General features: G+C 70.9%; 53 protein-coding genes and 2 pseudogenes (2 of these 55 only partly in view). 20 read left to right on the top strand and 35 right to left on the bottom strand.

Annotation, left to right across the window (positions count from 1 at the left end; genetic code table 11):
• A protein-coding gene (locus tag OG792_RS03680; RefSeq protein WP_329107315.1) for a M23 family metallopeptidase crosses the window boundary here: on the top strand, positions 1-455 show its 3' portion. Its footprint begins 268 nt before the window's first position; only the last 455 of its 723 coding nucleotides appear in the window; its start codon lies beyond the left edge, outside the window; its stop codon occupies positions 453-455.
• Between the two features lie 340 nt (positions 456-795).
• On the top strand, positions 796-1,575 hold the full coding sequence (locus tag OG792_RS03675) for a M23 family metallopeptidase (protein WP_442932441.1): 780 nt from the start codon (positions 796-798) through the stop codon (positions 1,573-1,575).
• A 13-nt stretch (positions 1,576-1,588) separates the two neighbouring features.
• Here the strand turns inward: OG792_RS03675 and pcrA are convergent, their stop codons facing one another.
• Positions 1,589-4,027: a DNA helicase PcrA gene (pcrA, locus tag OG792_RS03670; RefSeq protein ID WP_329107311.1), complete on the bottom strand. Its 2,439-nt coding sequence runs from the start codon at positions 4,025-4,027 to the stop codon at positions 1,589-1,591.
• A gap of 161 nt (positions 4,028-4,188) precedes the next feature.
• Between pcrA and OG792_RS03665 the strand changes: the two genes are divergently transcribed.
• Positions 4,189-6,024 (top strand): bifunctional metallophosphatase/5'-nucleotidase, encoded by a 1,836-nt coding sequence (locus OG792_RS03665; RefSeq protein ID WP_329107309.1) that lies wholly within the window; start codon positions 4,189-4,191, stop codon positions 6,022-6,024.
• A 268-nt stretch (positions 6,025-6,292) separates the two neighbouring features.
• A complete protein-coding gene (locus tag OG792_RS03660; protein ID WP_329107307.1) occupies positions 6,293-6,607 on the top strand; it encodes a chorismate mutase in 315 nt (104 codons plus the stop codon).
• A 185-nt stretch (positions 6,608-6,792) separates the two neighbouring features.
• Here OG792_RS03660 and OG792_RS03655 read toward each other — a convergent pair whose 3' ends face one another.
• The 7 genes from OG792_RS03655 to OG792_RS03625 form a co-directional block, all read right to left on the bottom strand.
• Positions 6,793-7,803, bottom strand: coding sequence for an ABC transporter ATP-binding protein (locus OG792_RS03655; protein ID WP_329107305.1), 1,011 nt, complete (start codon positions 7,801-7,803; stop codon positions 6,793-6,795).
• Positions 7,796-8,830: an ABC transporter ATP-binding protein gene (locus OG792_RS03650; RefSeq protein WP_329107303.1), complete on the bottom strand. Its 1,035-nt coding sequence runs from the start codon at positions 8,828-8,830 to the stop codon at positions 7,796-7,798. The genes OG792_RS03655 and OG792_RS03650 overlap by 8 nt, the downstream gene beginning before the upstream one ends.
• Positions 8,831-8,839: 9 nt before the next feature.
• A complete protein-coding gene (locus OG792_RS03645) occupies positions 8,840-9,784 on the bottom strand; it encodes an ABC transporter permease (RefSeq protein ID WP_329107301.1) in 945 nt (314 codons plus the stop codon).
• Positions 9,777-10,712, bottom strand: a complete 936-nt coding sequence (locus OG792_RS03640; protein ID WP_329107298.1) for an ABC transporter permease — start codon at positions 10,710-10,712, stop codon at positions 9,777-9,779. Before OG792_RS03640 ends, OG792_RS03645 begins: the two co-directional genes overlap by 8 nt.
• 211 nt (positions 10,713-10,923) lie before the next feature.
• On the bottom strand, positions 10,924-12,561 hold the full coding sequence (locus OG792_RS03635) for a peptide ABC transporter substrate-binding protein (RefSeq protein ID WP_329107296.1): 1,638 nt from the start codon (positions 12,559-12,561) through the stop codon (positions 10,924-10,926).
• A gap of 299 nt (positions 12,562-12,860) precedes the next feature.
• Positions 12,861-13,538: a response regulator transcription factor gene (locus OG792_RS03630; protein WP_329107294.1), complete on the bottom strand. Its 678-nt coding sequence runs from the start codon at positions 13,536-13,538 to the stop codon at positions 12,861-12,863.
• 29 nt (positions 13,539-13,567) lie between these two features.
• Positions 13,568-14,764: a PspC domain-containing protein gene (locus OG792_RS03625; protein ID WP_442932440.1), complete on the bottom strand. Its 1,197-nt coding sequence runs from the start codon at positions 14,762-14,764 to the stop codon at positions 13,568-13,570.
• Between the two features lie 251 nt (positions 14,765-15,015).
• On the opposite strand from OG792_RS03625, the gene OG792_RS03620 reads away from it, so the two are divergent.
• The 3 genes and pseudogenes from OG792_RS03620 to OG792_RS03610 all read left to right on the top strand — a co-directional run bounded on the left by OG792_RS03620 (position 15,016) and on the right by OG792_RS03610 (position 18,536).
• Positions 15,016-16,710 (top strand): PspC domain-containing protein, encoded by a 1,695-nt coding sequence (locus OG792_RS03620; RefSeq protein ID WP_329107293.1) that lies wholly within the window; start codon positions 15,016-15,018, stop codon positions 16,708-16,710.
• Positions 16,707-16,952 (top strand): annotated as a pseudogene (locus OG792_RS03615) (hypothetical protein); the annotation flags it as partial. The gene OG792_RS03620 and the pseudogene OG792_RS03615, both read left to right, overlap by 4 nt.
• A 330-nt stretch (positions 16,953-17,282) precedes the next feature.
• Complete coding sequence (locus OG792_RS03610; protein ID WP_329107291.1) at positions 17,283-18,536, top strand: phosphatidylserine decarboxylase; 1,254 nt, start codon at positions 17,283-17,285, stop codon at positions 18,534-18,536.
• Between the two features lie 60 nt (positions 18,537-18,596).
• Here the strand turns inward: OG792_RS03610 and OG792_RS03605 are convergent, their stop codons facing one another.
• The 3 genes from OG792_RS03605 to OG792_RS03595 form a co-directional block, all read right to left on the bottom strand.
• A complete protein-coding gene (locus OG792_RS03605) occupies positions 18,597-19,553 on the bottom strand; it encodes a CDP-alcohol phosphatidyltransferase family protein (RefSeq protein WP_329111100.1) in 957 nt (318 codons plus the stop codon).
• A gap of 344 nt (positions 19,554-19,897) precedes the next feature.
• Entirely contained in the window at positions 19,898-20,806 is a 909-nt protein-coding gene (locus tag OG792_RS03600) for an NUDIX hydrolase (RefSeq protein ID WP_329107289.1), read from the bottom strand.
• Between the two features lie 107 nt (positions 20,807-20,913).
• Entirely contained in the window at positions 20,914-21,861 is a 948-nt protein-coding gene (locus OG792_RS03595; protein WP_329107287.1) for an NUDIX hydrolase, read from the bottom strand.
• Positions 21,862-22,129: 268 nt separating this feature from the next.
• On the opposite strand from OG792_RS03595, the gene OG792_RS03590 reads away from it, so the two are divergent.
• A complete protein-coding gene (locus tag OG792_RS03590) occupies positions 22,130-22,423 on the top strand; it encodes a PspC domain-containing protein (RefSeq protein WP_329111098.1) in 294 nt (97 codons plus the stop codon).
• Positions 22,424-22,438: 15 nt separating this feature from the next.
• Here OG792_RS03590 and guaA read toward each other — a convergent pair whose 3' ends face one another.
• The gene (gene guaA / locus OG792_RS03585) at positions 22,439-23,992 is read right to left on the bottom strand and encodes a glutamine-hydrolyzing GMP synthase (RefSeq protein WP_329107285.1); all 1,554 of its coding nucleotides are present in this window, start codon (positions 23,990-23,992) and stop codon (positions 22,439-22,441) included.
• Between the two features lie 195 nt (positions 23,993-24,187).
• On the opposite strand from guaA, the gene OG792_RS03580 reads away from it, so the two are divergent.
• Positions 24,188-25,378, top strand: a complete 1,191-nt coding sequence (locus OG792_RS03580; RefSeq protein ID WP_329107283.1) for an LCP family protein — start codon at positions 24,188-24,190, stop codon at positions 25,376-25,378.
• A 68-nt stretch (positions 25,379-25,446) separates the two neighbouring features.
• On the opposite strand, the gene OG792_RS03575 is transcribed toward OG792_RS03580, so the two are convergent.
• The 3 genes from OG792_RS03575 to guaB form a co-directional block, all read right to left on the bottom strand.
• Complete coding sequence (locus OG792_RS03575) at positions 25,447-26,880, bottom strand: M1 family metallopeptidase (RefSeq protein ID WP_442932439.1); 1,434 nt, start codon at positions 26,878-26,880, stop codon at positions 25,447-25,449.
• A 113-nt stretch (positions 26,881-26,993) separates the two neighbouring features.
• Positions 26,994-28,118, bottom strand: a complete 1,125-nt coding sequence (locus OG792_RS03570; RefSeq protein WP_329107281.1) for a GuaB3 family IMP dehydrogenase-related protein — start codon at positions 28,116-28,118, stop codon at positions 26,994-26,996.
• A gap of 48 nt (positions 28,119-28,166) precedes the next feature.
• Positions 28,167-29,732: an IMP dehydrogenase gene (gene guaB / locus OG792_RS03565; protein ID WP_329107278.1), complete on the bottom strand. Its 1,566-nt coding sequence runs from the start codon at positions 29,730-29,732 to the stop codon at positions 28,167-28,169.
• Positions 29,733-29,991: 259 nt separating this feature from the next.
• Between guaB and OG792_RS03560 the strand changes: the two genes are divergently transcribed.
• Positions 29,992-30,402: a DUF5319 domain-containing protein gene (locus OG792_RS03560; RefSeq protein WP_329107276.1), complete on the top strand. Its 411-nt coding sequence runs from the start codon at positions 29,992-29,994 to the stop codon at positions 30,400-30,402.
• A gap of 71 nt (positions 30,403-30,473) precedes the next feature.
• Here OG792_RS03560 and OG792_RS03555 read toward each other — a convergent pair whose 3' ends face one another.
• Positions 30,474-31,490: a response regulator transcription factor gene (locus tag OG792_RS03555; RefSeq protein ID WP_329107274.1), complete on the bottom strand. Its 1,017-nt coding sequence runs from the start codon at positions 31,488-31,490 to the stop codon at positions 30,474-30,476.
• Between the two features lie 340 nt (positions 31,491-31,830).
• Here OG792_RS03555 and OG792_RS03550 point away from each other — a divergent pair, with 340 nt between their 5' ends.
• On the top strand, positions 31,831-32,226 hold the full coding sequence (locus OG792_RS03550) for a WhiB family transcriptional regulator (protein WP_329107273.1): 396 nt from the start codon (positions 31,831-31,833) through the stop codon (positions 32,224-32,226).
• A gap of 18 nt (positions 32,227-32,244) precedes the next feature.
• On the opposite strand, the gene OG792_RS03545 is transcribed toward OG792_RS03550, so the two are convergent.
• From OG792_RS03545 to groES, 3 genes are all read right to left on the bottom strand, one after another.
• Complete coding sequence (locus OG792_RS03545; protein ID WP_329107271.1) at positions 32,245-33,927, bottom strand: molybdopterin-dependent oxidoreductase; 1,683 nt, start codon at positions 33,925-33,927, stop codon at positions 32,245-32,247.
• Positions 33,928-34,103: 176 nt separating this feature from the next.
• A complete protein-coding gene (gene groL / locus OG792_RS03540) occupies positions 34,104-35,738 on the bottom strand; it encodes a chaperonin GroEL (RefSeq protein WP_329107269.1) in 1,635 nt (544 codons plus the stop codon).
• An 81-nt stretch (positions 35,739-35,819) separates the two neighbouring features.
• Positions 35,820-36,134 carry a co-chaperone GroES gene (groES, locus tag OG792_RS03535; RefSeq protein WP_121158486.1) on the bottom strand — a complete coding sequence of 105 codons (315 nt, stop codon included), beginning with the start codon at positions 36,132-36,134 and terminating at the stop codon, positions 35,820-35,822.
• A gap of 353 nt (positions 36,135-36,487) precedes the next feature.
• Here groES and OG792_RS03530 point away from each other — a divergent pair, with 353 nt between their 5' ends.
• The 7 genes from OG792_RS03530 to OG792_RS03500 all read left to right on the top strand — a co-directional run bounded on the left by OG792_RS03530 (position 36,488) and on the right by OG792_RS03500 (position 43,565).
• A complete protein-coding gene (locus OG792_RS03530) occupies positions 36,488-37,738 on the top strand; it encodes a THUMP-like domain-containing protein (protein ID WP_329107267.1) in 1,251 nt (416 codons plus the stop codon).
• Positions 37,739-37,748: 10 nt separating this feature from the next.
• Positions 37,749-38,228: a Cys-tRNA(Pro) deacylase gene (ybaK, locus tag OG792_RS03525; protein ID WP_329107265.1), complete on the top strand. Its 480-nt coding sequence runs from the start codon at positions 37,749-37,751 to the stop codon at positions 38,226-38,228.
• 453 nt (positions 38,229-38,681) lie between these two features.
• The gene (locus OG792_RS03520) at positions 38,682-39,779 is read left to right on the top strand and encodes a sugar ABC transporter substrate-binding protein (protein ID WP_329107263.1); all 1,098 of its coding nucleotides are present in this window, start codon (positions 38,682-38,684) and stop codon (positions 39,777-39,779) included.
• Positions 39,780-39,960: 181 nt separating this feature from the next.
• Positions 39,961-40,779, top strand: a complete 819-nt coding sequence (locus OG792_RS03515; RefSeq protein ID WP_329107261.1) for an ATP-binding cassette domain-containing protein — start codon at positions 39,961-39,963, stop codon at positions 40,777-40,779.
• Positions 40,776-42,038 (top strand): sugar ABC transporter permease, encoded by a 1,263-nt coding sequence (locus OG792_RS03510; protein WP_329107259.1) that lies wholly within the window; start codon positions 40,776-40,778, stop codon positions 42,036-42,038. The genes OG792_RS03515 and OG792_RS03510 overlap by 4 nt, the downstream gene beginning before the upstream one ends.
• 31 nt (positions 42,039-42,069) lie before the next feature.
• Positions 42,070-43,254, top strand: a complete 1,185-nt coding sequence (locus tag OG792_RS03505; RefSeq protein WP_329107257.1) for an ROK family transcriptional regulator — start codon at positions 42,070-42,072, stop codon at positions 43,252-43,254.
• A gap of 23 nt (positions 43,255-43,277) precedes the next feature.
• The gene (locus OG792_RS03500) at positions 43,278-43,565 is read left to right on the top strand and encodes a DUF1707 SHOCT-like domain-containing protein (RefSeq protein ID WP_329107255.1); all 288 of its coding nucleotides are present in this window, start codon (positions 43,278-43,280) and stop codon (positions 43,563-43,565) included.
• Here OG792_RS03500 and OG792_RS03495 read toward each other — a convergent pair.
• The 4 genes from OG792_RS03495 to OG792_RS03480 all read right to left on the bottom strand — a co-directional run bounded on the left by OG792_RS03495 (position 43,555) and on the right by OG792_RS03480 (position 45,660).
• The gene (locus tag OG792_RS03495; protein ID WP_329107254.1) at positions 43,555-44,121 is read right to left on the bottom strand and encodes a GNAT family N-acetyltransferase; all 567 of its coding nucleotides are present in this window, start codon (positions 44,119-44,121) and stop codon (positions 43,555-43,557) included. The genes OG792_RS03500 and OG792_RS03495 overlap by 11 nt on opposite strands.
• Positions 44,118-44,384, bottom strand: coding sequence for a cupin domain-containing protein (locus OG792_RS03490; protein WP_329107252.1), 267 nt, complete (start codon positions 44,382-44,384; stop codon positions 44,118-44,120). Before OG792_RS03490 ends, OG792_RS03495 begins: the two co-directional genes overlap by 4 nt.
• 299 nt (positions 44,385-44,683) lie before the next feature.
• Positions 44,684-44,878, bottom strand: coding sequence for a DUF397 domain-containing protein (locus OG792_RS03485; RefSeq protein ID WP_329107250.1), 195 nt, complete (start codon positions 44,876-44,878; stop codon positions 44,684-44,686).
• Positions 44,875-45,660: a helix-turn-helix domain-containing protein gene (locus tag OG792_RS03480; RefSeq protein WP_329107249.1), complete on the bottom strand. Its 786-nt coding sequence runs from the start codon at positions 45,658-45,660 to the stop codon at positions 44,875-44,877. Before OG792_RS03480 ends, OG792_RS03485 begins: the two co-directional genes overlap by 4 nt.
• A gap of 565 nt (positions 45,661-46,225) precedes the next feature.
• On the opposite strand from OG792_RS03480, the gene OG792_RS03475 reads away from it, so the two are divergent.
• Positions 46,226-46,495, top strand: coding sequence for a hypothetical protein (locus tag OG792_RS03475; protein ID WP_329107247.1), 270 nt, complete (start codon positions 46,226-46,228; stop codon positions 46,493-46,495).
• Between the two features lie 112 nt (positions 46,496-46,607).
• Here OG792_RS03475 and OG792_RS03470 read toward each other — a convergent pair whose 3' ends face one another.
• Positions 46,608-47,927: a hypothetical protein gene (locus tag OG792_RS03470; protein WP_329107245.1), complete on the bottom strand. Its 1,320-nt coding sequence runs from the start codon at positions 47,925-47,927 to the stop codon at positions 46,608-46,610.
• Entirely contained in the window at positions 47,914-48,459 is a 546-nt protein-coding gene (locus OG792_RS03465; RefSeq protein WP_329107244.1) for a SigE family RNA polymerase sigma factor, read from the bottom strand. The genes OG792_RS03470 and OG792_RS03465 overlap by 14 nt, the downstream gene beginning before the upstream one ends.
• Before the next feature lie 390 nt (positions 48,460-48,849).
• Here OG792_RS03465 and OG792_RS03460 point away from each other — a divergent pair.
• Positions 48,850-48,981: pseudogene (locus OG792_RS03460) on the top strand (cell division protein DivIVA); the annotation flags it as partial.
• A gap of 24 nt (positions 48,982-49,005) precedes the next feature.
• On the opposite strand, the gene OG792_RS03455 reads toward OG792_RS03460, so the two are convergent.
• The 10 genes from OG792_RS03455 to alr all read right to left on the bottom strand — a co-directional run.
• Positions 49,006-50,205 (bottom strand): cytochrome P450 family protein, encoded by a 1,200-nt coding sequence (locus tag OG792_RS03455; RefSeq protein WP_329107242.1) that lies wholly within the window; start codon positions 50,203-50,205, stop codon positions 49,006-49,008.
• A 225-nt stretch (positions 50,206-50,430) separates the two neighbouring features.
• Positions 50,431-51,435, bottom strand: coding sequence for a TerC family protein (locus tag OG792_RS03450; RefSeq protein WP_329107240.1), 1,005 nt, complete (start codon positions 51,433-51,435; stop codon positions 50,431-50,433).
• Between the two features lie 387 nt (positions 51,436-51,822).
• Positions 51,823-52,077, bottom strand: coding sequence for a hypothetical protein (locus OG792_RS03445; RefSeq protein WP_329111094.1), 255 nt, complete (start codon positions 52,075-52,077; stop codon positions 51,823-51,825).
• Positions 52,078-52,108: 31 nt separating this feature from the next.
• A complete protein-coding gene (gene tsaD, locus OG792_RS03440) occupies positions 52,109-53,155 on the bottom strand; it encodes a tRNA (adenosine(37)-N6)-threonylcarbamoyltransferase complex transferase subunit TsaD (RefSeq protein WP_329107238.1) in 1,047 nt (348 codons plus the stop codon).
• Positions 53,148-53,585, bottom strand: a complete 438-nt coding sequence (gene rimI, locus OG792_RS03435) for a ribosomal protein S18-alanine N-acetyltransferase (RefSeq protein WP_329107236.1) — start codon at positions 53,583-53,585, stop codon at positions 53,148-53,150. Before rimI ends, tsaD begins: the two co-directional genes overlap by 8 nt.
• Positions 53,582-54,259 (bottom strand): tRNA (adenosine(37)-N6)-threonylcarbamoyltransferase complex dimerization subunit type 1 TsaB, encoded by a 678-nt coding sequence (gene tsaB, locus OG792_RS03430; RefSeq protein ID WP_329107234.1) that lies wholly within the window; start codon positions 54,257-54,259, stop codon positions 53,582-53,584. The genes rimI and tsaB overlap by 4 nt, the downstream gene beginning before the upstream one ends.
• A gap of 120 nt (positions 54,260-54,379) precedes the next feature.
• Positions 54,380-55,066, bottom strand: a complete 687-nt coding sequence (gene ung, locus OG792_RS03425; protein WP_329107233.1) for a uracil-DNA glycosylase — start codon at positions 55,064-55,066, stop codon at positions 54,380-54,382.
• A gap of 88 nt (positions 55,067-55,154) precedes the next feature.
• Positions 55,155-55,682, bottom strand: coding sequence for a tRNA (adenosine(37)-N6)-threonylcarbamoyltransferase complex ATPase subunit type 1 TsaE (gene tsaE, locus OG792_RS03420; RefSeq protein WP_329111092.1), 528 nt, complete (start codon positions 55,680-55,682; stop codon positions 55,155-55,157).
• Positions 55,683-55,723: 41 nt separating this feature from the next.
• Positions 55,724-56,839 carry an alpha/beta fold hydrolase gene (locus OG792_RS03415; protein WP_329107231.1) on the bottom strand — a complete coding sequence of 372 codons (1,116 nt, stop codon included), beginning with the start codon at positions 56,837-56,839 and terminating at the stop codon, positions 55,724-55,726.
• Positions 56,836-57,671 carry the 3' portion of an alanine racemase gene (gene alr / locus OG792_RS03410; protein ID WP_329107228.1) on the bottom strand. Its footprint extends 322 nt past the window's final position, so the window shows 836 of its 1,158 coding nt (coding positions 323-1,158); its start codon lies off the right edge, out of view; its stop codon occupies positions 56,836-56,838. The genes OG792_RS03415 and alr overlap by 4 nt, the downstream gene beginning before the upstream one ends.

Here is a 57,671-nt window from a genome sequence, read left to right as displayed (position 1 = left end):
TCGCCAGCACGCTGTCGGAGGCGCCGGACGTCTGGTTGCTGCCGCTGCGCGGCTACAACTTCACCTCTCCCTACGGCATGCGCTGGGGCAAGCTGCATACCGGCGTCGACCTGGCCGCGGCCGAGGGCACCCCGTACCACGCGATCCACGGTGGCAAGGTCGTCAGCGCCGGCTGGTACGGCGGCTACGGCCTCTGCGTCATCGTGCAGCACCCGGACGGCACCGAGGCCATCTACGGCCACGCCTCCAAGGTCCTGGTGAAGGTGGGCCAGGAGGTCAAGGCCGGCGACGAACTCGGCCTGGTCGGCATGACCGGCCACTCGTACGGCTCCCACCTGCACCTTGAGGTGCACGTGGACGGTGTTCCCCGGGACCCGATCCCGTACCTGCGGGACAAGGGCGTGGACATCCAGACCGAGGTCGAGGCGATCTACGCCGGCGTGGGCGCCTCGTAACCCGACGTAACTCATCGATCACCGCCCGGACCCACGGTCCGGGCGGTTTTTCGTGTTCGCGGTCGGCAAAGTTCCGTGCGCCACAGCAGTCGGTGTGACCGGGGACACGTCGATGCTCGGCGGGCATCCGGTAACCCGGCCGCAATTCCGACAAAATCCAGCGCCGTACGCGCCCTCCCAACCGGCCGTCGCCGACCCGATGCCGCTGGTCAGGAGCCCGACCGACCACGATTTCCGGGTCCGTCCCCGTACCCCGGAGGTTCCACCCGTGCCCGAGACCCAGCCGCCGTACGACCTCGACCACGAGCAGGACGGGCACGACGACCAGCCCGATACCGGGGTGGCCCGCCACCGGGCCGCGCGGCGCCGGGTCAGCCGCGGCGCGTACATCGCTACCGGGCTGGCCGTACTCGTCGGCTTCGGCGTCGCCGCGATCACCGTCGGCGGCGACGGCGACCGGCCGGACAACACCGCACTGGTCGCGGAGGACGCCCTCGCCCGCACCAACGCCGCGAACCGGGCCGACCGCTCCGAACGGGACCCGCTGGACGGCTCACCGACCGCCGTCCCCACCGACCTGCCGACCCCGACCGCGGCCGCCACCCCGACCGCCGTCCCGGCCACCCCGGTCGCGCCGACCAGCGCGGCACCGGCCACCCGGAAGGCCAGCCCGAAGCCGAAGCCGGCCCGGACCACCGTCAAGCCGACGAAGGCCAGCCCGGCCTGGGTCAGCCCGATGCCCGGCGCCCCGGTCAGCTCCTGCTACGGCATGCGCGGCGGCGTACTGCACGCCGGCATCGACCTGGCCGGGGCGGACAACACCCCGATCCACGCGGTCGCCGCCGGCACCGTGGTCACCGCCGGGGCGGCCTATGACGGGTACGGCATCTCGGTGGTCATCGACCACGGCAACGGCATCCTGACCCACTATGCCCACCAGAACCGGACCGCGGTTGGAGTCGGCGACCGGGTCACCGCCGGTCAGACCATCGGGTACGAGGGCGCGACCGGCGACGCCACCGGCCCCCACCTGCACTTCGAGGTGCACCAGGGCGGACTCTGGAACCAGATCGACCCGGCGGTGTTCATGCGGTCACACGGCGTCGACCTCGGCTGCTGAGCGCCCCGACGGGTCAGAGCTTTTCGACCGGCGCGTGCCGCAGCACCAGCCACATGGTCTGGTCGCCGAAGTCGATCTGTGCCCGCGCACCCGGCCCGTGTCCCTCCACCGCGAGCACCCGGCCGAGGCCGTACCGCTGGTGGTTGACCCGGTCCCCGGCCTCGACCTTCGGGGTCTGGCGCAGTTCGCTGGCGGTGGTGAGTCGACTGGCGTCGACGCCGAGCCGGCTGGCGAGCTGCGCCGCCTTCGGCGTACCGCCGGTGAAGCCGCCGCCGCGACCGGCCGAGCCGGCCGCCGCGCCGCCGGACCGCCCACCCACGCCGCCGCCGGTGCCGGACCACGAGGTGTACGACCCTTCGGTGCGCTCCCAGCGCACCAGGTCGGCCGGCAGCTCGGCCATGAACCGCGACGCCGGGTTGTACGACGGCTGCCCCCAGGCCGAACGGGTGACCGCCCGGGACAGGTAGAGCCGCTGCCGGGCCCGGGTGATGCCGACGTACGCCAGCCGGCGCTCCTCCTCCAGCTCGCGGGTGTCGCCGAGCGCCCGCAGGTGCGGGAAGACCCCGTCTTCGAGGCCGGTGAGGAAGACGACCGGGAATTCCAGCCCCTTCGCCGTGTGCAGGGTCATCAGGGTGACCACGCCCTGGTGCTGCTCCGGCTCCTCGCCGTCGGCCGCCGGACCCGCCTGGTCGGGGATCTGGTCCGCGTCGGCGACCAGCGCGACCTGCTCCAGGAAACCGGCGAGGGTGGCGCCCGTTCCGTCCTCGGACTGCGCCTCGACCCGCTCGGTGTACTCCCGCGCGACGCTCACCAGCTCCTGGAGGTTCTCCACCCGCCCGGCGTCCTGCGGATCGAGGCTCTCCTCCAGCTCACTGAGGTAACCGGAGCGGGTCAGCAGCGACTCCAGCACCTCCTCCGGCGCGGCCGTCGCCGCGAGTTCGCGGGCACCGTCGAGCAGGGCGACGAAGTCGGCGATCGAGTTCGCGGCACGGGTGGAGATCCCCGGCGCGTCACCGGCCCGGTGCAGCGCGGCCCCGAACGAGATCCGGTCCCGTGCGGCCAGTGCCTCGACACACGCCTCGGCCCGGTCACCGATCCCCCGGCGGGGGGTGTTGAGCACCCGGCGCAGGCTCACCGTGTCGTCGTCGTTGACCACCGCCCGCAGGTACGCGAGCGCGTCGCGCACCTCCTTGCGCTCGTAGAAGCGCACCCCGCCGACCACCTTGTACGGCAGCCCGACCCGGATGAACACCTCCTCGAACACCCGCGACTGGGCGTTGGTGCGGTAGAAGACCGCCACCTCGCCCGGCCGGGTCAGCCCCTCGTCGGTGAGCCGGTCGATCTCGCGGGCCACCCAGTCGGCCTCGGCGTGCTCGGTGTCGGCGACGTAGCCGACGATCTGCTCGCCGGCCCCGGCCTCGCTCCACAGCCGCTTCGGCTTGCGGGAGGTGTTCCGGTCGATCACCGCGTTGGCCGCGTTCAGGATGGTCTGGGTGGAGCGGTAGTTCTGCTCCAGCAGGATGGTCCGGGCGTCGGTGAAGTCCCGCTCGAACTCCAGGATGTTACGGATCGTGGCGCCCCGGAAGGCGTAGATCGACTGGTCGGCGTCGCCGACCACGCACAGCTCACCGGGGGCCAGCGCGTCCGGACCGTCGCCGATCGGCTCGCTGCCGACCAGTTCCTTGATCAGCGTGTACTGCGCGTGGTTGGTGTCCTGGTACTCGTCGACCAGCACGTGCCGGAACCGGCGCCGGTAGCTCTCGGCCACGTGCGGGTGGGACTGCAACAGGTGCACCGTGGTCATGATCAGGTCGTCGAAGTCGAGCGCGTGCGCCTCCCTGAGCCGCTGCTGGTAGCGGGTGTACGCCTCGGCCAGCGCGCGCTCGTTCGGACCCTTCGCCCGACCCGCGAACTCCTCCGGGTCGACCAGTTCGTTCTTCAGGTTGGAAACCTGGGCCGCCAGCCCGCGCGCCGGATAGCGCTTCGGGTCGAGGTCCAGCTCCCGGGCGACCATCTGCATCAACCGTCGGGAATCGTCGGCGTCGTAGATGGAGAAGGTCGACTTCATGCCGGCGTGCTCGTGCTCGGCCCGCAGGATCCGTACGCAGGCGGAGTGGAACGTGGAGACCCACATCATCCGGGCCCGGGGCCCGACCAGGGCCGCCACTCGTTCCTTCATCTCGCCGGCGGCCTTGTTGGTGAAGGTGATCGCGATGATCTCACCGGGATGCACCTGCCTGGCGGCGAGCAGATAGGCGATCCGGTGGGTCAGCACCCGGGTCTTGCCCGACCCCGCACCGGCGACGATCAGCAGCGGTGAACCGGCGTGCGTCACGGCGTCGCGCTGAGGGCCGTTCAGCCCGCTGAGCAGGGCCTGTGGATCGAGGGCCGCGCCGGACGGCGGACGCGGCGGCGGGGACTGGACCGGCGGGGTTTCGAAGAGGGCATGCATCGCAGCGCAAGTCTAGGCCGCCGGTCCGACAACACCCGCTCTCCCCTGCCGTCCGGCAACCAACTCGTCACCTGACTCGCCTGGCGGGTTCGGCCCCGATCAAGAACGATGACCGGATACCAACGCGGACAGCGTTACCGCACTCGATGGGAAAATTTCTGATGAGCCAAGCACGCCCGCGCGGCTGGGCGATCCTGCGGCACCTCACGGCGCCGGCCCTCGCCCTCGCCGTCGTCACCACCCTGCCGTTCGCCCCCGCCGCCCAACCGGCGCCGACCACCGAGCAGTGGACCGCGCTCAACCCGGTGTCGGTCTCGTACGCCAAGCCGACCGGCCACCCGGCCAAGGGCAACTTCCTCAGCTACAACGACTTCCACGGCGCCATCGACCCGCCGACCGGCAGCGGCGCGGCGGTCAACGGCACCCCGGCCGGCGGCGTCGAATACCTGGCGACCTGGCTGAAGAAACTGCGCGCCGAGGCCGCCGCCGAGGGCCGCAAGAGCACCACCGTCGGCGCCGGTGACCTGATCGGCGCCACCCCGCTGGTCAGCGCCGCCTTCCACGACGAACCGACGATCGAACTGATGGACCTGATCGGGCTGGACATCAGCTCGGTCGGCAACCACGAGTTCGACGAGGGCGTCGAGGAACTGCTCCGGATCAACCGGGGCGGCTGCCACCCGGTCGACGGCTGCCAGGACGGCGACGGCTTCCGCGGCGCCCGGTTCACCTACCTCGCCGCGAACACGGTGAGCCGGCGTACCGGGCTGCCGATCCTGCCGCCGGTGGACATCCGGCTGGTCGACGGCGTACCGGTCGGTTTCGTCGGGCTGACCCTGGAGGGCACCCCGGGCATCGTCAACCCGGCCGGCATCAGCTCGGTCCGGTTCACCGACGAGATCGAGACCGCCAACCTGTGGAGCAGCCTGCTGAAGCTCGCCGGGGTCCGGGCCCAGGTGCTGCTCCTGCACGAGGGCGGCGCCCAGTCCGGCGGGCCGTCCGACTGCACCAACTTCTCCGGCCCGCTCAAGCCGATCGTGGCCGGGCTGCGCCCCGAGTTCGGGCTCGTGGTCAGCGGACACACCCACCGCGCCTACTCCTGCTCGCTGCCGAACTCCTCGGGCGCGAACACCGTCGTCACCAGCGCCGGTACCAACGGCCAGCTGATCAGCGACATCGACTACTCGCTGGACCGGCGGACCGGCCGGTTCACCGAGATCACCGCGCGCAACGTGATCGTCGAGAACGGCGTACGCAACGCCGACGGCACCTGGCAGCAGACCACCCCCGGCAACTTCGTCCGCAACCCGGCGCTGGTGGAGCCCCGGGCCAAGGCGCTGGCCGACAAGTACCGTACCGCCGTCGCCCCGATCGCGAACCGGGTCGTCGGGCGGATCACCTCGGACATCGTCCGGGACAACCAGCCCAACCAGGAGAGCCCGCTCGGCGACGTGATCGCCGATGCCCAACTCGCCTGGACCGCCGCCAACGGGGCGCAGGTCGCGCTGATGAACCCGGGCGGCATCCGCGCCTCGCTGCCGTACGGCACCTCGGCCGGGGGCGAAGCGCCCGGTGAGGTCACCTACGGCGAGGCGTTCACCGTCCAGCCGTTCAACAACCTGGTGGTCACCCAGACCTTCACCGGGGCACAGCTCAAGGATGTGCTCGAACAGCAGTTCGTCGGCTTCGGCGGGCAGACCTCGCAGCGGGTGCTCCAGGTCTCGGCCGGGCTCACGTACGGCTTCAACTCCAGCCTGCCGGCCGGCGAGCGGGTCAGCGGCCTGGCCCTGAACGGCGTGCCGGTCGACCCGGCCGCCAGCTACCGGGTCACCACCAACGACTTCCTGGCCAACGGCGGCGACGGTTTCACCCTGCTCACCGGGGGCACCGACCGGACCACCGCGCCCGGTTTCGACGTCGACGCCCTGGTCGGCCACCTGGGCGCCGGCGGCCCCATCGCACCCGGACCGGCCAACCGGATCACCCGCCTCGGCTGACGCGAGCCTGGGGAAGGGGCCCTTCATCCAGAAAAACGACAGGAAGCGGCCCTTCCTCAGCGAGGCGCTTGCGCCAGAAGCCAACTGGTGGGCATACTCGGTTCGTGATCCAGCAGGCGCACTTCTACTTTTACTATGGCTCCGGGAGTCCGGCAGCCGTAGGTAGCGCCTGATCTAAAACCTACGAACGCCCCGGGCTCCTGGAGCCCGGGGCGTTTCGCTTCGGGGTCTGGAATTGTCAGGGGCCAACCCGCTCAGGAGCCCAGAAATGACCGCACACATGCTTGAGCAGCCAGCAAACCCGTCCGCCGACCCGCAGACCGGCACCGACTCGCCGGAGGCCGCGGCCCGCATCCTCGCCATGCGTGACCGGATCAACGAGATAGACAGCGCCCTGATCGCCCTCTGGCAGGAACGGGCGAGCCTGTCCCAACAGGTAGGGGCGACCCGGGTCGCCTCCGGCGGCACCCGCCTGGTCCTCTCCCGCGAGCGCGAGATCCTGGACAAGTTCCGCACCGCCCTGGGTGCCGACGGAACGCAGCTCGCGCTGCTGGTGCTCCGCGCCGGCCGCGGGCCGCTCTGACTCCGGCCGGCCCGCCCGGAGCCCGCCGCGTCCCCTCCGGGCCCGCCAACCGTCGTACGTCGGGGGCCGGACGAGACCCGGGGCGCCGGTCGCATGGATGACGACCGACGCCCCGGACTGAGGAGGCACTACCTTCACCGGCGGGACGAACCGGGTGGGGCCCGGCCGCCGGCGTCTGACCCGGCCTACTCGACCGCGTGCACCACGTCCCGCTCCTCGGCGAAGTGGCAGGCGCTCGGGTGGCCGGAATGCTCCCGTTCCACCAGCGGTGGGTCCTCCTGGGAGCAGATCTCCTGGGCCTTCCAACACCGGGTACGGAACCGGCAACCCGACGGCGGGTTGGCCGGCGACGGCACGTCGCCCTCCAGCACGATCTGGTCCCGGAGCCCGCGCAGGGTCGGGTCCGGCACCGGCACCGCCGACAACAGCGCCTGGGTGTACGGGTGGGTCGGCCGCTCGTAGATCTCCTCGTTCGTACCGATCTCCACGATCTTGCCGAGGTACATCACCGCCACCCGGTCGGCGATGTGCCGCACCACCGACAGGTCGTGCGCGATGAACACGTACGACAGACCCAGCTCGTCCTGGAGCTTCTCCAGCAGATTGATCACCTGAGCCTGGATCGACACGTCCAGCGCCGACACCGGCTCGTCACAGATGATGATCTCCGGGTTGAGCGCCAGCGCACGGGCGATCCCGATCCGCTGCCGCTGCCCACCGGAGAACTGGTGCGGGTACCGGTTGATGTGGTCCGGGTTGAGCCCGACCAGATCGATGAGCTGCCGCACCCGCTCCTGCCGGTCACCCCGGGGCAGGACGTCGGTGTGGATGTCGAACGGCTCGCCGATGATGTCGCCGACCGTCATCCGCGGGTTCAGCGACGTGTACGGGTCCTGCAACACCATCTGGATGTTGCGCCGGGCGCGCCGCATCGCCGGCCCGGTCAGCCGGCTCATCTCCTCGCCCCGGACCTCGATCCCGCCCGAGGTGGGCTTTTCGAGCCCGACCAGCAGCTTCGCCAGGGTCGACTTGCCGCAGCCGGACTCGCCGACCACACCGAGGGTCTCTCCACGGCGCAGCTCCAGGTCGACCCCGTCCACGGCGCGGACCGCGCCGATCTGGCTCTGGAACACGATGCCGCGGGTGATCGGGAAGTGCTTGACCAGCTGCTGGGTACGCAGCACGACCTCACTCATCGCCCAACACGTCCTTCCAGAAGTGGCAACGGGCGGTCCGGTCCCCGGCCACCTGGTACGCGGGCGGCGGCGGGTCGGCCCGGCAGACGTCCTGGGCGTACCCGCACCTCGGGTTGAAGGCGCAGCCCGGCGGGATGTTCATCAGGTTCGGCGGCAGGCCCTTGATCACGTTGAGCTGCTGGCCCCGGAGGTCCAGCCGCGGGATCGATTCGAGCAGGGCCTTGGTGTACGGGTGTGCCGGGCGCGCGTAGACGTCGAACACCCCCGCCTCCTCGACCACCTTGCCGGCGTACATGATCGAGATCCGGTCGGCGACGTCGGCGACCACCCCCATGTCGTGGGTGATCAGGATCAGGCCCATGTTGCGTTCCCGCCGGAGTTCGGCGAGCAGGGTCATGATCTGGGCCTGGACGGTGACGTCCAGGGCGGTCGTCGGCTCGTCCGCGATCAGCACCTCGGGGTCGAGCGCGAGCGCCATCGCGATCATCACCCGCTGGCGCATGCCGCCGGAGAACTGGTGCGGGTAGTCGTTCACCCGCTGCTTCGCGGCCGGGATCTTCACCAGGTCGAGCAGTTCGACCGAGCGCCGCCGGGCGTCCTTCTTGGACATGCCCCGGTGCACCCGGGACAGCTCGTCGAGCTGGAAGCCCACCGAGAAGACCGGGTTGAGCGCGGAGAGCGCATCCTGGAAGATCATCGCGATCCGGTTGGCGCGTACCTTGCGCCGCTGCTCCTCGGGCAGCTTCAGCAGGTCGAGGCCCCGGTAGCGGACCTCGCCCTTGGTCACGTAACCGGGCGGGGTGTCCAGGATGCCCATGATCGCCTGAGCGGTCACGGACTTGCCGCAGCCGGACTCGCCGAGGATGGCCAGGGTCTCCCCCGGTTGCAGGCTGAAGTTGGCGCCGTTCACCGCACGCGCCACCCCGTTGGCCGTACGGAACTCCACGTGCAGGTCGTTCACCTGGAGCAGCGGGGCGGTCGGGTCCAGGCCGGGCAGGACGTCGATCTGTGCCTTGATATCGGTCACCGGAATCTCCTACCGCAGCTTCGGGTCGAAAGCGTCGCGGATCGCGTCGCCGAGCATGATGAACGCGAGCACGGTCATCGCCAGGAACGCCGACGGCGCGATCAGTGGGGCCCTGTTCTCCCGTACCCGCACGGTCGAACTGGAGATGTCGATCCCCCAGGAGATGGCCGGTGCCTTCAACCCGATGCCGAGGAACGACAGGGTGGCCTCGACCGCGATGAAGCCGCCGAGCGCGATGGTCATGACCACCACGAACGGCGCGAGCGCGTTGGGCAGGATGTGCCGGAACATGATCCGGCCGTGCCCGGCCCCGAGCATCCGGGCGGCGGCCACGTAGTCCTGGTTCTTGGCACTGATCACCGAGGAACGCATGACCCGGGACGCGGTGGTCCAGCCGAGCACACCGAGCACGATCACCACGGTCCAGATGCCGGTGCCCGCCCGGTCGCCGGCCAGGCGCTTGCCGAGCACGATCGCGGCCAGCAGGAGCGGGATGCCGAGCACGATGTCGGTGAACCGGGACAGCAGGGTGTCCACCCAGCCGCCGAAGTAGCCCGACGACAACCCGACGACCAGCGCGATCACCCCGGCCAGCAGCATCGCGAAGACACCGACCTGGATGGACGCCCGTGCGCCGTAGATGGTCCGCGCGAACAGGTCGCAGCCCTGGAAGTCGTAACCGAACCAGGCCCGCCCGCTCGGCGGGGCGTACTGCCGCGACAGCGCGCAACTGGCCGGGTCGGCCGGGGTGAACAACTGCGGCACGATCGCCATCACGACGAACAGCAGAACCAGCGCGGAGGCGACCCAGAAAATCGGATTGCGGCGCAGGTCCCGCCAGGCGTCACCGGCCAGACTGCGGGGCTTGTCAATTTTGGCACCGCCGGGCGGGCCGACCGGGGCGGGATTCGCGGCGGGGGTCTCGGCCGCGGCGATCGATTCGAGATTACTCATAGCGGATCCTCGGGTCGAGCACGGCGTACATGATGTCGACGATCAGGTTCGCGATCAGGAACACGATGACCAGCAGGCTGACGAAGCCGACCACCAGCGGCCCGTCCTCGGTACGGATACCGCGGAAGAGGTTGAAACCGACGCCGGGGATGTTGAACACGCCTTCGGTGATGATCGCGCCGCTCATCAGGCCACCGATGTCGATGCCGATGTAGGTGACGACGGGGATCAGCGAGTTGCGCAGCACGTGCACCCCGATCACCCGACGCGGGGACAGGCCCTTGGCCTTTGCCGTGCGGACGTAGTCGGCGCGCAGGTTCTCCGCCACGGAGGTGCGGGTCAGCCGGGAGTAGGTGGCCAGCGAGAGCGATCCCAGCACCAGGCCGGGTAGGACCAACGCCCACCAGGTCGGATCACCGCCGGCGGTGGGCGGGAACCAGCTGAGCTCGATGCCGAAGAAGTACTGGGCCACCGGGGCGAGCACGATCGTCGGGACGGAAATGAGTAGCAGGGTGAGGATCAGCGTGGCATTGTCGAACACACCGCCCCGGCGGATGCCGGCGACGACACCCGCGGTCACGCCGAACAGGACGGCGAACAGCACGCCGATCACGGCGAGCCGGATCGTCACCGGCCATGCCTGGGCGATCATGTCGCCGATCGGGCGGCCGGTGAGCGAGGTGCCGAAGTCGAGTTGCAGCAGGCCCTTCATGTAGTAGCCGTACTGGACCCAGAAACCCTCGTTCAGGTGGTAACGCTCGGTGAGGGCCTGGACCTGGGCCGCAGTGACCGGGCGTTCGCCGACCAGCGACTGGATGACCCGTGCCGGGCTGCCCTGGTTGCTGAACATAAGCGCGTATACGAGCAGGGTGGCCCCGATGAACGTGAGGACCATCTGCAACAGGCGCCGGACAATGAAACGGAACATGTCTTCGTCCTTCATGGGACAGGCGTCGATGGCTGCCTTGTGGACAGCGGACCGCAGAGGGGGTACGCGGCGATGGCGTCACCGCACGGTCACCGGCGACGCCACGGAGATGGTCCGCGGCGGGCACCACCCGACCGGCGGACCACGCCGGATGGTCCGAGCCACCGAACTCGTACTGGTGACTCGGACCATCCGCCGCTCAGCGGTCAGTTCAGCTGACGGCTTCGATCTTCGACAGGTCGACCCGGTTGAACAGGTCGATCTCCACGTTCTTGACCTTGGACGAGTGGCCGAACGTGTTCTGCCCGAAGCGCAGCGGGATCACCGGCATGTCCTGGACGAGGATGTCCTCGGCCTGCTGGTACTTCTTGATCGCCTCTTCCGGGCTCGGCGCGGCGGCACCCTCCTTGACGAGGGTGTCGAACGCCGGGTTGCTGTACCCGTAGTAGTTCGACGAGCCGTTGGTGCCGAACAGCGGGCCGAGGTAGTTCTCCATGGACGGGTAGTCCATGACCCAGCCGAGCCGGAACATGCCGACCGGCGTCTTCGACTCGACCTTGGTCAGCAGGTCGGCGAACTTCGGCTCGGCGGTACCGACGCACTCGACACCCAGGTTGGTCTTGAGCTGGTTGCAGGTGGCGTCCACCCACTCCTTGTGCCCACCATCACCGTTGTACGAGATCTGGAGCTTGGCCGGGCCGCCGGCAGCGGTGTACGCCGCCTTCGCCTTGGCCGCGTCGAACACGCAAGCGTCGCCGCAGGTGTTCTCCCGGTACCCGGCGACAACCGGCGAGACGAACGAGCGGGCCGCGGTCTGCGAGTTCTTGAAGACCGCCTTGATGATCTCGTCCCGGTCGATCGCCTGCGAGATCGCCTTGCGGACCTCCGCCTTGGCGAACTCCGGCTGGAACGTCGGGAAGGCCACGAACTGGAAGGTCGAGGCCGGCGACTGCTTGAACCGGTCGCCCAGCTCGGTCTGCGCGGTGGACAGGTTCTCGGTCGGGATCGACTTGAGCACGTCGAGGTTGTCCGCCTGCAAATCGGCGTAGGCCGAGGTGAGCTGCTGGTAGATCTTGAAGTTGACGCCGCCGACCTTCGGCTTGGTGCCGGGGAAGGCGTCGTACCGCTCGACCTCGATGCCCTGGTCGTGCTGCCAGGAGCCCTTGATCTTGAACGCGCCGTTACCGACGATCGCGTCCTCGAAGCCCTCCTTGAGCACGCCCTCGGACTGCCACGCCGCCGCCGGCAGCGGGTAGAACGAGGTGTAGCCCAGGACGGCCTTGAACTCGCTGAACGGGGCGGACAGCTTCACCGTGAAGGTGAGGTCGTCGACCTTCGCCAGACCGGTCAGCTTCTTGGCCTTGGGCTCGGGGGCCTTCTGCGGGCCATCCGCGCCGTCCGGGTCGGTTGACTGGAGGTCTGCGTAGCCCTCCACCTTCTCCCAGAAGTAGGAGCCACCGTTGCCGTTCGGGCCGTACGCGCCGTGGTTCCAGGCGTTGATGTAGCTGTCGGCGTTGACCTTCTCACCGTTGTGGAAGGTGAAGCCGTCCTTCAGCTTGATCGTCCACAGGGTGTTGTCCGTCGACGAGATCGACTCTGCGGCGACCTCGAACGGCTTGTTGTCCTTGTCGAAGTCCACCAGCGGCGAGAAGAGCGCGGACAGGACCTGCGCCCCGCTCGTCTCGGTGGTGTTGGATGGGATCAGGTGCTGCGGCTCGGCGATCTCGATCGAGACGACCGCGTTGCTGTTCGACGAACCGGATTCCTCCGGGTCGCCGCTGCTGCAACCTGTAGCAATCAGCGTGATGGCGGTCGTAGCGACCGCCATCTTCAGGGTTTTCCCGCGCATGGGAGTGCCTCCTCAGGGCGCTCACGAGGGGGTGTGAGGTGACTGACACTGTGACACCGAACGCCCGTTCCGTGAAGGTGCCGTTATCAAGCCGTTAGACCGAGAGCGTTCGGTGAATACTGACCAAGATCACCATTTGCCCAGCTAGATCGACCTGAACCGGCCGCCGCGAGAGCACAAAGAGCAGGGGCGGGACCCGCACACCGACCACCCGCCGTGGATCACACCACGACCGCCATGGATACTGTCGGATGTCGGACGCGCACCGTACGTGTGTACCCGGGGTGAACGGCGCCCGGTCAGACCAACCGGCGGTCCGCCGCCCAGCGGGACAGTTCGTAGCGATTGGACATCTGAAGCTTGCGCAACACGTTGGAAACGTGGGTCTCGACCGTCTTGATCGAGATGAACAACTCCTTGGCGATCTCCTTGTAGGCGTACCCGCGGGCGAGCAACCGGAGCACCTCCCGCTCCCGGTTGGTGAGCTGGTCCAGCTCTGGATCGGCCACCGGCGCGTCCGGCCGGGCGGCGAAGGCGTCCAGCACGAAACCGGCCAGCCGGGGGCTGAACACCGCGTCACCGTCGGCCACCCGGCGGACCGCCGAGGCCAGCTCGTCCGGCGAGATCGTCTTGGTGACGTACCCCCGGGCCCCGGCCCGGATCAGACCGATCACGTCCTCGGCCGCGTCGGACACGCTCAGCGCGAGAAAGCGGATCCCGGGATGGGTGCGGCGCATCGCGTCCAGGACCGCCCGGCCGCCGCCGTCGGGCATGTGTACGTCGAGCAGCACCACGTCCGGTACGGTCAGCGCGATCCGGCTGACCGCCTCGGCCACCGTGCTCGCCTCGCCGACCACGTCGACGTGCACCCCCAACTCGGCCCGGACCCCGGCCCGGAACATCGCATGGTCATCGACCAGGAAGACCCGCAACCGCCGCGGCGCGGCCCCCTCGGTCGTCCCGCTGTCCTCAGTCATGACCTCTCCTCGCTCCGCCGACCACGGTGTCACCAGTTGCCTGCCGAGCCGGCGCCGGCCGGGGCGGTCGGCATGATCAGCCGTACCTCGGTGCCGTCGCCCGGCTCACTGCGGATCTCCGCCCGGCCACCGTGCCGGTCCATCCGCCCGATGATCGATCCCCGTACGCCGTGCCGGTGGTCCTCAACGGTAGCCGGGTCGAAGCCGGCCCCGCGATCACGGACGAAGACGCTCACCTGCTCCGGCTCGACCTCGGCGTACAGCGAAACGGTCTCGACCTTCGCGTGCCGCGCGGCGTTGACCAGCGCCTCCCGGGCCGCGGCGACCAACGCCGCGATCCGCTCGTCGGTTTCCCGGTCGCCGACGACAACGGTCTCGACGCTGATCGCGAAGGTGTCCTCGACCTCCGCGGCCACGTGTTCCAGCGCGGCGGCGAACCGCTCCGTCGGCGAACCGGTGGGCTTGTAGAGCCAGTTGCGCAGCGACCGTTCCTGCCCCCGGGCCAGTCGCTGCACGGTCTTGACGTCGGCGGCGTTGCGCTGGATCAGGGCGAGGGTGTGCAGCACCTGGTCGTGCACCATCGCCGCGAGTTCGGCCCGTTCCCGCTCCCGGATCCGCCCCTCCCGCTCGGTACGCAACTGGTTGAACATCCGCCAGAGCACCGGCGCGGCGACCACACCGACCCCGGCCAGCCCGACGAAGGCGAAGATCACCCCGTTCGCGACGGCGTCGAAGTTCGCCTGCGGCGAGTAGACCGCCGCCACCCCGACCACCCCGACCGCCACCAGCAGACCGCCACCGATGAACCGCAGGACAAAGGCCCGCCGGTCGCTCTCCTCCAGCACCGCCCCCAGCCAGGGCACGGGCATGGTCTCGCTCCACTGCCGGCGCCGCTCGGGGGTCGACTGGTGCCAGATCACCCCGGCGCCGACGGCGATGATGGCGACCAGCCAGCCGGCGGTGCCGGCGACGCCGGTGGAGCCGAACACCATGATCTGTATCACCAGTACGCCGAGCCCGATGGCCACGAACGGGAGCAGTTCCAGGATGTCCCGGCGGGGTGCGGCATCCGTCTCGTCGGGGCGTACCGGCACCACCGCCCAGAACGCGGCGTAGAGCAGCAGCCCCAGGCCGCTGAGCCCGAGCAGCACGACGAAGGCGACCCGTACCCGGACCACCGAGATGCCCAGGTGCTCGGCAATGCCGGCGGCCACGCCGGCCACCATGCGGCGGCGGCGGGCGCGGTAGAGGCGGGGCTCGGTGGCGGTACTGATCGGTGACTCCCTGGTCGGGCCGGTCGAACGGTCGTGCCGGCGGTCGGGGCGATCCGGTCGTCGGCCTGCGGATTCGATCGTCACACGCGGGCGGGCACGCTGACCACGGGGAGGCCCCGGAACATTGCGGCCGGAGATCTCAGGGTGGCTTCAGGGTTCGCGCCGGAGGTCGCTCGGACCAACCGGAGACGAAACTCGTAACCATGACCGATGAAGCTGCCGCGTCACGACGACCGGCCCCGACGGAGGGCGCCGACCCGCCGCAGCCCCCGCTGCCCGGTCCGGCACCTTCGCCGACGACGGCCGCCGGGGCCGACGCCCCGGCCGGCCCGCACGAACCGAACGGACCCGGCTCAGCACCGCCGACCGGCGGGCCGCCGCCGGGTGCCGACCCACCCCCCTGGGGGTACGCACCACCGCCCGGCCCGCCGCCCGCCGGCCCGGCCGGCTTCACCTCCCGGTACGGGCTGGTCCGGCCGCGCGAGGGGCGCTACCTCGCCGGGGTCTGCGCGGCCATCGGCCGGGCCACCAACACCGACCCGATCCTGTGGCGGGTGCTGCTCGCCGTACTGGGTTTCTTCGGTGGGATCGGGGTGCTGGTCTACGTCGCCGCCTGGCTGATCATCCCGGCCGAGGGGGACAGCGCCTCGCCGGTGGAGTCGATGCTGGGCCGGGGCCGGTCCAGCATGTCACCGGTGACCGTGATCGTTCTCGGACTGCTGGTGGCGGTCATGTTCGGGCTGATCGTGACCGACTCGTTCCGGGCCATCATGCTCGGCGCGGCGATCCTGATCGGCGGCGCGCTGCTGCTCAACCGGAACGCCCGAGGCGCGGGTGGTGCCACCGGCACACCGCCCCCAGCGCCGGCCGGACCGACGTACCCACCGGCGTACGGGGCGACGGCCGGACCGGCGCCGTACGGGCCGTACGGGCCGGCGACGGGGGCCACGGCGGCCGAGTCGTACCCGGACTGGTACCGCCCGGCCACAGCGGCACAGCCGGCCGGTCCCGCACCCGTGTACGGCGGCGCCTCCGGCCCGGCGTACCCCGGCACTTCCGGCCCGGCGACGATGCCGTCGCCCCCGATGCCGCCGAGCGGGCCGGCGCCGGGTTGGCCGGGTGCCGCGTACCCGGCACCCGGCGGTGCGCCCGGTGGCCCGGTTCCCGGCGGCTACCGCCCGCCCTTCGCCCCGCACGGCCCGTACGCCGGCGGCGTCGGCGAACCGCCGGGTTACCGGCCCGGTGCGGCCCCCACCACCCGGCGCGGCAAGCCACCGAAGCCGCCCCGGGAGCGGTCACCGCTCGGCGCCGCCACCTTCTCGCTGATCTTCGTGGCCCTGGGCCTGGTGGTCATCCTGGACGTCGGCAACCGGATCGAGGTCACGCCGGCCACCTACTTCGCCGCCGCGCTGATCACGATCGCGCTCGGCCTGTTGGTCGGTGCCTGGTTCGGCCGGGCCCGCTGGCTGATCGCCCTCGGCCTGGTGGCCACCGCCGCGCTCGGCATCTCCAGCGTCGCCCAGTCGATCGACCCGGCCGGCGGACCCAGCGGCACCACGGTCTGGACACCGACCAGCGTCGAAGAGCTCGCCACCCGGTACGAGACGACGTTCGGCGACGGCACCCTCGACCTGTCGAGCGTCGACTTCACCGACCGGGACGTCCAGGTGACGGTGCAGGTCAACTTCGGCAAGCTCCGGGTGGTGGTGCCGGCCGACGTGGACGTCACCACGAACGCCGACGTGAACGCCGGTGACGCCCGGATCTTCGGTGACCGGTGGAGCGGAGTGAACAACCCGTCCCGGCAGGTCACCGACCTGGGCGCGGACGGCCCCGGTGGCGGAAATCTGCGACTGTTCCTGCACGTCAACGCCGGTGATGCGGAGGTCTACCGATGAAGGCGCACCGGACCGACGGCGTGTCCCTCGTGTTCGCACTGATCTTCCTGGGGGTTGCCGGCTGGTGGCTGGTCGCCCAGTTCCTCGACCTGGCCGTGCCCGAGGTCGGCTGGATCCTGGCCGGCGGGCTGATCCTGGTCGGCGTACTCGGTCTGCTCGGGGCGCTGCGCTCCGGCCGTTCCTCGACCCCGGCCGCCGCCCCGGTGACCGACGCCGGCCCGACGCCGACCTCATCGGCCGGGTTGGACCCCGACGCCGCCGACCCGGCCACGGCCGGATTCACCACCATCGAACCCACCACCGCCGAGTACGGCTACCGCACGGACGAATTTCCCCGGATCGACCCGACCACCACCGATCCGCTGCCGGCTCCACCGAGCGGCGATGTCGACCGGCCCCGCCCGGACGATCACCGGGACTGATACCGATCGCTGTGGTCCGGCGGGGGTCGCGCATAAACTGGCCGGCGGAGCTTTCCACTCCGCCGGCCGGTTCGCGTCACGAGACCGGTTACGGCCCCGCCGGGACGAGTCACACTCGCCCGCCCTCACCCACCGAGGAGCCCGCCCCAGATGACCCAGTCCCCCGCCGTGCCCACCCCCGCTCCGCAGGGGCCGGTCCGCCTCGGCGAGCGGGCCGCCCGTACGCTCACCGCCGAACTGGCCCGACACCACGGGTCGAAGACCGCACTGCTGGTCGGGGCACAGGCGGACACCGCGGTGCTCGACGCCGCGATCAGCGCCCTGCTCCCCGGTGACCTGCTCACCGTCGTACCGGCCGAGCCGGGGGACACGACGCGGCTCCGCGCGCACATCGCCGCCTACGGCCCCTGGGTGGCGGACCGGATCCAGATCGTCAACGACATCACCGACGCCCAACCCGCGGAGATCGTGCTGGCCGCCCTCCCGCTGACCGGCACCGTCGACGAGACCCGGGCCACCCTGGCCCAGCTGGACGCACAGCTGGTCAAGGGTGGGGTGCTGGCCGTGTCGGTGCCGGCGATGCCCGGCAAGACCGAGGGCGCCGACACCGAACTCGACCGGCAGGCCGCGCTCTTCGGCGTCGGTACCGACCTGGTCGTACTGAACCAACCACCGCTGCGGATCCACCGGCTCCGGTACACCCCGGCGGATGTCTCGACCGCCGCCCGGCTGGCACCGGTCTACCGGCCGTCCAGCGTCCCGATCACCCGAACCATGCACATCGACTCGAACGGTGTCGCCGCCGCCGGAATCGCCCTCGGCCTGGCGGCACTGGCCAAGCTCACCCGGCCGAAGTCCCGGCTCTGGCTGGTGCCCGCACTGGCCGCCGCCCCGGTGGCCGCGTTCTTCCGGGATCCCGAGCGTGACCTGCCCGACGACGAGTCGGCCGTGGTCGCCGCCGCCGACGGCCGGGTGCTGTCGGTCGAACGGCTCACCGACGAGCGGTTCGGCGACGGCGAGTTCCTCCGGATCGCCGTTTTCCTCTCCGTACTGGACGTGCACGTCAACCGGTCACCGGTGGCCGGCAAGGTGGTCGACTACTTCGTCGCCGACGGTGGCTTCGCCGCCGCGATGAGGCCGGCCGCGGAGCACAACGTTGCCGCGTACACGGTGCTGGAGACCGAACGGGGCACGGTCGTGGTGGCGCAACGGACCGGGCTGATCGCCCGCCGGATCGTGCAGCGCGCGCCGGTGGGGTCACTGTTGGCCAGGGGTGAACGGATCGGTCTGATCCGGTTCGGTTCGCGCACCGACGTCTACCTGCCCGCCGAGGCGGCCGACCCGCTGGTCGGACCGGGCGACAGGGTGATCGGCGGTGCGTCGGTGATCGCCCGCTGGAGCTGAGCGCGGTATGGGTCGGGGGCGCTCCGGGAATCTCCCGGGGCACCCCCGATCAGCGGATCACTATCGGTCGAACGCGGCCGCGGCCGTGCCGCGCTGGCGCCACCAGAGCAGCGGGCCGCTGGCCAGGTAGCCGACGACCAGTACCGCGAAGGTGAGCCGGATGTCGACGAGCGCGCCGATCACCGGCGCCAGCCACACCCACGGCGGCAGCTTGACCAGCCGGGCGAGCTTGGCGTACGGGAAGCTGGAGACCATCGCGAAGGCGAGCAGCCCGACCCCGGCGACCTGGACCGTGCCGGAAACCGGCAGCCCGATCAGAACCACCAGGGCGAGCACCGCGGCGGCCATCGTGGTCGGCACCCCGCAGAAGAACCGCCCGTCCTTGGGTGAGACGTTGAACCGGGCCAACCGGACCGCGGCACAGGCGGCGACCAGGGCGCAGGCGACCGCGGCGGCCGGGGTCGAGACCGAGCCGGACAGCGAGGCGTAGACCACCACGGGTGCGGCCAGGCCGAACGAGCACATGTCGGCCAGCGAGTCCATCTGGGCGCCGAACGGGCTGGCCACCCCGAGCCGGCGGGCCAGCGCCCCGTCGAGCCCGTCGAAGACCACGCAGGCGATCAGGCAGAACGCCGCGATCCGCTCGTCACCACGCATGGCCAGGAAGATCGCCAGCATGCCGAGCGTCAGGCTGGCCAGGGTGCAGCCGTTGACCAGCGCGAACTTGACCCGACGGGCGACCGTGCGCTCGCCGGGCAGCAGCGGGATGGCCATCGAGGTGCTCGCGTCGTCGACCGGGGTCATCGGCCCGAGCGCGGGACTGACCGGCACTACCGACTCGAACTCCGCCTCGGTCCGCCGGTCGATGCCATACCGCCTGCGGAACGGGGTGCGGCGGTCACCGGGGTGGTGGTGCTCGGGCCGGGTCACGGTGGCGGTCGAGCCACCCCGCTCGTCGTCCCGACGTGCGACCCGGACGAGAAGCACCTGCCTGGCGAACGCGCCGCCCCGGCGCAGTTGCCCGGCCCAGCGGCGCCCGGCGGGGCGCGGGTTGTCCGTCGTACGCCGACGCCAAGGGGCTCTCGGCACATTTCCTCCATTACCCGATCGACTCATTCGCCACTCCCGGCGGCGCCCGGCTGGCTCGTGCCGGGGTCCCGGGGTCGTTGGCCGGCAGGCTTTTGCGGCCTACACCATCGCACAGACGCGAGTGCCTTGGCGATAGCTGCCAGTGGAGCATTTTCCGCAAACCACTCGAACCGCGCAGAACCCCTATCCGGGGCATTATGCCGACGACTGGCGCCGGCCGCTCTCGCCGCCAGTGTATCGGAATCATCCACAACGGTCATTTCGCTGACGTTTCACCTGCCCAGCCGCCCCAGTGCCAGGACCGCGACGTCGGTCAGCGGCAGCGCCGCCGTCTCGCCCACCGGGAACCACGCCGCCTCGGCCGTCGACCCGCCCGGCGCCTCGGTCACCCGCGCCTCGGTCGGCACGTCCACCTCGACCCGGTAGATCGCCCGTACGCTGTGCCAGTTCATCGGCCGGCCCTCCGGCCCACGGGCGGCGGGACTGTGCAGGTGCGTGACATCGATCAGACCGGTCACCCGGCCGAGCTGCCCCGCCTCCTCCACCAGTTCGCGGAGCAACCCGGTGGCCGGCTGCTCGCCGTGGTCGGTACCGCCACCGGGCAGGTGCCAACTGCCGGCGCCCGGATAGCCGTCCGCGATCAGCGCCAGCAGCACCCGGCCGGCCGGGTCGGTCACCAACCCGTACGCGGCGAACCGCTGGCCGGAGTCGGGCGGCAGCGGCGGCAGCGGGCGGCGTACCGCACCGGGTGGCGGCTCCGGCAGTGGGGTGACCGGCTGACCGAGCAGTTCGGCGGTGAACGGCATCAGCGGCAACCCGGTCAGCTCCGCCGGCGACACCCAGGCCGCCAGGTCGGTGCTGCCGTCCGACTCGGCACGCAGCGTGCCGCCGATCGGTCGGACCTCGTAGACGACCCGGTCGGTGTGCACGTCGGTGTCGGGGCCGCCGAGCCGGCTCACCTCGGCCAGCACCGCGCGTACCTCGACGATCTCGACCCGCAGGCCGGTCTCCTCGGTGAACTCCCGGACCAGCGCGTCCGCCGGGTGCTCGCCGTGCTCCACCCCGTCGCCGGGCAGCTGCCAGATTCCGGCGACGTCGGCGGTCTTCGACGACCGGGTGAGCAGCACCCGTCCGTCGTCGTCCCGGCACAGCCCGTACGCCCCGATCCGTCGCCGCCGCATCGCACCCCGTCCCCCGTGTCGACCATCCGTTGATCACGAGGTTAGCTCCGCCGGCCGGCGGACCGGCCCGCCCGAGCGGTGCGGGGTGCTGTCGCGGTCGGCGGGGATCAGGCGCGGCGGGCGGCCTGGACGGCCTCGGCGGTCACCTCGGTGAGCCGCTCGGCGGGCAGGGCGGCCAACTCGTCCGGCCCGAACCAGCGCGCCTCGGAGGTGGATCCGCCGACGTCGCCGACGGTCGGCGGCGCGGGCGCGTCGACCGCGACCCGGTAGAAGGCCCGTACGCCGTGCCAGTCGATCGGGTAGCCCTCCGGCCCCAGTGAGGCGGCGTCCCGGTGACTCGCCACCCCGAGCAGCTCGATCAGGCGCCCGCGCTGGCCGGTCTCCTCGACCAGTTCGCGGATCAGCGCCGCGCCCGGCTGCTCGCCGTAGTCGGTCCCGCCACCGGGCAGGTGCCAGCAACCGGCCCCCGGATAGCCGTCCGCCACCCGGGTCAGCAGCACCCGGCCGGCCGGGTCGGTGGCCACCGCGTACGCGGCGAAGCGCTGCGCGCGGTGCAGCCCGTCCGGGCCCGGCACCGCGTTGAACGACGGGAAGTCGGGTGCCTCCTCCGGGCAGAGGTCGATCGGGCCCGGCGGCAGCTCCAGCGCACGGGCGGTGAACGGGCGCAGTGGCAGCGACTTCGCCTCGTCCAGGCTGTGCCAGCGGGCCAGGTCGGTCGGCTGGCCGATCCGGTCGCAGAGTGTGCCGCCCCGGACCGAGACCCGGTAGAGCAGCCGGTCGGTGTGGATGGTGACACCGCGCTGCGGCAGGGAGCGCATGTCGGCCAGCACGTCGATCAGCCCGGAGACCGAAACCGACAGTCCGGTCTCGGCCGCGGTCTCGCGTACCACCGTGTGGTTGGGGTCCTCGCCGTGGTCGACCGCACCGCCCGGCAGCGACCACACTCCGGGCGTGCCGGACCGGGACGAGGCGCGTACGAGCAGCACCTGGTCCTCGGAATCTGTACAAACGGCGTAGGCCGCGATCCTACGAATCGGCTCCAGCGCAGGGGTCACAGGGCCAAATTCTCCCCGGATCATGTTCCCGCTCGATGAACAGAGTCAGATTCCTGACACTCGACCGCCCTTTAGGGGGACAGTCAGGGTAGGGATCGGGGCGGTCACCGAGGTCAGCGGGTCGGGCGGCGCGGACCGTGGAGACATGACCGAGATGCCGTCACAGCAGAGCCCGCAGTTCCAGAGCCCGCAGTCCCCGAGCCCGCAGTTTCAGGGGCCACAGTTCCAGGGGCCGCAGTTCCCAGGTGCGCCGTCCCAGGGGCCACCGTTGGGAGGCCCGCAGTTTCAGGTGCCGTACCGGCAGCTGCGGCGGCCGGTGACCGATCGGATGCTGGCCGGCGTCGCCAGTGGGCTGGGGCGTTACTTCGCCGTGGACCCGACCCTGGTCCGGGTCGTCTTCGCGGTGGCCGTGCTGCTCACCGGTGGCGTGGCGCTGCTGGCGTACCCGATCATGTGGTTTCTGATGCCGGCCGAGCCGGCCGGCGCACCCGCCTGGCCGCACCCCGCGCCGGGCTGGCAGCCGCCGGCTCCCGGCGCCGGTCCGGTCACGCCGTCGGCGTGACCGGGTGGACCGGGGCTATTCCCACTCGATGGTGCCCGGCGGCTTGCTGGTGACGTCGAGCACCACCCGGTTCACCTCGGGAACCTCGTTGGTGATCCGGGTGGAGATCCGGCCGATCAGGTCGTAGGGCAGGCGGGACCAGTCGGCGGTCATCGCGTCCTCGCTGGAGACCGGGCGCAGCACCACCGGATGACCGTAGCTGCGCCCGTCGCCCTGCACCCCGACGCTGCGTACGTCGGCGAGCAGCACCACCGGGAACTGCCAGACGTCGCGGTCCAGGCCGGACGCGGTCAGCTCCTCGCGGGCGATCAGGTCGGCGGCGCGGAGCAGGTCGAGCCGCTCGCGGTCGACCGCGCCGATGATCCGGATGGCCAGCCCCGGACCGGGGAACGGGTGCCGCCAGACCATCTCCTCGGGCAGCCCGAGCGCCACCCCGAGGGCCCGGACCTCGTCCTTGAACAGCGTGCGCAGCGGCTCGACCAGCGCGAACTTCAGGTCGTCCGGCAGGCCGCCGACGTTGTGGTGGGACTTGATGTTGGCGGTGCCGGTGCCGCCGCCGGACTCCACCACGTCCGGGTAGAGCGTGCCCTGGACCAGGAACTCCACGTCCCCGGCGGCGGCCACCTCGCGGGCGGCGGCCTCGAAGACCCGGATGAACTCCCGACCGATGATCTTGCGCTTCTGCTCCGGGTCGATGACCCCGGCCAGCGCGTCGAGGAACCGGTCGGCCGCGTCGACCACCTTCAGCTTGATGCCGGTCGCGGCCACGTAGTCCTGCTCCACCTGCTCGGCCTCACCGGCCCGCAGCAGCCCGTGGTCCACGAAGACGCAGGTGAGCTGGTCACCGACGGCCCGGTGGACCAGCGCCGCGGCCACCGCCGAGTCGACCCCGCCGGACAGCCCGCAGATGACCTCCCGGTCACCCACCCGGGCCCGGATCGCGGCCACCTGCTCGTCGATGATGTTGGCCGGCGTCCAGGTCGGCTCGATCCCGGCGACGTCGTAGAGGAAGCGGGTCAGCACGGTCTGGCCGTGCGCGGTGTGCCCGACCTCCGGGTGGAACTGCACCCCGGCCCGACGACCCACCAGGTCCTCGAACGCGGCCACCGGCGCCCCGGCGGAGCCGGCGGTCACCGCGAAGCCGGCCGGCGCCTCGGTCACACAGTCACCGTGGCTCATCCAGACCGACAGCTCGGCCGGCAGCCCACGCAGCAGCACCCCGGCCTCGGCCGCCGGGCTCAACGCGGTGCCGCCGAACTCCCGGCCACCGGTCTGCGCCACCGTGCCGCCGAGCGCCTGCGCCATCGCCTGGAAGCCGTAGCAGATACCGAAGATCGGCACCCCGGCGTCGAACAGCTTCGGGTCGACCTGCGGCGCACCGGCCGCGTAGACACTCGAAGGACCACCGGAGAGGATGATCGCCGCGGGATCCCGGGCCAGCATCTCGGCCACCGGCATGGAGTGCGCAACGATCTCGGAGTAGACCTTCGCCTCCCGTACCCGACGGGCGATGAGCTGGGCGTACTGGGCTCCGAAGTCAACCACAAGGACGGGGCGCGGCGTGCTCATGTGCAGGAAGCCTACCTACTGACCCGGCGCGGGAGCGAATCGCCCGCCGGCACGCGATCATGTTCGCGGGTCGGGACACGCAACCTGAACAGCCATCCCGACGTTTTGTCAATAGGGCGTCCGGCAGAAATGTGGCCAGACCGCCCACGAGGTCAACAATCGGCTGTTCACGGCCGACCGGAAGGAGCCGACACGATGGCGGACGGCGGACAGCACCGGGCGGTCGCGGACGAACCCGACACCAGCACAGACCGTACGCCGGGCGGCTGGCGCAGCCGGCGCCGGATCAGTTGGGCGGCCGGGATCGTGGTCGCCGTACTCCTGATCGCCGGCGCCGCCGTGATGACCAACGCCCTGCGCGGCTCCGGGACGGCCGACCCCGCCGCGTTACGGCCCGACCCGAGCGGATCGGCGCCGGCGTTCGGCCCGACCGCCACGCCCAGTCCCACCCCCGAACCGGGGGCCGGGCTGACCGGGCCGCTCAACCTGCTGCTCGTCGGTGTCGACACCCGGATCAGCGACCCGGACTGGGAGCCGCACGCGGACGCCGTACTGATCATGCACGTGACGAAGGAACTGGACCGGGCGTACCTGTTCTCCCTGCCCCGGGACCTGGTGGTCGACATCCCGCCGTTCGCCAAGGCGAAGTTCGGCGGCCAACGGACCAAACTGACCCACGCGATGAGCTACGGCAGCCGGTCCGCCGACGGCAAGACCAAGCCGAGCGCGACCCAGGGGCTCGAACTGGTCGAGACGACGGTCAGCCGCTACACCGGGATCGCCGCCTGGGACGCGAGCGCCGTACTCACCTTCGACGGGTTCGACAACCTGGTCGACGCGCTCGGCGGGGTCGACCTCAACATCGACCAGCGGGTCGCCTCCCAACACCGCCAGCCCAACGGCGAGCACCGGCCGGGCAACGCCGGCGGGGACGGGTACGCCGGCCCGCAGATGGTCTACGAGCAGGGCCAACGGCACCTCAACGGTTGGCAGGCGCTGGACTACTCCCGGCAGCGGTACATCACCGGCGGCGACTACGCCCGCCAGCGCCACCAGCAGCAGCTCATCAAGGCGATCATCGGGCGGGTGGTCAGCGAACAGCTCGCCCGCGACCCGAACCGGCTCGAACAGGTGATCCGGGCGCTCGGCGAGACGCTCGTCTTCAGCGGGCGGGGCCAGCGGGTGATCGACTTCGCGTTCGCGCTCAGCGGGTTGCGCCCCGAGGCGATCACCCTGGTCGGGCTGCCCGGCGCGTCGGTCGGCAAGGGCGGGTCGTACCGGGGCGAACAGCTCACCCAGGCCGGCACCCGGTTCCTCACCGAGTTGCGCGCCGGACGGGTGGACGCGTACCTGGCGGCCAATCCCAAACTCGTGGTCACCCAGTAGCGACCAGTCAGCCAGTAGCCACGTCAGTCGGTAGCGGCGTCAGCCGGTAGCGACCGGGGCACCCCCGCTCAGGAGACCGGGGGTGGCGGCGGCGGGGCGGTCGTGCCGGCGAGCCAGGCGTCGAAGAGCGGGCTCAGCGTACGACCGGCGACCCGCTCGGCGACGGTCACCAGATCGGCGGTGACCACGCTGCCGTTGCGCTTCTCGGCGGTCCAGGTCTTCAGCAGCCGGAAGAACGCCTCGTCGCCGAGGGTCACCCGCAACGCGTGTACGGCCAGCGCGCCGCGCTGGTACACCGGCCGCCCGAACAGCGCCGATCGACCCGGATCGAGGGCCGGCTTCGCCCAGTCCGTGTCCGCGTACGCCCGGTCGAACGACTGCTGCGCGGTGATGCCACCGTCGTGTTCGGTCCAGAGCCACTCCGCGTAGGTGGCGAAGCCCTCGTTGAGCCACAGGTCGCTCCACCGGCGCACCGAGACACTGTCACCGAACCACTGGTGAGCCAGCTCGTGGGCGACCACCGTGTCGTTCGGGCCGGAGGTGAAGAACGCCGGGCCGTAGACCGGCCGGGACTGGGTTTCCAACGCGTACCCGATCCGGCGGTCGTTGAGCGCTATGCCGCCGTACGACTCGAACGGGTAGGGGCCGAACCGGGTGCCGAGGAAGTCGGCGATCTCACCGGTGCGGTCCAGCGACCGCTGCGCCGGTCCGTCCTCGGGCAGGCTCGCCGCCACCGCCGTCACCAGCGGCTTGCCGTCGTGCGTGCCGGTCTCCACCCGATAGTCCCCGATCACCAGGGTGGCCAGGTAACTCGCCATCGGCGTCCGTTCGGACCAGCGCCAGGTGGTCCAGCCGTCGGCGGTGGACCGCTCCCCCGGTACGCCGTTGCTCAGTGCGGCCAACTCGCCCGGCACGGTGATCGCTATGTCGTAGCTGGCCTTGTCCGCCGGGTGGTCGTTGACCGGGAACCAGGTGCTCGCCGACTCTGGCTGGCCGAGCGCGATCGCGCCGTCCTCGGTGGCCATGAAACCGCCCTCGCCGAGGTCGGGGCTGTTGATCGGGGCCGGCAGGCCGTCGTAGTCCACCTCGACGGTGAACCGGTCGTCCCGGGCCAGGCCCCGCTTCGGGGTGATCACCAGTTCGCCGTCGTCGTGCCGGTAGTCCGACCGGGCGCCGTCCACCACCACCTTGTTCACCGTCAGCCCGACCAGGTCAAGGTTGAACCGGGACAGGTCGGCGGTGGCGGTCGCGGTGATGGTGGCGGTGCCGGACAACCGGTCGTCGGCCGGGTCGTAGCGCACCCTCAGGGCATAGTTGGCCACGTCGTAGCCGCCATTGCCGTAGCGGGGGAAGTAGGGGTCGCCGACCCCGTCGGCGCCCGGTTGGAAGTTCCGCCCGGCCCGCGACGACCCCGCGCCGTCCGACCCGGTGCAGCCGGCGGCGAGCACCAGCACACCGGCCACCGTCGCCGCGAGGATGGCGGCCGGGCGCGCGCCGACCACCGTACGTCCAGATCCGCCCCGGAACCACCGACCGTGAGTCACCGGACGAGCCTAGGGTGCGGCGGCGCCGGTCGCGCCGGCAACCGCCGCACTCTGCCCGAACAGGGGTGCGGTTACCGCTCCAGGTCGAGCACGAGGCCAACCTTCTGGAACTCCTTCAGGTCGCGGTACCCGCACTTGGCCATCGCCCGGCGCAGCCCGCCGAAGAGGTTCTGCTGCCCGTCCGGCTCGTCGGCCGGACCGTAGAGCAGCCGCTCCATCGAACCGAGCGACTCCTCGGCCACGCCGAACGCGCCGCGCGGCAGGTCCGGGTGGCTGGCGGCCGGGTGCCACCAGGCACCGGCGGCCGGGGCCTCGTCGCAGAGCGACAGCGGCTCGCCGAGCATCACCGCGTCGGCCCCGCAGCCGAGCGCCTTCGCGATGTCCCCGGAGGTACGCAGGTCACCATCGGCGATCAGGTGGACGTACCGGCCACCGGTCTCGTCGAGGTAGTCCCGGCGGGCCGCGGCGGCGTCCGCGATCGCGGTCGCCATCGGCACCCGGATGCCGAGCACCGACTCGGTGGTCGACCACTCGTCGCCGCCGAGGCCGACGATCACGCCGGCCGCTCCGGTACGCATCAGGTGCAGCGCGGTCTTGTAGTCGGTGCAGCCGCCGACGACCACCGGCAGGTCGAGGTCGGCGATGAACTCCTTGAGGTTGAGCGGCTCGTCGGTGGTGGAGACGTGCTCCGCCGAGACGAGCGTGCCCTGGATGACCAGGATGTCGACGCCCGCGTCGAGGATCACCGGGGCGAGGGCCAGGGTGTGCTGCGGCGAGACCCGTACGGCCACCGTGCCGCCGCCCTCGCGCATCTGCCGGACCCGCTCGGTGATCAGCTCCGGCCGGATCGGCTCGGCGTAGACCTCCTGGAGGCGGCGGGTGGCGTTCGAGTCCTCGCCGAGCCCGCTCAGCTCCTCCAGGATCTTGGTCGGGTCCTCGTACCGGGTCCAGAGACCTTCGACGTTGAGCACGCCGAGACCGCCGAGCCGGCCGAGGGCGGCGGCCGAACTCGGGCTCATGGTGGCGTCCGAGGGGTGCCCCACGCAGGGGATCCGGAACGGGTAGGCGTCGAGCTGCCAGGCCGTGGACACGTCGTCCACGTCCCGGGTACGACGGCTCGGCACGATCGCGATGTCGTCCAGGTGGTAACCGCGCTGCGCGGTTTTACCCAGCCCGATTTCGACCACGTCACGCATGGGGCACTCCAGCGGATGAGAAGGTTGGCGGCGAGTCGGTGGCGCGGGTCAGCGGGTGTGGTAGTTCGGTGCCTCGACGGTCATCTGGATGTCGTGCGGGTGGCTCTCCTTGAGCCCGGCCGCGGTGATCCGGATGAGCTGGCCACGGCGGTGCAGCTCGGGGATGCTCTCCGCGCCGACGTACCCCATCGCGAGCCGCAGCCCGCCGATGAGCTGGTGGGCGACGGAGACCAGCGGGCCCCGGTACGGCACCTGACCCTCGACGCCCTCCGGGACCAGCTTCTCCTCGCTGGTCACGTCCTGCTGGAAGTAGCGGTCCTTGGAGTACGACCGGGCCTGGCCACGCGACTGCATGGCACCCAGCGACCCCATCCCCCGGTACGCCTTGTACTGCTTGCCGTTGATGATGAGCAGGTCGCCGGGGCTTTCCTCGCAGCCGGCGAGCAGGCTGCCGAGCATCACCGTGTCGGCGCCGGCGACCATCGCCTTGGCGATGTCGCCCGAGTATTGAATGCCGCCGTCGGCGATGACCGGAACCCCGGCCGGGCGGCAGGCCCGGACAGCCTCCATGATCGCGGTGATCTGCGGCACGCCGACCCCGGCCACCACCCGGGTGGTGCAGATGGCGCCCGGCCCGACGCCGACCTTGACCGCGTCGGCACCCGCCTCGACCAGGGCCTTCGCCCCGGAGAAGGTGGCCACGTTGCCGCCGATCACGTCGACCGTGGTGTCCTTCTTCAGCCGGGTCACCATGTCCAGCACGGCCCGCTGGTGGCCGTGCGCGGTGTCCACGATCAGTACGTCGACACCGGCCTCGACCAGGGTCCGGGCCCGCTTGTACGAGTCCTCGCCGACCCCGACCGCCGCCGCTACCCGCAGCCGGCCGGCGTTGTCCTTGCTGGCGTTCGGGAACTGCTCGCTCTTGGCGAAGTCCTTGACGGTGATCAGCCCGCGCAGCCGGCCGTTGCCGTCGACGATCGGCAGCTTCTCGACCTTGTGCTGGCGCAGCAGTTCCAGCGCCTCGTCCTTGGAGACCCCGACGGTCGCGGTGACCAGCGGCATCCGGGTCATGATGTCGCGGACCGGGGTGTCGCCGTCGGTGACGAAGCGCATGTCCCGGTTGGTGACGATGCCGACCAGCAGCCCGTCGGCGTCGGTGACCGGCACGCCGGAGATCCGGTACCGGCCGCAGAGCGAGTCAACGTCCCGCAGGGTGTGTTCCGGGCTACAGGTGATCGGGTTGGTCACCATGCCGGCCTCGGACCGCTTGACCAGGTCGACCTGGAGCGCCTGGTCCTCGATCGAGAGATTGCGGTGCAGTACGCCGATGCCGCCCTGCCGGGCCATGGCGATCGCCATCCGGCCCTCGGTGACCGTGTCCATCGGGCTGGACAGCAGCGGGATGGCGATGGAGACGTTGCGGGTCATCCGGGTGAGCGTGTTCACCTTGCTGGGCACGATGTCCGACTCGGCGGGCTGCAACAGCACGTCGTCGAAGGTGAGCCCGAGCGGCACCGCGCGGGCGGAACCGGAGGGCAGTTCGGGCATGAGCCCGCCGAATTGGTCGGCGTCGCCGCTGCCCGACGGAAGATCGTTGGTGGGTGAATTGTCCACGAGTTCTCCCCTGAGCTGGTTGGTCGGGCTTCGCCGGGTGACGAGGGCGCACGCATCGGCGTGCCCGTACGTGCGGCGCGATGGTTCATCGTACCCAGTGAGCTGCGTCGGCCCGGCAGGAGCAGCCGGTACGTCGGCGGCCCGCACCCGCTATGACGGCGGTCGACGCCCGGCGCCGCGGTGGCCGTACGCGGGCACGCCCGGCGGGCCGGGCGACGAGGGTGGGCGGGACGGGTACGGATACGACTACGGTGGAGGGGTGCACGACGAGCCGATCGACCCGTTCAACGGCGACCCCGCCGATCCGTCGGCCGGGCTCGACGACCCCGCCGAGGATGCCCAGCTCGACCCGCTCTCCGAGGTCGAGCGGCAGGATGTCCTCGAAGACCTCGCCGACCTGGAGATCTACCAGGCGTTGCTGGGGCCGACCGGAGTCCGGGGCCTGGTGATCGAGTGCGAGGACTGCCACGAGCCGCACTACTTCGACTGGGATCTGCTCCGGGGCAACCTGCGGCACCTGCTCAGCTCCGGCCGGCCCAGGGTGCACGAGCCGGCCTTCGATCCGGACCCCGACCACTATGTGACCTGGGAATATGCCCGAGGTTACGCCGACGGGGTGCACGACACCCTGGCCGAGGGGACCGACGACGAGGAAGAGCCGTCGAGCTGAGCCGGTAGCGCCGGGTCGTACACATCGGGGCTTTCGGCCCGGCCGACGAGGCACATTTCGGGGCTTCGGTCTCAGGCGACGAGGCCGGCTCGGAAGCCGGCGGCGACGGCGTGCGCCCGGTCCCGGGCGCCGAGCTTGCGGAACAGCCGGCGGGCGTGGGTCTTGACGGTGTCCTCCGAGACGAACAGCTCCCGGCCGATCTCCGCGTTGCTCTTCCCGTCGGCCATGCCGAGCAGCACCTGCAACTCCCGTTCGGTCAACGCCGCCCGCCGCAGCGGTCCGGCCGCGCCGGGGCCGGCGGCGGCCGGTGCCGGCCGACCGTAACCGCCGGTGTTCACCGGGTCGCCCCGCCGGGGGCCGCTGAACCGGTTGTCCGGCGGTGTGTTCGTCCGGGGCTCGGCGGTGTCGACCGCCGATCCGTCGCCGTCGGCGGGCGTGCGGTCGCCGGGGGCACCGGGTACGTCGTCGCCGCGCTGCACCGGCACCATCGTCGGTGCGTTCGCCCCGCCGTTGTCGTCCGCCGCGTCGGCCCGCCCGCCGAGGTTCGAGCCGAGCGCCGGGCCGGTCACCAGCGGCCCGGTTCCGCCGGGGCGGGCCGGCAGCCGGGAGGCGGCGGTGGACAGCCGTTCGGTGGCGGCCCGCCCGGCGACCTCGGCCGGCAGCGGCGCACCGGTCGACCCGCCGGCACCGCCGGTAAGCCCGGTGCCCCGGCCACCCCGGCCGGGCGTACTGAGCAGCAGCATCGCCTTTGCCACCACGCTGACCAGGTCGTGGTCGCCGCCGGGCAGCAGTCCCCGGCCGCCGGCCGCGATCACCGCCGCCGCCACGCCGGGCTCCTCCGCGCCGAGCAGCAGGATCGCCGCACCGGGGGCGCGGGCCAGCACCCGCCGGGTGAACCCGGCGCTGTCCGGCCGGGTGAGCGCGGTGTCGACCAGCAGCACGTCGGCCGGGCGTTCGGCGAGGCGCAGCATCACCTCCGGGTCGGAGATCGCCGTACGCACCACGGCCGCCAGCCCTAGCCGGGCCGCGGCGGACGCGACGCTCTGCGCCGCGAGCGGTGTCCGGACACAGACGAGGACAGTACGCACGGTGGTCTCCTTTCCCCCTGACGAGCAGACCACGACCGCCCCTGATCATGACGAGTTTCCGGCTGATGGAAAGGAAAGTTTTTGCCTCTTCCGGCTGGTTCCACCGGCTTACCGCCCTGCTGGCGCCGCCTGGGGGCGCTGTCGGGATGGCCGGCCGCAGTCGACGTCGGCCGGACCGGTGACAGAAATGATCAGGTCCGGGCGATCGGGTACGTGTGACGCGACGGCGGGCTGGGTATGGCGGAACCGAGGCCGGAATCGGGTGTGTTTACGCGGCCCGCCGCCCGGACACCGGCCTTGATCGGGTGTCCGTCGCGGTGCCGCGGGAGGAGGGTTGCAGATGTCGAACGTACGCAGACTGCCCGGACCCATCGTCGATCTGTGGGAATGGCAACGGTTCGGGGCCTGCCGAGGGCGCGACACCGCGCAGTTCTTCCATCCCGACGGGGAACGCGGGGCGTCCCGCAACCGCCGGGAGACGGGGGCGAAGAAGGTCTGCGGGACCTGCCCGGTACGCCCCGAGTGCGCCGCGCACGCGCTGACCGTACGCGAGCCGTACGGCGTCTGGGGCGGCTTCAGCGAGTCGGAGCGGTTGCGGCTGCTCGCCGTCGGCTGGGAGGACCTTGCCGACCGGCGCCGTACCCGGGTCGACATCTCCCGGTTGGAAGCCCGGCTCGGCCGGCCGTTCCACTCGACCGGTCCCTCCACGATCCCGGCGCAGCGCGCCGCGAGCTGACCGAACCCTCCCGGTACCTCAGCGCACCGTCACCCGGACGGTGTGCCAGCCGGTGGCGCCGTCCGGTGCCACCGGCCGGGGTTGGCCGGACTGGGTCGCGCCGGTGGCGTCGGTGGCCCGTACCCGCAGGGTGTGCTCACCGGCGGTCGCCTGCCACACCCGTGACCACTGCACCCAGGTGTCGACCGAGGCGGCCGGAGCCAGCGCGGCCGGCTCCCACGGGCCGTCGTCGACCTGCACCTCGACCTGCTTGATTCCCCGGTGCTGCGCCCATGCGACCCCGGCGATCGTGACCGGGCCGGGGCTGAGTCGGTTGCGCGGCCGAGGGGTGTCGATCCGCGACTGGGTCTTGATCGGTCCGTCCGGCGCCCAGCCGCGCGGCACCCAGTAGGCGTCGAAGTCGGTGAACCGGGTCAGTTCCAGCTCCACCACCCACTTGCAGGCCGAGACGTAGCCGTACAGGCCGGGCACCACCACCCGGACCGGGAAGCCGTGCTGGACCGGGAGCGGTTCGCCGTTCATCCCGATGGCGAGCATGGCGTCGCGGCCGTCGCGCATCAGCGCGGTCGGGGTGCCGCAGGTCCAGCCGTCGGCGGACCGGCCCACCACCTGGTCGGCGTCGTCGAAGGGTCCGGCCTGGTCGAGCAGTTCCGCCAGGGGTACGCCGAGCCAGCGGGCGTTGCCGACCAGGTCCCCGCCGACCTCGTTGGAGACGCAGGCGAGGGTGATGTCGCGCTCGATCAGCGGCCGGGCGAGCAGATCGGCGTAGCTGAGTGTGATCGGGTTGCGGACCCGCCCGTGGATGCGCAGTCGCCAACTGTCCGGGTCGACCTGCGGCACCACCAGCGCGGTGTCGATCCGGTAGAACCGGGAGTTCGGCGTCATGTACGGGGCGAGCTGTGGCAGCGACAGGTCGGCGCCGGCCGGCACCGGTGGCGCGGGGCTGGCCGGGGCCGGCAGGGTCAGCGCCGCGCGGGCGTCGGAGACCCCGCGCCGGGTGGCCAGCCAGCGCCCGCCGAAGCCGCTCACCGCGGCGGCGCCCGCCGCCACCGCCACCCCGGTCAGAAACCGCCGCCGCCCCTCCACCAGATCCAACTCCTCAACCGGCGCACGGTCCCCAACCGGTGCACGGTCCTCGACCGGTGCACGGTCCTCGACCACCGCATGCTCGCCGAGCGCGGGCTCGGTGGCCGGGACCGGGGCCGGGGCCGGCACACCCGTCCGGGCTGGCACGGTGGAGGTGACCAGGGGCGCGTCCGGCCACGGGGCCGGGACCAGGACGCCACGCAGCCGGCGCAGCACTCCGGCGGCCAGGGCGGCGCCGACCAGCGAGGGCAGTACGGCGGTGGCGCCGGCACCGGGGCGGGTCAGGGCCGCGGTCGCGCCGACGATCCCGAACAGGGCGATGCCGGCGTACCCGAGCGGCGGGGTGCGCAGCGCGCCGATGCCGATCAGCGCGGCGAAGCCGGCCAGGAGCAGGGCGGTGCCGATCAGCAGCGCGGTCTTGTCGTGTACGCCGAACACATCGATCGCGAACTGCTTCAGCGGTTCGGGTACGAGGTCGACCACGACCCCGCCGACCGCTACCAGCGGAGCGGACCGCGCCCCAGTGGGTACGGCGACCAGTTCGGCCGAGCCGATCGCGACCGTGGCGGCGGCGATCCCGGCCAGTGCGCCGTACCTGCGTTTTGGCGTGCTCACCGGCCCAGTGTTGACGATCATCGGGCGGACCGGTAGTGACGTGGACCGCTGCCGAACGCAAACCAGGGTAGATTCGCGCGGTCCGGCGCTTTGTACGCCATTGACGCTGATCTACCCTGGTTCGACGGTTATCGCAGGTGGTGCGGTGTTACGGGTGGTGCGGCGTCACGGGTGGACTAGAAGCCCGGACCGTGCTGGTGGCCGTGGCCGTGGCCACCGCCGGCCGAAGCCTCCGCCCTGGCCGGCTTCTCCACGATCAGGCTCTCCGTGGTGAGCAGCAGACCGGCGATCGACGCGGCGTTGATGACCGCGTTGCGGGTCACCTTCACCGGGTCGACGATGCCGGCCTTGGCCAGGTCGACGTACTCGTCGGTGGCGGCGTTGAGGCCGAAGCCCCAGTCGCCGGCGGCGACCTTCTGCACGACCACGTAACCGTCGTGCCCGGCGTTCTGGGCGATCCAGCGCAGCGGCTCGACCAGCGACTTGCGGACGATCGAGACACCGACCTTCTCGTCACCGGTGAAGCCCAGGTCGTCGTCGAGCACCGAGGCGATCTGCACCAGGGCGGCGCCGCCACCCGGGATGATGCCCTCCTCGACGGCGGCCTTGGTGGCGGCGATCGCGTCTTCGATGCGGTGCTTGCGCTCCTTCATCTCGACCTCGGTCGCCGCGCCGGCCTTGATCACCGCGATGCCACCGGAGAGCTTCGCCAGCCGCTCGGCCAGCTTCTCCCGGTCCCAGTCGGAGTCCGAAGCCTCGATCTCCTTGCGGATCTGGGCGACCCGGTCGGCCACCTCGGTGCTCCGGCCCTTGCCGTCGATCACCGTGGTGTTGTCCTTGTCGACCACTACCCGGCGGGCGCTGCCGAGCACCTCAAGGCCGACCGTGTCGAGCTTGTAACCCAGCTCGGGCGCGACCAGCTCGGCGCCGGTGATGACCGCCATGTCCTGCAACAGCGCCTTGCGGCGGTCGCCGAACCCGGGGGCCTTGACCGCGCAGACCTTGACCGTCTTGCGGATCGAGTTGACCACGAGCGTGGACAGGGCCTGGCCCTCCACGTCCTCGGCCACGATCAGCAGCGGCTTGCTGGTCTGGAGGACCTTCTCCAGCAGCGGCAGCAGTTCCTCGATCGCCGAGATCTTCTGGGTCGTGATCAGGATGTACGGGTCGTCGAGGACCGCTTCCTGCGACTCAGCGTCGGTCACGAAGTTCGGCGAGATGAAGCCCTTGTCGAACTGGAGTCCCTCGGTGACCTCCAGCTCGGTGGCGAGGGTGGAGCCTTCCTCGACGGTGATGACACCGTCGCGGCCGACCCGCTCCATCGCCTCGGCGATCAGGTCGCCGATGGTCGCGTCCTGCGCCGAGATGGTCGCCACGTGCGCGACCAATTCCCGGCTGCCGACCTCGACGGCCTTGGCGAGCAGCGCCTCGGACACCTTGGTGGCGGCCGCGTCGATGCCCCGCTTGAGACCGGTCGGGTTGGCCCCGGCGGTCACGTTGCGCAGGCCCTCGCGTACGAGTGCCTGGGCCAGCACGGTCGCGGTGGTGGTCCCGTCGCCGGCGACGTCGTTGGTCTTGGTCGCCACCTCCTTGACCAGCTGCGCGCCGAGGTTCTCGTAGGGGTTGGTGAGCTCGATCTCCTTGGCGATGGTCACGCCATCGTTGGTGATCGTCGGCGCACCGAACTTCTTGTCCAGGACGACGTTGCGCCCACGCGGGCCGAGGGTGACCTTGACCGTATCGGCGAGCGTGTTGACACCGTGCTCCAGCAGGTGCCGGGCGTCATCCGAGAAGCTCAGAATCTTCGCCATGTTTTACTCGGGTCCCTTCACACAGCACTGCCCCGGCCCGGCATGCCGGTCCGGGGCAGTGATCACTGATCGGTCAGATCACTACTTCTCGATGACCGCGAGGACGTCGCGGGCGGAGAGCACCAGGTACTCCTCGCCGGCGTACTTAACCTCGGTGCCGCCGTACTTCGAGTAGAGGACCGTGTCGCCGACCTTGACGTCAACCGGGATCCGGTTGCCCTTGTCGTCGATGCGGCCCGGTCCGACAGAGAGGACGGTGCCCTCCTGCGGCTTTTCCTTGGCGGTGTCGGGGATCACGATGCCCGACGCCGTGGTCGTCTCAGCCTCGTTCGCCTGGACCAGGATCCGGTCCTCGAGCGGCTTGATCGCAACCTTGGTCGCGGTAGTCACGGGCATACCCTCCTGGGGTACTGGTTTCTGTGCCGGCCAGCGAGCCGGCCAGCGTCAATCTGCCACATGCCACCGGGCGGGTCCGTCGTCGCGGGAGCCGGTCCGCCTGGCGTTTCAGCCACCGGACCGGAGCCCGGAAGCTGGCACCCTCGGACTGAGAGTGCTAACGGCAGGTTATGCCGGTGGCTAGCACTCCGTCAAGGAGAGTGCCAACATGACGGCCGGCGTGTTCGGTGAAACCCCTTACCAGGCCACCGCCGGACCGGCCGCGCCGCACCGTCCCGGGGCGCCTCGCCCACCCCACCAGCGATCGACGTGTACTGCCTCACATCGAGCGTGCGCTGCCCCACAATGTCTCGATGGATCTCGACCAGCTCGCCGCGCTGCGTACACCGGTGGGGGTGGCCGCGCTCGCCGCGGCGGCCGACGTGGCCGGCGGTGACCCGCTGGCCGCGGCCACCGCGCTCCGCTCGGCGGGTCTGCCGGGTCCGCTCGCCGCCACCGCCCTCACCCAGGCGGAGTTGCGCCGCCGGGCGGTCGGCAAGTTCGGCCCGGCCGCCGCCGGGATGTTCTTCACCCGGTCCGGGCTGGAGCAGGCGACCAGGTCCGTGGTCGCCGACCGGCGGGCCCGCCGGTTGCGCGACGCCGGGGTGCGCACCCTGGCCGACCTGGGTTGCGGCCTCGGCGCGGACGCGCTCGCCGCCGCCCGTGCCGGGATCCGGGTGTACGGGGTGGAGGCCGATCCGACCACCGCCGCGCTGGCCGCCGCGAACGCGGAGGCGGCCGGGCTGGCCGCCTGCTTCACCGTCGAGTGCGCCGACGCGACCGGATTCGACCCGACCGGTCTGGACGCGGTCTTCTGCGATCCGGCCCGGCGCGCGACCGGTGGCCGGCGGATCTTCGACCCGGCCGCGTACTCACCGCCGTGGGACTTCGTGCTCGGCCTGGCGCGGCGGGTGCCGTACACGGTGGTGAAGGTCGCGCCGGGACTGGACCACCGGCTGATCCCGCCGGGCGCGGAGGCGGAGTGGGTCAGCGTCGACCGGGATCTGGTCGAGGCCGCGCTCTGGTGCGGGCCGCTCGCCGGGCCCGCCCGCCGCGCCACCGTGCTGCGGACCGCGCGGGAATCCGCCGGCCCGATCCCGGTCCAGCCGGCCGGCGGTACGGGGTCCGGCCGGGTCGCGGTGGCCCAGCTCACCGGCACCGGGGCGGTGCAGGCGCCGGTCGGCCCGGTCCGGCGTTACGTCCACGACCCGGACGGCGCGGTGGTCCGGGCCCACCTGGTCGCCGAGTTCGCCGAGGGCGTGGCCGGCTCCCTGGCCGACCCGGACATCGCCTATGTGTACGCCGACACGGCGACGCCGACCCCGTTCGCCCGGTGCCTGGAGGTCACCGACGTGCTGCCGTTCTCGCTGAAGCGGCTGCGCGGGCTGCTGCGCGGTCGCCGGGTCGGCCGGGTGGAGATCCTGAAGCGGGGTTCGGCGCTGGATCCGGAGCGGCTGCGGCACGATCTGCGCCTGTCCGGCGACGAACCGGCCAGCCTGGTGCTGACCCGGGTGGCCGGCGCGCCCACGGTGCTGGTCTGTCGGCCGGTGTCACCGACCGGGTAGGGTCCCGGCCGTGGCAGGTCAGGCGACCCCGGCGACGGCACTGCTGGTCAGGCAGAAGGTCGCGCACACCACCCACCCGTACGACGTGCCGGCGGACTCGCCCGGCTACGGCGCGGAGGTGGCCGCCGTACTCGGGGTGGATCCGGCGCGGGTGTTCAAGTCGCTGGTCACCGAGGTCGACGGGGCGTTGACCGTGGCGGTCGTGCCGGTCACCGGCGAGCTGGACCTGAAGGCGTTGGCGGCGGCGGTGGGCGGCAAACGGGCGGCGCTCGCCGACCGGACGGTGGCCGAGCGGACCACCGGGTACGTCCGGGGCGGGATCAGCCCGCTCGGCCAACGAAAGCGGTTACCGACCGTAGTCGATTCATCGGCAGAGCGTTTCTCCACTGTGTACGTCTCCGCCGGCCGACGTGGCCTGCAACTCCAGCTCGCACCGGCCGACCTGATCCGGCTGACCAGCGCGGTCATCGCGGCGATCGCCGCCGACTGACCGGCGAACTGCCCACTTTCGACCCACCTGCTGCTGCTTGCCGGTACTTGGTCAGTCGATGACCGTCGTTGCACTCTGTGCTTTTTCCCACACAAAATTGATAGCACTCGGGCGAACGGCGTGAGCCGACAGAGCGCCCGTCTCGGCGACGGTTCGGTCATTTGGCCCGACAGGGGTTGAACCAGGCGGCAAATGGGAACGATCCACCCAGACGAAGCGACCCGATGACGGCCGCATGTCACTCGCGTTGCTGAATTGTTATCGCAGGCAACAAAACTCGTGGCCTCGGCACTCTTGTGTCCCACCCCGTGCGCGCAATACGTTGCCGGACACAACAAAAGTAAGTACGGCCCACTCTGACCATCCCTTGCAGTGGCGGCTGCCCGCACCGACGAGCCGCACCACGCAACGACTCAGCGGACCGAACCCCACCCCCCGAAAGGACCCGTAGCAATGCGCAAAGGGATCCTCACCATCGCCGCCGTGGGCCTGCTGGCCACCGGTGCACTGACGGCCTGCGGCGACAACTCCGACGAGGCCGGTGGCGGCAACGCCGCCAAGACCCCGAAGATCGGCGTGATCCTGCCGGACAGCGCCTCCTCCGACCGCTGGGAGACCGCGGACCGGAAGTACCTGGAGGAGGCCTTCAAGACCGCGGGCGTCGACTACGTCATCCAGAACGCCCAGGGCGACAAGTCCCAGTTCCAGACCATCGCCGACCAGATGATCACCGGTGGCGCGACCGCCCTGATGATCGTGAACCTGGACTCCGGCACCGGTAAGGCCGTACTCGACAAGGCGAAGTCCCAGGGCGTCGCCACCATCGACTACGACCGCCTCACCCTCGGCGGCTCGGCCCAGTACTACGTCAGCTTCGACAACGTCGCGGTTGGCAAGCTCCAGGGCGAGGGCCTGGTCAAGTGCCTGACCGAGAAGGGTGTCAAGAACCCGGTCGTGGCCGAGCTGAACGGCTCGCCGACCGACAACAACGCCACCCTGTTCAAGAACGGCTACGACTCGGTGCTCCAGCCCAAGTACGACTCCAAGGAGTACGTCAAGGGCCCCGACACCTCCGTTCCGGGCTGGGACAACGCCCAGGCGGGCACCATCTTCGAGCAGAACCTGACCTCGCAGGGCGGCAAGATCGACGGCGTGCTGGCCGCGAACGACGGCCTCGGCAACGCGGTCATCTCCGTGCTCAAGAAGAACAGCCTCAACGGCAAGGTCCCGGTGACCGGCCAGGACGCGACCGTCCAGGGCCTTCAGAACATCCTCGCCGGTGACCAGTGCATGACCGTCTACAAGGCGATCAAGCAGGAGGCTCAGGCGGGCGCCGAGCTGGCCATCGCGCTGGCAAAGGGCGAGAAGAAGGACGTCGGCCAGACGGTCAAGGACCCGGAGGGTGGGCGTGACGTCCCGTCGGTCCTGCTCGCGCCGAAGGCCATCGACAAGACCAACGTCAAGGCGGTCATCGACGACGGTTTCGTGACCAAGGAAGAGCTGTGCACCGCCGCGTACGCCGCGGCCTGCACCGCCGCCGGCATCAGCTGAACCCTGCTCTGACCCCGTTCGGAGTCACCGTGCCCGTCCGTCGACCGTAGGTCGGCGGACGGGCACACCGGGTTGACCCGACCGGATGCCTGTTCGAACCCTCGCGACCGGCGCCCCGCGAACGGACACCCCGCGACCGGAACACCCCCGCGATCGGACACCCGTGAAAAGGAGACCCACCGTGTCCGCGACACCCTTGCTGGAGCTGCGCGGGATCGACAAGAACTTCGGTCCCGTGCAGGTCCTGCGCGACGTCGCCTTCGCCGCCTATCCGGGCGAGGTGACCGCCCTCGTCGGCGACAACGGCGCCGGCAAATCGACGCTGGTCAAGTGCATCAGCGGCATCTACCCCATCGACGGTGGCGAGTTCATCTTCGACGGCAGGCCGGTGACCGTGAACAACCCGCGGGACGCCGCCGCGCTCGGCATCGAGGTCGTCTACCAGGACCTGGCCCTCTGCGACAACCTCGACATCGTGCAGAACATGTTCCTCGGTCGGGAGAAGACCAGCGGCCTGGTCCTGGACGAGGTCACGATGGAACGGATGGCCGCGGAAACCCTCGCCGGCCTCTCCGTCCGTACGGTCAAGTCACTGCGTCAGCTCGTGGCCAGCCTCTCCGGCGGACAGCGGCAGACGGTCGCGATCGCCAAGGCCGTGCTCTGGAACAGCAAGCTGGTCGTCCTCGACGAGCCGACCGCCGCGCTCGGCGTCGCGCAGACCGCCCAGGTGCTGGAACTGGTCCGCCGGCTGGCCGACAACGGCCTCTCGGTCGTGCTCATCTCGCACAACATGAACGACGTCTTCGCCGTGTCGGACCGGATCGCCGCGCTCTACCTCGGGCGATCGGTGGCCCAGGTCAAGACCACCGACATCACCCACTCCCAGATCGTGGAGCTGATCACCGCGGGACGCAGCGGCGATCTCGGTCTGCGGTCCGAGAACGGCGACACCACCGGCGCCGGTCACGCGGAACTCATCACCCCTGGAGCCGAGCAATGAGCACCTCCACCCCTACCGCGGTACGCGAGGAGCCGGTGCCCGTACCGACGCGCACGGTCAACGACCACGTGCGTGACTACATCGGCCGGGTACGTGGCGGCGACATCGGCGCGCTGCCGGCCGTACTGGGCCTGGTGGTGCTCTGCATCGGCTTCTCGATCGCCCGCCCGGAGTTCTTCTCCGCCATCAACTTCGCCAACCTCTTCACCCAGGGCGCCGCGGTCATCCTGATCGCGATGGGACTCGTCTTCGTCCTGCTGCTGGGCGAGATCGACCTCTCCGCCGGGTTCGCCAGCGGTGTCTGCGCCTCCGTGCTCGCGGTGCTGCTCACCCTGCACGGCTGGCCCTGGTACGGCGCGCTGGTCGCGGCCCTGGTCACCGGTGTGGTGATCGGGCTGGTGCTCGGTGTGCTGGTGGCGAAGGTCGGCATCCCGTCGTTCGTGGTCACCCTGGCCGCGTTCCTCGCCTTCCAGGGCGTGGTGCTGCTGCTCATCAAGGGCGGCACCAACATCTCGGTCCAGGACAAGGTCATCGTCTCGATCGAGAACAGCAACGTGAAGCCGGTCCTCGGCTGGTTGCTCGCCGCCGCCGCGGTGCTCGGCTACGCCGCCGTACAGCTCATCCGTTATCGCGGTCGGGTGGCCCGGGGCCTGATCGTCGACCCGTTCCTGGTGGTGCTGGCCCGGATCGCCGCCGTCGCCCTGCTCGTCGGCGTCGCGACGTACATCCTGAACCAGGAACGCAGCATCAACACCCTGATCACGTCGAACAAGGGCATGCCGATCGTCGTACCGGTGATCGCGATCCTGCTGGTCGTGCTCACCTTCGTGCTCCAGCGCACGGTCTACGGCCGGCACGTCTACGCGGTCGGCGGCAACGCCGAGGCCGCCCGGCGGGCCGGTATCAACGTGGACCGGATCCGGATCTCGGTCTTCGTGATCTGCTCGCTGCTGGCCGCGATCGGCGGCATCGTCGCGGCCAGCCGTGGCCGGTCGGTCGACCCGAACACCGGCGGCAGTAACGTGCTGCTCTACGCGGTGGGCGCGGCGGTCATCGGCGGCACCAGCCTCTTCGGCGGCAAGGGCCGGGTGTTCGACGCGGTCCTCGGTGGCGCGGTGGTCGCGGTGATCGACAACGGGATGGGCCTGCTCGGCTACAGCTCCGGGGTCAAGTTCGTGGTCACCGGCCTGGTGCTGCTGGCCGCGGCCGGGGTGGACGCACTCTCCAGAAGACGTGCCGCCGCCACCGGACACAGATGACGTCGTCTCCCGAAAGTGATGTGAACAACCGATGCGCGCCGGGCCGAGCCAGGAGGAAGTCCGCCGCCAGAATCTGGGCGCGCTGCTCCGCTACGTGCACGTGCACGGCGCGACCTCGCGGGCGGAACTCACCACCGCGCTCGGGCTCAACCGCAGCACCATCGGCGCGCTGACCGCCGAGCTGACCGCCGCCGGGCTGGTCAGCGAACGGGCACCCCGGGAAACCGGCCGGGCCGGACGACCGTCACTGGTCGTCCGGCCCGAGTCCGCCCGGGTCTACGCGTACGCGTTCAGCATCGAGGTGAACCGGTTGCGGGTGGCCCGGATCGGGCTCGGTGGTGTGGTGCTCGACCGGCGGGAGGCGCCCCGGCCGCCCGACGTGCCGGCCGAGGAGACGGTGCCGGTGCTGGCCGGCTTCCTCAAGGAGATGCTCCAGGCGGTGCCGAAGGGCTCGGTCTACGTGGGTGCCGGCGTGGCGGTCTGCGGCATGATGCGCGGGCGCGACGGGGCGGTGCACGTACATCCGCCGACCGGCTGGGTCGACGGGGCACTGGGCCCGCTGCTCACCGCCGACCTGGACTCGAACCGGCCGATCCTGGTCAACCGGGCGGCCGACGTCAGCGCCCTGGCCGAACACATCCGGGGCGCGGCGGCCGGCCTGGACAACGTCATCTACCTGCACCAGGACGTCGGCGTCGACGCCGGCATCATCGTCGGTGGCCGGCGGTTGACCGGGCACGGCGGCTTCGGCGGCGAGGTGGGCCACATGGTGGTGCATCCGGGCGGTCAGCCGTGCGGGTGCGGCTCACGGGGCTGCTGGGAGACCGAGATCGGCGAGTATGCCCTGCTCCAGGCCGCCGGCCGGAGCAACCTCGTCGGGCACGACGCGGCCCGCGCGGTGGTCGAGGCGGCGGCGTACGGCGACGCGAGCGCGAAGACCGCCGTACGGCAGGTCGGCGACTGGCTCGGTTTCGGCGTGGCGAACCTGATCAACATCTTCAACCCGGACGTGGTGATCTTCGGCGGGCCGCTGCGGGACATCTACCTCGCCGCCGCCACCCAGGTACGCAGTCGGCTCAACGCGATGGCGCTGGCCGTACCGCGCGACCACGTGCGGCTGCGGACCCCGCAGCTCAGTGACGAGGCGGTGCTGATCGGCGCGGCCGAACTGGCCTTCGAACAGTTGCTCGCCGATCCGCTCGACGCCGCCGCCTGACTTCGGTGCGTACGCTGTCCCGCGTGGACGTGCAGATGCGGGCTTCGGACGACGACCGGCAACGGGTGGTCGACGATCTGCAACGGCACACCGCCGAGGGTCGGCTGACCCTGGACGAGTTCACCGAACGGCTCGGTGTCGTCTACTCCGCCCGTACGCTGGGCGATCTGGCCGAGGTCACCCGCGACCTGCCCACGGCACCGGCCCCGGCGGACGCCGCCGACCACGGCCGGCGTGACCTGCTGGTCGTCGTCGCGGTCGCGGTGGCGACGCTGATCCTGTTGTATGTCCTGATGGCGGTCACCCGCTGATCGGCGGCAGCACCTTGAACATCACCCTGGTGTCCTCCAGCGTGCCCCGCGTCGAGAGCGCGTAGCCGGGAATCACGCCGGCCGCCCGGTAGCCGATCGCCTGGTAGAGCCGCTCTCCGGCGGAGTCGGTCACCGTGTCGAGCACCAGCAGACTGCGCCCGTGCTCCAGGGCGACCCGCTCGACCTCGGCCATCAGCGCCCGGCCGAGCCCGGACCGGCGGGCGGCCGGATGCACCAGGACCTTGCCGACATCGGCGCGGTGGCGGCCGTTGGCCGGCATCGCGAGCATGACCTGCGCGGTGCCGGTGATCCGCCCGTCCTGCCGGGCCACGAGCAGCACCCGCCCGCCGGACACCAGCGACCCGCGTACGTCCCGCCAGTAGCGGCGCGCGTCGGCGACGCCGAACGGCGGCACGAACCCGACGCTCGCCCCACCATCGACGCAGGCGTGCAGTACGTCACCGAGTTCGGCGACCGCGCCTTCGTCCAGCGCGTCCGAGTCCAGCCGCTCGACCCGTGTCCGCCCGGCCGACTCGTTGCCGGTCGCCCCGGTCACGGCAACACCAGCGTGAGTACGTAGCGCGCCGGTGTCGGGCCGGGGCAGTCGAACCGGGACGGGCCCCGGAGCCGGAACCGCAGGCTGTCGCCGGGTTCGAGATCGTGGGTGTCGCCCTGCACGGTGAGCCGCAACCTGCCCTGTAGCAGCCAGAGGTGTTGTTCCAGGCCGGGCACCGGCGGCTCGTCGTAGGCGATGGCGGCGCCGGCCGGCAGGGTCCCCTCGATCACCTCGGCCCGCAGGCCGGCGTGCGGCGGTGACACCGAACGCCGCCGGAAGCCGGTGGTCGGGTCGGTCCAGACCGGTTGGTCAGCCGTGCTCGCCCCGCAACCCGGCCAACCGGGCGGCGAGCCGGGCATCGGCGGGGCTGAGTTGCGCGTCGACCTCGGTCGGCTCTCCCATATCCGGGAAGATATCCCGTAACTGAGACGCATGCCAAGACCCCGACGCCCGGCGGTGGCGATGATCCCTTCGCCGCCCGGAGAGCACGATGCCCCGTGCCCGGACAGCAACAACGCCCGCTCCCGGAGGCCGGGGCAGGCGCTGTTCGCTCAGGATCTGACTACTGCGGCTGGCGGGTTGCCGTCTCGGAGACGAACGCACGCCACGCGTCGGGAGCGAAGGTCAGGGTGCCACCGTCACGGTCCTTGGTATCCCGGACGAAAACACGACCGGGCAGATTGTCCGCAACCTCGACACAGTTACCGGCACCGTCGCCGGACCGGGTCGACTTCCGCCAATGTGGAGTGTTGGTCATGGGGTCACCTTCAGCTTCGTGATGAGTTCCAACGAGGCTTGCTCGGAGAGAGCCGCTCCGAGCAGGCTATCCCACTTGCGCTTGACGAGACTGATCAGATCCGGGTCGTCGACCACCTGACCCCGCGCGACGTTTTCCAGGTAAACAACGTGGTCGTGGTCGGGCAGGTCGGCCAGCATGAACCCGCCGGTAAGCCCGACGTGCTCGCCGTGGTCGTCGGGAATGACGTGGATCCGGACGTGTCGCAGTCCGGCCAGCTCCAACAGGTGTGCGAGTTGGGCGTCGCGGACCGCGCGACCGCCGACCAGGCGAGTCAGCGCGCTCTGGTCCAGGACGAAGAGACAGAACGGCGGATCCTCGCGGAACAGCATTTTCTGCCGCTCCATCCGCAGCGCGACCAGCTTTTCCACCTCGGCTTCGGGCTGCAACCCGCCGGCCGAGATGATCGCTCGGGCGTAGTCCTCGGTCTGGAGCATGCCCGGAATCAGGCACGGCTCGAACGCGCGCAGGCCGACGGCGTGCTCCTCGAAGCCACGCCACGCGGCGAACCAGTTTTCCGTCCGTTCCCGGTTCACCAGCTCCAGCATCTCGGCCAGCAGACCGCCGGTGTCCAACGCCTTGTCCGCCGCGATGGCGAATTCCATCGTCGGTCGGCGGCGCCCGGTCTCGATCGCGGCGATGGTCGACGTGCTCCAGGGGATCAACGCCGCCAGCCCCTCCTGGGAGACGCCGGCACTCGATCGAGCAGCCTTCAGTGCCCGGATCCACATATCGATGTTCATTTACTTACTCCGTCTGTAAGTACGTGAGATGACGTGGGCGGTACATCGAAGAATCCTGCCCTGGATCGGGGGGATAGTCCAGAGTGTATTCAGCGGAACCGCTCGGATCCATCGGCAAATGGAACCCGGACGGGCGGAACTGCGGAGCCGCCCCGGCTCCCGATTCGCCGCACCCGGGGCGGCTCCTTCCAACGTGCCCAAAAGGAGATTCCCGATGCTGGACGAGAAGGACGAAGCCATGACGACAACAAATGCGAACACGTCGGCAGACGCTCCCCCGCACGAGATGACAACCGACCCACCGCCGGCCCCGACCACCCCGCAGACGTCCGACCAACCAGAAACCGGGGTACGCAGCCACGCCTGCCACCGTGCCAGCGGAGCCGTTTGCGGTCGGTGTCTCCGGCCGGGTACGGCGTGACTCGTCCGGATCGGCGTGACCACCGCCGGCCGTACCCGGATGCGGCCCCACCTGCTGATGCGACCTCCGCGATCACCGCAGCGGACGGCACGACAAGCATGATCTATCTGCTCTGACAAAGTGCGCACGAGAGGACGCGGCCGGGTGGACGAAGACGACGACCTGATTGCGGCACATCGCAACAACGACGCATGGCAGTGCGCGGACTGCCGGGACCCTTGGCCGTGCCCGACGTTCCGGCGCCGGCTGCGAATCCTCTATCAGCGCGAGCCCGGAAAATTGCGCACCTTCATGATGCACTTCCGCGACCGGGCCGCACCCGAACTGAGCGAACTCGACCCGGCGCAACTCGACACCCGATTCCTCGGCTGGATATCCGGTCCACCGCCCGGCAGCCGACTGAGGTCGATCTGATTCCCGCCGAACAAACCAACGCGACAATCGCCTACATCAAAGATGGCGTACGCACACAATCTCTGATGTACGTCCCGATCAAATCACCATCGCGTTTTCGAACGCCCCGAACTCAGACACAGCTCCAGCGGAAGGCCGCCGGCGTACCCCGGCCGCCGTGCTCCAGGACGCTGCCGATCTGCTGGCCGTTGTCGCTGATCAAGACCTTGATCGCGGTTGGTCGGCTCCGGTCGAAGCCCTCGGCCAACGGCAGCACCAGGGTCCGTTCGTCAGTTGCCAGCGCCTGGGCGAATCCGCCGCTGGCGTCGATCACGTACCCGCCCACCCAGCCGTAGCGGTTGACCGAGGTCACGAACTTCAGCGACAGCGGCCGGACATCACCGGTACGCAGGTTCCACCGAGCCGTCACCGTGCCGTCCGACGGACTCCGGTACGAGCCGATCACCCAACCGTTGCGGATCGACTGGATCGCGACCTCCGGCCCGTAGCCGGGCGGCGCGGCCAGTTCGCGGACCGTGCCATCCGGTGCCCACACCAGGCCACGCGCGCCCACGTTCAACAAATCCGCGGACTGGTTACCGAAGATCGTCACGGGCTTCGCCGTGCTCGTGCCGACCGCCGTGCCGTCGTCGTCGATTCCCACGACGGACACGATGGACGCGCCCGGCGGGTTGGCCAGGGCACGGACATCGTCGACGCTGCTCGCCGGCCAGATCACCGGCCGCGTGCCGTACGTCCTGGCAAATTTGCCCGCCGGGATGTCACTCGGATGAGGGGACGGGGCCACCGTGCCGCCCTGGATCGTGCCGAGAACGTCGCCGCGCTCGTTGATCCCCACCACGGCAACGGGAACCCCGCCGCCCGTGGGCAGTTGCGTGAACTGGTCGTCCCGGTAGACCCAAGCGGTGGTCCGCTTGGTCTCCCTGAGGTAACCGTCACCGGCGACGTCACCGCGGGCGTTGACCACCAGGTGGGCCGGTTGGTAGATCGGCACCTTGAGCGTTGTGAGCTGGCCCCGGTCCCAGCGGACCACGTACGACTGGCCAAGCTTGTCGGTTGCCATGCCGACCAGGTAACGGCCGGACGGGTCGCCGCCGAGCACCTCACTGCTGACCGCCGGGCCCGGCAGCGGCAACTGGTGCGGCGTGCAGACCGCCGGCTGCAACGGCGGTTCCTCCGGCTGGGCGGCACCGCCGGTGACCACCGGCCGCTCCTGCCCGCTCCGGTTCGCCACGTCGACCACCACCGGTACGACGGCAACCGCCCCCACCGTCACCAGCACGGTCGCCGCGACCCCGGCCAACCGTCGACGCCGGGCCCGACGCCGGCCGGTACGAACCAGCGCGCCGATATCCACCCGCGACGGCGGCGGTACGTCGTCGGCCAGCATCCCCAACAGCGAACGGGCCGACTCGTCGTCATACTCGCGCAACTACTCGCCCCCCTTTCACACCGCGAGGGTCCCAGGCCGCCAGCGTCTCCGCGCCCAGCAGCCGCCGCAGCGCCGCCAACCCGTGCGAGGTCTGACTCTTCACCGTGCCGGGCGAGCAGCCGAGCAACTCGGCCACCTCGTCGACCGGCAGATCGCAGAGGAACCGGAGGACGAGCACCGCCCGCTGGCGCTTCGGCACCCGGCTCAGCGCGTCCCGCAGCACCGCCCGGTCCTCCACCCCCGGCCCCTCCGGCGTGATCCGCTCCGGCACCGAGTCGGTCAGGTCGACCCGGGACGACCAGGCCAGCCGCTTCTCGCTCAGGAACGTCCGCACCAGCATGGTCCGCACATACGCGTCCGGATACTCCACCGCGCGGACCCGCCGCCACTGTACGTAGAGGGTGGTGAAGGTCTGCTGGACGAGATCGTCGGCCCGGTGGGCATCGCCACAGAGCAGGTACGCGATCCGCTGCATCCGGGCGAGCCGGGCGGTGACGAATTCGACGTACTCCCGTTCCAGCTCTGCCTGCACTCCGTGATCCCTCCCGTGGACTCCGCAGAGTCAAGTCGATCGGGGTCACGAACGGTTGTATCGGAGTTCGCGGGAGCGACACGCGTCACACCGGGTTCACCAACGCGGGTACGAAACGGACATCGGCCCGGCTTGCCACGGTGGGAGACCATGTGTGGCGGCGTACGAGGGTGGGAGGCTGTCATGTCCAGGTACCTGGCCATCGTGGTGATCGGAATCGGCCTCGGTCTCGGCATCGGCGCCGCGACCGACGGCGCGGCCGACGCGTACGCCTGGGTGTTTCTGCTCGTGGGTCTGGCCCTGCTCCTCCTCCGGCCCGGTAGGCGGCCGACCTCGCTCGTCACCCCGGACGGGGACGCACCCGTGGGCGCGCGGCGCGGGTCTGATCCCCGGCCGACGCTGGCCGGTCTCGGCACCCGGGTGGAGCAGGTCCTGAGACTGGCCGAGGAGCAGGCCGAGAACCACCGCGCCGGGGCCAGGCAGGAGGCGGAGCAGATCCTGCGGGCCGCCCGGCTCGAAGCCGACGGGATCCGCCAGGAGGGCGGTTCAGCCGAGGGTCACCGGTAGGGCGGTCAGCCCGCGCAGCAGCAGCCCCGGCCGCCAGGCGACCTCCTCGACCGGCACCGCCAGACGCATCGCCGGGTAGCGGCGGGACAGGGCGTGGAACGCGATCTGCCCCTCCAGCCGGGCCAGCGGGGCACCGAGGCAGTAGTGGATGCCGTGTCCGAAGGACAGGTTCGTGGTCGCCGGCCGATCCAGGTCGAGCCGGTCCGGTTCGGCGAACCGTTCCCCGTCCCGGTTCGCCGACAGGAGCGAGACCAGCACGAACGCGCCCTCCGGGATGGTCACCCCACCGATCTCCGTCTCCTTCAGGGCGGTACGGAAGGTGGCGCTCTGCACCGGACCCTCGTAGCGCAGCAGTTCCTCGACGGCGTTCGGGATCAGCTCCGGTTCGGCCACTATCCGGGCCCACCGCTGCTGGTCGGCGAGCAGCAGCAGGCTGCCGTTGCCGATCAGGTTGACCGTGGTCTCGTGGCCGGCGATCAGGAAGAGGTAGACCATCGAGATCAGCTCGTCGTCGTCGAGCCGGTCGTCGTTGTCGTCACGAACCGCGATCAGCGCGGAGAGCAGGTCGTCGGCCGGCTGCCGGCGCTTGGCGACCAGCAGCTCCCGGATGTATCCGACGATCGCCACCAGCGCGGGCGGCAGCCCGGCCGGGTTCACCGGCCCGGTGACGATCGCGTCGGTCCACCGGCGGAAGTCGTCCTGGTCCTGCGCCGGTACGCCGAGCAGCTCGCAGAGCACCTGGATCGGCAGCGGGAAGGCGAAGTGGTCGATCAGGTCGAGTTGGCCGCTCGCCGGCATCCGGTCGAGCAACTGCTCGGCCAGCTCCTCGATCCGGGGCCGGAGCGCGGCCATCCGCCGGGCGGTGAACGCGCCGGAGACGAGCCGTCGGATCCGGGTGTGGTCGGGCGGGTTGATGGCGAGCATGTGCCGGCCCACGGCCCGCGCCACGTCCGGCGGCACCATGCCCCGGTAGGAGAATCCGCCGGCCGAGGTGGTCTTGCCGAGGTTCGGGTCACCGAGCGCCCGCTGTGCGTCGGCGTACCGGGTGACCAGCCAGGCGGTGGCGCCGGTCGGCAGGGCCAACTCGACCACCGGGCTGTCCCGACGCAGCGTGGCCAGCACCTCGTGCAGGTCGGCCTTGGCGGACTCGAACGGATTGATCGCGGCGCTCGTCGTCATCTCTCGCTCCCCGTGTCCCGGGCACGGTTCCGCGACCGGAAAATTCATCCTCGCCGCAGTCGTCCGGATTGTCGAGACACCGCCGGGCAGTCGTCCGGATTGTCGAGACACCGCCGGACGTCGGGCCCCGGACGGCCGTCGGGCCCGTCCCGGTGGTGACACCCGGACGGGCCCGACGGTTCTGCCGAGGAGGGTGGCCGGGGCGGTCGGCCCCGACCCGGTGGGTCAGTGGGTGCCGACGTCGGCCAGCTCCCGCTTGCGGTCCTTGGATGCCTTGAGCAGGCTGGCGATGGTCGCGATGATCAGCGAACCGAGGATGACGGTGAGGGAGAGCCAGATCGGGATGTGCGGGGCCCAACCGACGTGCTCGCCGCCGTTGATGAACGGCAGGCTGTTGTCGGCCAGCGCCTCCAGCACCAGCTTGACCCCGATGAAGCCGAGCACCACCGCGAGGCCGATGTTGAGGTAGACCAGCCGGTCGAGCAGCCCGCCGAGCAGGAAGTAGAGCTGCCGCAGCCCCATCAGCGCGAACACGTTCGCGGTGAACACCAGGTACGGCTCCTTGGTCACGCCGAAGATCGCCGGGATGGAGTCGAGCGCGAAGATCAGGTCGGTGGTGCCGATCGCGATCAGGACCAGCAGCATCGGGGTGAACAGGCGCTTGCCGGTCTCGCTCAGCACGGTCAGCCTGGTGCCGTTGAACGAGTTCGACAGCGGCAGGTGGTTCTGGCTCCACCGGACCAGCGCGTTCTCCTTCACGTCCGCCGCGTCCATCTCGCCCTGCCGGACGAAGCTGATCGCGGTGTACACGAGGAAGGCGCCGAAGATGTAGAAGACCCAGGAGAACTGCGACACCAGCGCGGACCCGGCGGCGATGAAGCCACCGCGCATCACCAGCGCGAGCACGATGCCGACCAGCAGTACGGTCTGCTGGTACTGCCGGGGTACGGCGAACCGTCCCATGATCACGACGAAGACGAAGAGGTTGTCGATCGAGAGGCTGTACTCGGTCAGCCAGCCGATGTAGAACTCACCGGCGAACCTTCCGCCGGAGGTGGCCCACACCCCCAGCCCGAACAGCAGGGCGAGTACGACGTAGAAGCCGACCCAGAGGCTCGACTCCTTGATGCTCGGCTCGTGTGGTCGCCGACCGATGATCAACAGGTCGAGCAGCAGCACACCGACCAACACGACGAGCGTGATGATCCAGGTGAGGGCGGAAACATCCATCAAGAACCTCCGGCAGACACGGGGCATCGCCGGCCGATCTGGACCCTGGAAGGGGGCAGACTGGATGGCGATGCGGACTCTGGTGACTGTCGGAGGTCTTTTCCGCCACCGAGCCGCGGGAGTTTAGCCCCTTGGGGTGACCGATGGCGCCGGGTTTCCTCCCGGCTGGGCCGGATGTCCACCGTGCTGACGACACCACCGTCGGGGAATACTCCCCTCCTTGCATCTATTGTTGCCCATCAGCCGCCCCCCGCGTCAAGATTCCGTCCGCCCGACGCCGGTGCACGCACCCCGTACGGGCCGACCCGGACCTCGGGCGACAGCCAGCTACAGCATACCTGACCAGGCAAAACGTCGACACCTGGCGGGGTGCGGTGGGCGGGTGCCTCAGCGGTCGACCTGAGCGAAATCCCACACGTGCGGCGGACGGGCGACCAACCGGGCCGGCGGCTCGGGCAGGCTCAGCGGATTCCCCCGCCACTTCGAGATGACCACCAGCCGGTTGTCGGTGGAGGAGAAGACCTCGCTGGACATGTGCAGCGGGTGATGGTCGAACTCCGGCAGCGCCGTCTCCGTCACCCACAGGATCAACTCGGCGAATCCGGCCGGCTCCGCGCGTGCCTCCCACATCCGCGCGATCACGTCCGCCATCTCCGTTCCCTCTTTCCTCGCATCACACGCTCACCACGGTCAGCGGCATGGCCGAATCGGCGGGCAGATCCAGCCGGCTCGGCGCGACCCCCGCCGCCACCAGGTGCGAACCGAGCGCCGCCACCATCGCGCCGTTGTCCGTACAGAGTTTGGGACGGGGGACGCGCACGGTGATGCCGTACTTCGCGGCGCGTTGCTCGGCCAGCACCCGCAGCCGCGAATTCGCCGCCACCCCACCGCCGATGACCAGTGTGTCGATGCCCCGGCTGCGGCAGGCGTCGATCGCCTTCGCGGTCAGCACGTCGCAGACCGCCTCCTGGAACGACGCGGCCACGTCGGCGACCGGCACCGGCTCACCGGCCCGCTGCCGGGCCTCCACCCAGCGGGCCACCGCCGTCTTCAACCCGGAAAAGGAAAAGTCGAACCGGTGCGCGGCCAGATCCTTCGGGGCGGTCAACCCGCGCGGGAAACCGATCGCGGCGGCGTCGCCGGCCCGCGCCTCCCGGTCGATCGGCGGCCCACCGGGAAACGGCAGGCCGAGCAGCCGGGCCACCTTGTCGAACGCCTCACCGGCCGCGTCGTCGATCGTCGCACCGAGCGGCGTCACCCCGGTCGCCAGGTTGTCCACCACCAGCAACGACGAGTGCCCGCCGGAGACCAGCAGGGCGATCGCCGGCTCCGGCAGCGGGCCGTGCTCCAGGGTGTCCACCGCGACATGGGCGGCGAGGTGGTTCACCCCGTACACCGGTTTGTCGGCGGCGACCGCGTAGCCCTTGGCCGCGGCGACCCCGACCAGCAGGGCACCGGCCAGACCCGGACCGGCGGTGACCGCTATCGCGTCGATGTCGGCCAGCGTCACGCCCGCGTCGTCCAGCGCCCGCTGCATGGTCGGCACCATCGCTTCGAGATGCGCCCGGCTGGCCACCTCCGGCACCACCCCGCCGAACCGGGCGTGCTCCTCGACACTGGACGCCAGCGCGTCCGCGAGCAGGGTGTGCCCGCGTACGATGCCGACCCCGGTCTCGTCGCAGGAGGTTTCGATCCCCAGGATCAGCGGCTCGTCAGCCATCTCGCATCATCACCAGCGCGTCGGTGTTGCTCGGTTGGTAGTAGCCCCGGCGGATCCCCACCGGCTCGAAGTCGTACGCCGCATAGAGCCGCTGGGCGGCCGGGTTGTCCACCGCCACCTCCAGCAGGATCTTGCGTACGTCACGTCGGGCCGCCTCGGCGAGCAGCGCCTCCAGCAGGGCCCGGCCGATGCCGCCGCGCTGCGCGTCCCGACGAACGGCGATGTTCTGCACCCACGCCTCGTCCGGCGTCACCGCCAGCCCGGCGTACCCGACCAGCGGCCCGGCGTCGTCCAGCGCCACCAGGTAGTGATGGCCGCTGGCCAGCTCGTTCCAGAACATGCCCGGTGACCACTGCTCGGCGCCGAACAGGTCGGCCTCGATCGACAGCACGTCGGAGATGTGCCACCAGCGGAACCGGGTCAGCCTCACGGCAGCACCGACTTGTGGCCGGTGGCCGCGACCGCGTCCGGCCGGCGCAGGTAGAGCGGGACCAGTCGTTCACCGGGTGCGGCGGCACGGACCCGGTCGGCGGCCAGCTCGGCCAGCGCGTACCCGGACGGGAAGGTCGGTTCGGGCGGCACCGGCAGGCCGAGAATGTCGGCGTACCGTTGGGCGCCCTCGCCCACCGCGACCGTGACACCCAGCTCGGCCAGCCGGCCGGCGACCACGGCGGGGGCGTCGACGGCCGGACCGGCCACCCGCACGCCCGCCTCGTCGAAGGCCGCCCAGTAGATCTCCCGGCGGCGGGCGTCGGTGGCGACCAGCACCCGCCGGCCGGTGCCGGCGTCCCGGCCGAGCGCGTCGAGGGAACCGACACCGTAGGTCGGGATCGACAGCACCTGGCCCATCGTGGCCGCGGTGACCAGGCCGACCCGCAGGCCGGTGAACGGACCCGGCCCGAGGCCGGCGACCAGCGCGGTCAGGTCGGCCGGACGGGCGCCGGCCTCGGCCAGCACCGCCTCGATCGCCGGGGCGAGCAGCTCACCATGCGCCCGCGCGTCCACCGTACGGCGTTCGGCCCGCAGCACGACCCGATCGGCCGTCACCTCCGCGAGCGCCGCGGTCACCGCCGGGGTCGATGAATCCAGCACGAGTACGAGCACCCCAGAACCCTAGCCGGCGGGCGACTACCACCCGTCACGACCCGGCCGGCATGAGACCCGACGCATCCGGTTGTGCGGCGGGCGATCCGGTGGGTGGATCGCCCGCCCAGCCCGGACGGGTCAGCCGGCGGTCCGCTCCCAGTCGACAGTGGGCAGGCCGGCGTCGGCGAGAGCCTTGTTGGCGGCGCTGAACGGCCGGCTGCCGAGGAAACCACGCGGGTTCATCGGGCTGGGGTGGCCCGCCTCCAGCACCACGTGCGCCGGGTTGGTGACCAGCTCCCGCTTCTTGCGCGCGTAGCCACCCCAGAGCAGGAAGACCACCCGCTCGGAGCGGGCGTCCAGGGCCCGGATGGTGGCGTCGGTGAACTCCTCCCAGCCCCTGTTCGCGTGCGAGCCCGGCGTGGCCTGGCGCACGGTCAGCACCGCGTTGAGCAGCAGCACACCCTGGGCCGCCCAGCCGGACAGGTTGCCGCCGCGCGGGGCCGGCACGCTCAGGTCCTCGGCCAGCTCCTTGAAGACGTTGCGCAGCGACGGCGGCACCGCCACCCCGTCGCGCACGCTGAAGCTCAGCCCGTGGGCCTGACCCGCCTTGTGGTACGGGTCCTGCCCCAGAATCAGCACCCGACAGTCCTTCGGCGCACACAGCCGGTACGCCGAGAACAGGTCATCGACCGGCGGGAACACGGTCTGGGTGGCGTACTCGGCGGTGACGAATTCGGCCAGCTCGGCGGTGCGGGCCGGGTCGAGGTGCGGCTCCAGCACCGTGCGCCACTCCGACGGCAGCAGGGCGGGCAGGTCGATGGTCATCGGTCACCTTTCGGGGGATGGTCGAACGCTCGCCCGCGACTCTAGAAGCCCGGTACGACAAGCCGTACCCGGTGGTGGGGAACGGCGGCTAGAGGGTCGACAGGCGCTCGGCCCAGTCGCCGCCGACCGGGACCAGCTCGATCCGGCGGGAGTCGTCGTCGCGCCGGTCGATCCGGACCCGCAGGTGGGCGTCGACCAGTTGCTCGACCAGGCCCTCGCCCCACTCGACCACGGTGACGGCGTCGTCCACCGACGCGTCCAGGTCCAGGTCGTCGATCTCGGCCCGCGGGTCGACCGCCGCACCGAGCCGGTACGCGTCCGCGTGCACCAGCGCCGGCCGGTTCACCCGCCGCCGGCCGACGCTGGCCGGGTCCGGCCGGTGCACCCGGGCGATCACGAAGGTCGGCGAGGTGACGGCGCCGAGCACCCCGAGGCCGTCGCCGATCCCCTGGGTCAGCGCGGTCTTGCCGGCGCCCAGCGGGCCGGTGAGCACCAGCAGGTCACCGGCGCGCAGCAGCGCCGCCAACCGGCGCCCGAAGGCCCTGGTGTCATCCACAGTGGAAAGATCGACGACCGGGTTGGCTTCGGCTGAGTCGTTCGGGTCGGCCGAGTTCACTGGATCGTTCGGGTCAGTCGCGTTCACCGGGTCAGCCGCGTTCATCGGGCCAGTCTGTCAAGGAAGCCCAGCAGGGCGGCGTTCACCTTGTCGGCGTGTTCGAGCATCACCACGTGGCCGCCGTCGGGGACCTTGATGTACTCGGCCTCGGGCAGGCGGCGCAGGATCTCCTCCGAGTGGGTCACCGGCGTGATCATGTCCTGGTCACCGACGATGACCAGGGTCGGAGTGTCCTTCAGCGCCATCAACGCCGGGTAGCGGGCGTGGGTGTAGAGGGTGCGCAGGTAGCGGGCGACGGTCTCGGTGGAGGTGCCGGCGTTCATCCGCTCCACGTACGAGACCAGGGACGGGCTCGGGTTCGGGGTGCCGAAGCCGTACCTGCGGGTGAGCAGCCAGGCCATGTTGGCCGACGCCTTCCGGGCCCGGTCGATCATGCCGCCGGTGAGTTTGGTGGCGTTGTTGACCAGCGGCAGCAACGGGGTGCCGATCCGCCCGATGATCGCCGGCAGACCGATCTTGGTCTCCTCCAGCAGCCCGCCCGAGGTGGCCATCAACACCGTGCCGACCACCCGGTCGTCGAACATCTCCGGATACCGCTCGGCGAACGCCATGATGGTCATACCGCCCATCGAGTGCCCGACCAGCACGAGCGGACCGTCCGGCACCAGTTGGTCGATCACCGACCGGAGCGTCTCACCGAGGGTCGGCAGCTCGTACTCGCCGGATTCCAGCTTGTCGGAGCGGCCGTGGCCGGGCTGGTCGTAGAAGAGCATCCGGTGCTGGCCGTGCGCGCCGACCGCGGTGCGCTGGAAGTGGAAAGTGCCCATGTCGAGGCAGAAGCCGTGCACGAAGACCACCGTCGGGCGGGCCGGGGCGTCCTGGTCGGTCACCTCGACCAACTCCACGTGGATGCCGGTGCCGTCGGCGGTCTCGACGGTGTACGCGCTGTCGTACGGCAACTCGCCGAAAGCCTCCTCCGCGTACGGGTCGTCCGGGACCGACTTGGCCCGCCGGACCACCGCCCGCTCGGCGGCCAGCCCGGCCGCCACCCCGGCCGCGGCCACACCGACCGCCGCGCCGAGGATTCCGGCCGCGCGCGTCAGCCCGGACCGGGGTACGCCCCGACCCACTCTGTTGCGGGTACCCGCTCGGCTCACCGGAACACCTCCGGGGTGACGGTCACCGGACCGGTCGGCACGGGTGCCCCGTCGTAGATCCGGGGTACCCGGACGCCACCGAACCGGGTGACGATCTCGTAGTTGATGGTGCCGGCCGCCTCGGCCCAGTCGTCGGCGGTGGGGCCACCGTCCGACCCGTCACCGAAGAGGGTCGCCACGTCCCCGGCGGTCACCGGGTCGTCGCCACAGTCCAGCACGAACTGGTCCATGCAGACCCGGCCGGCGATCCGGCGTACGCTCCCGGCGAGCTGGACCGGGCCGGTGTTGGAGGCGTGTCGGGGCACCCCGTCGGCGTAGCCGAGCGGCACCACGGCCAGCGTGGTCTCGCGCTCGGTGAGGTACGTGTGCCCGTACGACACGCCGGTGCCGGCCGGCACCCGCTTGGTCAGCATCACCCGGGCGCGGGCGGTCATCGCCGGCCGCAGCCCGTACCTCTCACCGGCGACCGGCGACAGGCCGTAGACGGAGACTCCGGGGCGGACCAGGTCGAAGTGCGTGTCGGGGCGGGTCAGCGTGGCGGCGGAGTTGGCCAGGTGCCGGTAGCGCGGCCGGATCCCGACCCGCTCGGCCAGGGTGAGCGCCTCGTGGAAGACGGCGAGTTGCCGGTCGATGGTCGGGTGGCCGGGTGCGTCGGCGTAGACGAAGTGGCTCCACACCCCGACGACCTCGACCAGCCCGTCGACCTGGGCCTTGGCGGCGGCCTCGACCAGGATCGGCCAGTCGTCGATGAACGCGCCACCCCGGGACAAACCGGTGTCGATCTTGAGGTGGACCCGGGTCGGTCGGCCGGCGAGCTGACCGGCGTTGACCA

This window comes from Micromonospora sp. NBC_01699 (genome assembly GCF_036250065.1).
In the GTDB taxonomy this organism is placed as follows: domain Bacteria; phylum Actinomycetota; class Actinomycetes; order Mycobacteriales; family Micromonosporaceae; genus Micromonospora_G.
Note: the sequence above shows the minus strand (reverse complement) of the source record. Positions and strands in the feature narration are given on the sequence as shown.

Excerpts from the sequence above, each read along its gene's own strand:
- ung (WP_329107233.1), bottom strand. The coding sequence starts at position 55,066 with ATGACCATCGACCTGCCCGCCCTGCTGCCGTCGGAGTGGCGCACGGTG.
- OG792_RS03455 (WP_329107242.1), bottom strand. The coding sequence starts at position 50,205 with ATGACGACGAGCGCCGCGATCAATCCGTTCGAGTCCGCCAAGGCCGAC.
- groES (WP_121158486.1), bottom strand. The coding sequence starts at position 36,134 with ATGCCCGTGACTACCGCGACCAAGGTTGCGATCAAGCCGCTCGAGGAC.
- groL (WP_329107269.1), bottom strand. The coding sequence starts at position 35,738 with ATGGCGAAGATTCTGAGCTTCTCGGATGACGCCCGGCACCTGCTGGAG.
- OG792_RS03660 (WP_329107307.1), top strand. The coding sequence starts at position 6,293 with ATGACCGCACACATGCTTGAGCAGCCAGCAAACCCGTCCGCCGACCCG.
- OG792_RS03550 (WP_329107273.1), top strand. The coding sequence starts at position 31,831 with ATGTCGAACGTACGCAGACTGCCCGGACCCATCGTCGATCTGTGGGAA.
- OG792_RS03520 (WP_329107263.1), top strand. The coding sequence starts at position 38,682 with ATGCGCAAAGGGATCCTCACCATCGCCGCCGTGGGCCTGCTGGCCACC.
- OG792_RS03635 (WP_329107296.1), bottom strand. The coding sequence starts at position 12,561 with ATGCGCGGGAAAACCCTGAAGATGGCGGTCGCTACGACCGCCATCACG.
- guaA (WP_329107285.1), bottom strand. The coding sequence starts at position 23,992 with ATGAGCACGCCGCGCCCCGTCCTTGTGGTTGACTTCGGAGCCCAGTAC.
- OG792_RS03450 (WP_329107240.1), bottom strand. The coding sequence starts at position 51,435 with ATGGATGTTTCCGCCCTCACCTGGATCATCACGCTCGTCGTGTTGGTC.
- OG792_RS03505 (WP_329107257.1), top strand. The coding sequence starts at position 42,070 with ATGCGCGCCGGGCCGAGCCAGGAGGAAGTCCGCCGCCAGAATCTGGGC.
- OG792_RS03620 (WP_329107293.1), top strand. The coding sequence starts at position 15,016 with ATGACCGATGAAGCTGCCGCGTCACGACGACCGGCCCCGACGGAGGGC.
- OG792_RS03510 (WP_329107259.1), top strand. The coding sequence starts at position 40,776 with ATGAGCACCTCCACCCCTACCGCGGTACGCGAGGAGCCGGTGCCCGTA.
- OG792_RS03640 (WP_329107298.1), bottom strand. The coding sequence starts at position 10,712 with ATGTTCCGTTTCATTGTCCGGCGCCTGTTGCAGATGGTCCTCACGTTC.
- OG792_RS03485 (WP_329107250.1), bottom strand. The coding sequence starts at position 44,878 with ATGACCAACACTCCACATTGGCGGAAGTCGACCCGGTCCGGCGACGGT.
- pcrA (WP_329107311.1), bottom strand. The coding sequence starts at position 4,027 with ATGCATGCCCTCTTCGAAACCCCGCCGGTCCAGTCCCCGCCGCCGCGT.
- OG792_RS03600 (WP_329107289.1), bottom strand. The coding sequence starts at position 20,806 with ATGCGGCGGCGACGGATCGGGGCGTACGGGCTGTGCCGGGACGACGAC.
- OG792_RS03480 (WP_329107249.1), bottom strand. The coding sequence starts at position 45,660 with ATGAACATCGATATGTGGATCCGGGCACTGAAGGCTGCTCGATCGAGT.
- OG792_RS03625 (WP_442932440.1), bottom strand. The coding sequence starts at position 14,764 with ATGGTGGCCGGCGTGGCCGCCGGCATTGCCGAGCACCTGGGCATCTCG.
- OG792_RS03580 (WP_329107283.1), top strand. The coding sequence starts at position 24,188 with ATGGCGGACGGCGGACAGCACCGGGCGGTCGCGGACGAACCCGACACC.
- OG792_RS03645 (WP_329107301.1), bottom strand. The coding sequence starts at position 9,784 with ATGAGTAATCTCGAATCGATCGCCGCGGCCGAGACCCCCGCCGCGAAT.
- tsaD (WP_329107238.1), bottom strand. The coding sequence starts at position 53,155 with ATGGCTGACGAGCCGCTGATCCTGGGGATCGAAACCTCCTGCGACGAG.
- OG792_RS03610 (WP_329107291.1), top strand. The coding sequence starts at position 17,283 with ATGACCCAGTCCCCCGCCGTGCCCACCCCCGCTCCGCAGGGGCCGGTC.
- OG792_RS03630 (WP_329107294.1), bottom strand. The coding sequence starts at position 13,538 with ATGACTGAGGACAGCGGGACGACCGAGGGGGCCGCGCCGCGGCGGTTG.
- OG792_RS03570 (WP_329107281.1), bottom strand. The coding sequence starts at position 28,118 with ATGCGTGACGTGGTCGAAATCGGGCTGGGTAAAACCGCGCAGCGCGGT.
- OG792_RS03530 (WP_329107267.1), top strand. The coding sequence starts at position 36,488 with ATGGATCTCGACCAGCTCGCCGCGCTGCGTACACCGGTGGGGGTGGCC.
- OG792_RS03665 (WP_329107309.1), top strand. The coding sequence starts at position 4,189 with ATGAGCCAAGCACGCCCGCGCGGCTGGGCGATCCTGCGGCACCTCACG.
- OG792_RS03655 (WP_329107305.1), bottom strand. The coding sequence starts at position 7,803 with ATGAGTGAGGTCGTGCTGCGTACCCAGCAGCTGGTCAAGCACTTCCCG.